At 54.8% G+C, this 57,671-nt stretch carries 54 protein-coding genes and 3 tRNA genes (2 of these 57 cut by a window edge); 31 read left to right on the forward strand and 26 right to left on the reverse strand.

Annotated features, from left to right (window positions below; translation table 11 throughout):
* The 8 genes in view from BUB55_RS00735 to BUB55_RS00770 are tightly spaced (at most 52 nt apart) and all read right to left on the reverse strand, a layout consistent with a single transcriptional unit that may run on beyond the window.
* Positions 1–62 carry the 5' end (the start) of a GerW family sporulation protein gene (locus BUB55_RS00735; protein WP_073187719.1) on the reverse strand. 274 nt of this gene lie to the left of the window's left edge, so the window shows 62 of its 336 coding nt (coding positions 1–62); the start codon lies at positions 60–62; its stop codon lies beyond the left edge, outside the window.
* Between the two features lie 38 nt (positions 63–100).
* On the reverse strand, positions 101–949 hold the full coding sequence (locus tag BUB55_RS00740) for a hypothetical protein (RefSeq protein ID WP_234971739.1): 849 nt from the start codon (positions 947–949) through the stop codon (positions 101–103).
* 11 nt (positions 950–960) lie between these two features.
* Positions 961–1,806, reverse strand: coding sequence for a hypothetical protein (locus BUB55_RS00745; protein ID WP_073187309.1), 846 nt, complete (start codon positions 1,804–1,806; stop codon positions 961–963).
* 4 nt (positions 1,807–1,810) lie between these two features.
* Positions 1,811–2,665 (reverse strand): archaetidylserine decarboxylase, encoded by an 855-nt coding sequence (gene asd / locus BUB55_RS00750; protein WP_073187311.1) that lies wholly within the window; start codon positions 2,663–2,665, stop codon positions 1,811–1,813.
* Positions 2,666–2,717: 52 nt separating this feature from the next.
* Positions 2,718–3,578: a hypothetical protein gene (locus BUB55_RS00755; RefSeq protein ID WP_234971740.1), complete on the reverse strand. Its 861-nt coding sequence runs from the start codon at positions 3,576–3,578 to the stop codon at positions 2,718–2,720.
* 8 nt (positions 3,579–3,586) lie between these two features.
* Positions 3,587–4,024 carry a D-aminoacyl-tRNA deacylase gene (dtd, locus tag BUB55_RS00760; RefSeq protein WP_073187315.1) on the reverse strand — a complete coding sequence of 146 codons (438 nt, stop codon included), beginning with the start codon at positions 4,022–4,024 and terminating at the stop codon, positions 3,587–3,589.
* 5 nt (positions 4,025–4,029) lie between these two features.
* Positions 4,030–4,983, reverse strand: coding sequence for an asparaginase (locus BUB55_RS00765; protein WP_073187317.1), 954 nt, complete (start codon positions 4,981–4,983; stop codon positions 4,030–4,032).
* Positions 4,980–5,981, reverse strand: a complete 1,002-nt coding sequence (locus BUB55_RS00770; RefSeq protein ID WP_073187319.1) for a hypothetical protein — start codon at positions 5,979–5,981, stop codon at positions 4,980–4,982. Before BUB55_RS00770 ends, BUB55_RS00765 begins: the two co-directional genes overlap by 4 nt.
* A 121-nt stretch (positions 5,982–6,102) precedes the next feature.
* Between BUB55_RS00770 and BUB55_RS00775 the strand changes: the two genes are divergently transcribed.
* Complete coding sequence (locus BUB55_RS00775) at positions 6,103–6,933, forward strand: TIGR02147 family protein (protein WP_073187321.1); 831 nt, start codon at positions 6,103–6,105, stop codon at positions 6,931–6,933.
* Positions 6,930–8,513 carry a DUF2341 domain-containing protein gene (locus BUB55_RS00780; RefSeq protein ID WP_073187323.1) on the forward strand — a complete coding sequence of 528 codons (1,584 nt, stop codon included), beginning with the start codon at positions 6,930–6,932 and terminating at the stop codon, positions 8,511–8,513. The genes BUB55_RS00775 and BUB55_RS00780 overlap by 4 nt, the downstream gene beginning before the upstream one ends.
* On the opposite strand, the gene BUB55_RS00785 is transcribed toward BUB55_RS00780, so the two are convergent.
* Positions 8,491–9,531: a sialate O-acetylesterase gene (locus tag BUB55_RS00785; protein ID WP_073187324.1), complete on the reverse strand. Its 1,041-nt coding sequence runs from the start codon at positions 9,529–9,531 to the stop codon at positions 8,491–8,493. The two genes, BUB55_RS00780 and BUB55_RS00785, sit on opposite strands and share 23 nt — an antisense overlap.
* A 297-nt stretch (positions 9,532–9,828) precedes the next feature.
* Here BUB55_RS00785 and ychF point away from each other — a divergent pair, with 297 nt between their 5' ends.
* Positions 9,829–10,926, forward strand: coding sequence for a redox-regulated ATPase YchF (gene ychF, locus BUB55_RS00790; protein ID WP_073187326.1), 1,098 nt, complete (start codon positions 9,829–9,831; stop codon positions 10,924–10,926).
* A gap of 69 nt (positions 10,927–10,995) precedes the next feature.
* Here the strand turns inward: ychF and BUB55_RS00795 are convergent, their stop codons facing one another.
* The 3 genes from BUB55_RS00795 to uvrA form a co-directional block, all read right to left on the reverse strand.
* Positions 10,996–11,571 (reverse strand): hypothetical protein, encoded by a 576-nt coding sequence (locus BUB55_RS00795; RefSeq protein ID WP_083596803.1) that lies wholly within the window; start codon positions 11,569–11,571, stop codon positions 10,996–10,998.
* Between the two features lie 2 nt (positions 11,572–11,573).
* Positions 11,574–13,808, reverse strand: a complete 2,235-nt coding sequence (locus tag BUB55_RS00800) for a formylglycine-generating enzyme family protein (protein ID WP_073187328.1) — start codon at positions 13,806–13,808, stop codon at positions 11,574–11,576.
* A gap of 74 nt (positions 13,809–13,882) precedes the next feature.
* On the reverse strand, positions 13,883–19,165 hold the full coding sequence (uvrA, locus tag BUB55_RS00805) for an excinuclease ABC subunit UvrA (protein WP_073187330.1): 5,283 nt from the start codon (positions 19,163–19,165) through the stop codon (positions 13,883–13,885).
* 106 nt (positions 19,166–19,271) lie between these two features.
* Here uvrA and BUB55_RS00810 point away from each other — a divergent pair.
* Positions 19,272–19,344, forward strand: a tRNA-Ala gene (locus BUB55_RS00810).
* 37 nt (positions 19,345–19,381) lie between these two features.
* On the opposite strand, the gene BUB55_RS00815 is transcribed toward BUB55_RS00810, so the two are convergent.
* The 6 genes from BUB55_RS00815 to BUB55_RS00840 form a co-directional block, all read right to left on the reverse strand.
* Positions 19,382–20,701, reverse strand: a complete 1,320-nt coding sequence (locus BUB55_RS00815; protein WP_143152824.1) for a hypothetical protein — start codon at positions 20,699–20,701, stop codon at positions 19,382–19,384.
* A gap of 42 nt (positions 20,702–20,743) precedes the next feature.
* Positions 20,744–21,181: a hypothetical protein gene (locus tag BUB55_RS00820; RefSeq protein ID WP_073187334.1), complete on the reverse strand. Its 438-nt coding sequence runs from the start codon at positions 21,179–21,181 to the stop codon at positions 20,744–20,746.
* Positions 21,182–21,344: 163 nt separating this feature from the next.
* The gene (locus BUB55_RS00825; RefSeq protein WP_234971741.1) at positions 21,345–22,805 is read right to left on the reverse strand and encodes a sigma-54 interaction domain-containing protein; all 1,461 of its coding nucleotides are present in this window, start codon (positions 22,803–22,805) and stop codon (positions 21,345–21,347) included.
* A 17-nt stretch (positions 22,806–22,822) separates the two neighbouring features.
* Positions 22,823–23,980 (reverse strand): serine/threonine protein kinase, encoded by a 1,158-nt coding sequence (locus BUB55_RS00830; RefSeq protein ID WP_073187336.1) that lies wholly within the window; start codon positions 23,978–23,980, stop codon positions 22,823–22,825.
* Positions 23,977–24,705 (reverse strand): tetratricopeptide repeat protein, encoded by a 729-nt coding sequence (locus BUB55_RS00835; protein WP_073187338.1) that lies wholly within the window; start codon positions 24,703–24,705, stop codon positions 23,977–23,979. Before BUB55_RS00835 ends, BUB55_RS00830 begins: the two co-directional genes overlap by 4 nt.
* A gap of 64 nt (positions 24,706–24,769) precedes the next feature.
* On the reverse strand, positions 24,770–25,204 hold the full coding sequence (locus tag BUB55_RS00840; RefSeq protein ID WP_073187339.1) for a DUF3332 family protein: 435 nt from the start codon (positions 25,202–25,204) through the stop codon (positions 24,770–24,772).
* 273 nt (positions 25,205–25,477) lie between these two features.
* Here BUB55_RS00840 and BUB55_RS00845 point away from each other — a divergent pair, with 273 nt between their 5' ends.
* Positions 25,478–26,989, forward strand: coding sequence for an extracellular solute-binding protein (locus BUB55_RS00845; RefSeq protein ID WP_073187341.1), 1,512 nt, complete (start codon positions 25,478–25,480; stop codon positions 26,987–26,989).
* A gap of 3 nt (positions 26,990–26,992) precedes the next feature.
* Positions 26,993–28,720, forward strand: coding sequence for a sensor domain-containing diguanylate cyclase (locus tag BUB55_RS00850; RefSeq protein ID WP_073187343.1), 1,728 nt, complete (start codon positions 26,993–26,995; stop codon positions 28,718–28,720).
* A gap of 33 nt (positions 28,721–28,753) precedes the next feature.
* On the opposite strand, the gene BUB55_RS00855 is transcribed toward BUB55_RS00850, so the two are convergent.
* Positions 28,754–28,827: transfer RNA gene (locus BUB55_RS00855), tRNA-Pro, on the reverse strand.
* Positions 28,828–28,906: 79 nt separating this feature from the next.
* Complete coding sequence (locus BUB55_RS00860; RefSeq protein WP_073187345.1) at positions 28,907–29,638, reverse strand: hypothetical protein; 732 nt, start codon at positions 29,636–29,638, stop codon at positions 28,907–28,909.
* Positions 29,639–29,667: 29 nt separating this feature from the next.
* On the opposite strand from BUB55_RS00860, the gene BUB55_RS00865 reads away from it, so the two are divergent.
* Positions 29,668–30,378, forward strand: coding sequence for an HAD family hydrolase (locus tag BUB55_RS00865; protein ID WP_073187725.1), 711 nt, complete (start codon positions 29,668–29,670; stop codon positions 30,376–30,378).
* A gap of 45 nt (positions 30,379–30,423) precedes the next feature.
* Here the strand turns inward: BUB55_RS00865 and BUB55_RS00870 are convergent, their stop codons facing one another.
* The gene (locus BUB55_RS00870) at positions 30,424–32,091 is read right to left on the reverse strand and encodes a hypothetical protein (RefSeq protein WP_073187347.1); all 1,668 of its coding nucleotides are present in this window, start codon (positions 32,089–32,091) and stop codon (positions 30,424–30,426) included.
* A gap of 39 nt (positions 32,092–32,130) precedes the next feature.
* The gene (locus tag BUB55_RS00875) at positions 32,131–32,832 is read right to left on the reverse strand and encodes an AgmX/PglI C-terminal domain-containing protein (RefSeq protein WP_073187349.1); all 702 of its coding nucleotides are present in this window, start codon (positions 32,830–32,832) and stop codon (positions 32,131–32,133) included.
* Between the two features lie 148 nt (positions 32,833–32,980).
* Here BUB55_RS00875 and miaB point away from each other — a divergent pair, with 148 nt between their 5' ends.
* From miaB to argS, 9 genes are all read left to right on the forward strand, one after another.
* Complete coding sequence (miaB, locus tag BUB55_RS00880) at positions 32,981–34,303, forward strand: tRNA (N6-isopentenyl adenosine(37)-C2)-methylthiotransferase MiaB (RefSeq protein ID WP_073187351.1); 1,323 nt, start codon at positions 32,981–32,983, stop codon at positions 34,301–34,303.
* Between the two features lie 62 nt (positions 34,304–34,365).
* Entirely contained in the window at positions 34,366–35,256 is an 891-nt protein-coding gene (locus BUB55_RS00885; protein WP_073187353.1) for an SPOR domain-containing protein, read from the forward strand.
* Positions 35,257–35,333: 77 nt separating this feature from the next.
* Positions 35,334–35,417 (forward strand) — tRNA-Leu (locus BUB55_RS00890).
* A 26-nt stretch (positions 35,418–35,443) separates the two neighbouring features.
* Positions 35,444–36,178: a hypothetical protein gene (locus tag BUB55_RS00895; RefSeq protein ID WP_073187355.1), complete on the forward strand. Its 735-nt coding sequence runs from the start codon at positions 35,444–35,446 to the stop codon at positions 36,176–36,178.
* An 8-nt stretch (positions 36,179–36,186) separates the two neighbouring features.
* Positions 36,187–36,534, forward strand: coding sequence for an aspartate 1-decarboxylase (gene panD / locus BUB55_RS00900; RefSeq protein WP_073187357.1), 348 nt, complete (start codon positions 36,187–36,189; stop codon positions 36,532–36,534).
* A gap of 33 nt (positions 36,535–36,567) precedes the next feature.
* Positions 36,568–37,176 (forward strand): hypothetical protein, encoded by a 609-nt coding sequence (locus BUB55_RS00905; RefSeq protein ID WP_073187359.1) that lies wholly within the window; start codon positions 36,568–36,570, stop codon positions 37,174–37,176.
* Positions 37,176–37,580 carry a LytR C-terminal domain-containing protein gene (locus tag BUB55_RS00910; RefSeq protein ID WP_073187360.1) on the forward strand — a complete coding sequence of 135 codons (405 nt, stop codon included), beginning with the start codon at positions 37,176–37,178 and terminating at the stop codon, positions 37,578–37,580. Before BUB55_RS00905 ends, BUB55_RS00910 begins: the two co-directional genes overlap by 1 nt.
* Complete coding sequence (gene rsfS / locus BUB55_RS00915; RefSeq protein ID WP_073187362.1) at positions 37,577–37,993, forward strand: ribosome silencing factor; 417 nt, start codon at positions 37,577–37,579, stop codon at positions 37,991–37,993. The genes BUB55_RS00910 and rsfS overlap by 4 nt, the downstream gene beginning before the upstream one ends.
* Entirely contained in the window at positions 37,980–39,707 is a 1,728-nt protein-coding gene (gene argS / locus BUB55_RS00920) for an arginine--tRNA ligase (RefSeq protein WP_073187364.1), read from the forward strand. The genes rsfS and argS overlap by 14 nt, the downstream gene beginning before the upstream one ends.
* 94 nt (positions 39,708–39,801) lie before the next feature.
* Here the strand turns inward: argS and BUB55_RS00925 are convergent, their stop codons facing one another.
* Positions 39,802–40,920, reverse strand: a complete 1,119-nt coding sequence (locus tag BUB55_RS00925; protein ID WP_234971742.1) for a fibrobacter succinogenes major paralogous domain-containing protein — start codon at positions 40,918–40,920, stop codon at positions 39,802–39,804.
* 100 nt (positions 40,921–41,020) lie between these two features.
* Here BUB55_RS00925 and purU point away from each other — a divergent pair, with 100 nt between their 5' ends.
* The 12 genes from purU to BUB55_RS00985 all read left to right on the forward strand — a co-directional run bounded on the left by purU (position 41,021) and on the right by BUB55_RS00985 (position 52,178).
* Positions 41,021–41,866, forward strand: a complete 846-nt coding sequence (gene purU / locus BUB55_RS00930; RefSeq protein WP_073187368.1) for a formyltetrahydrofolate deformylase — start codon at positions 41,021–41,023, stop codon at positions 41,864–41,866.
* 8 nt (positions 41,867–41,874) lie between these two features.
* Positions 41,875–42,372 carry a hypothetical protein gene (locus tag BUB55_RS00935; protein WP_073187370.1) on the forward strand — a complete coding sequence of 166 codons (498 nt, stop codon included), beginning with the start codon at positions 41,875–41,877 and terminating at the stop codon, positions 42,370–42,372.
* Positions 42,373–42,382: 10 nt separating this feature from the next.
* Positions 42,383–43,051, forward strand: coding sequence for an orotate phosphoribosyltransferase (pyrE, locus tag BUB55_RS00940; protein WP_073187372.1), 669 nt, complete (start codon positions 42,383–42,385; stop codon positions 43,049–43,051).
* Between the two features lie 54 nt (positions 43,052–43,105).
* Positions 43,106–43,762 carry a hypothetical protein gene (locus BUB55_RS00945; RefSeq protein WP_234971743.1) on the forward strand — a complete coding sequence of 219 codons (657 nt, stop codon included), beginning with the start codon at positions 43,106–43,108 and terminating at the stop codon, positions 43,760–43,762.
* Positions 43,762–45,036 carry a hypothetical protein gene (locus BUB55_RS00950; RefSeq protein WP_073187376.1) on the forward strand — a complete coding sequence of 425 codons (1,275 nt, stop codon included), beginning with the start codon at positions 43,762–43,764 and terminating at the stop codon, positions 45,034–45,036. Before BUB55_RS00945 ends, BUB55_RS00950 begins: the two co-directional genes overlap by 1 nt.
* Before the next feature lie 44 nt (positions 45,037–45,080).
* Positions 45,081–46,457: a DEAD/DEAH box helicase gene (locus BUB55_RS00955; RefSeq protein WP_073187378.1), complete on the forward strand. Its 1,377-nt coding sequence runs from the start codon at positions 45,081–45,083 to the stop codon at positions 46,455–46,457.
* Position 46,458: 1 nt separating this feature from the next.
* Positions 46,459–47,220, forward strand: a complete 762-nt coding sequence (gene map, locus BUB55_RS00960; protein WP_073187380.1) for a type I methionyl aminopeptidase — start codon at positions 46,459–46,461, stop codon at positions 47,218–47,220.
* Positions 47,221–47,223: 3 nt separating this feature from the next.
* Complete coding sequence (locus tag BUB55_RS00965) at positions 47,224–47,559, forward strand: hypothetical protein (RefSeq protein WP_073187381.1); 336 nt, start codon at positions 47,224–47,226, stop codon at positions 47,557–47,559.
* Between the two features lie 76 nt (positions 47,560–47,635).
* Complete coding sequence (locus tag BUB55_RS00970; RefSeq protein WP_073187383.1) at positions 47,636–48,256, forward strand: EcsC family protein; 621 nt, start codon at positions 47,636–47,638, stop codon at positions 48,254–48,256.
* 120 nt (positions 48,257–48,376) lie between these two features.
* A complete protein-coding gene (gene fusA / locus BUB55_RS00975; RefSeq protein WP_073187385.1) occupies positions 48,377–50,506 on the forward strand; it encodes an elongation factor G in 2,130 nt (709 codons plus the stop codon).
* Positions 50,507–50,926: 420 nt separating this feature from the next.
* The gene (locus BUB55_RS00980; RefSeq protein WP_143152825.1) at positions 50,927–51,610 is read left to right on the forward strand and encodes a hypothetical protein; all 684 of its coding nucleotides are present in this window, start codon (positions 50,927–50,929) and stop codon (positions 51,608–51,610) included.
* Positions 51,603–52,178: a hypothetical protein gene (locus tag BUB55_RS00985; protein ID WP_073187388.1), complete on the forward strand. Its 576-nt coding sequence runs from the start codon at positions 51,603–51,605 to the stop codon at positions 52,176–52,178. Before BUB55_RS00980 ends, BUB55_RS00985 begins: the two co-directional genes overlap by 8 nt.
* On the opposite strand, the gene mazG is transcribed toward BUB55_RS00985, so the two are convergent.
* On the reverse strand, positions 52,159–52,959 hold the full coding sequence (gene mazG / locus BUB55_RS00990; RefSeq protein ID WP_073187390.1) for a nucleoside triphosphate pyrophosphohydrolase: 801 nt from the start codon (positions 52,957–52,959) through the stop codon (positions 52,159–52,161). The two genes, BUB55_RS00985 and mazG, sit on opposite strands and share 20 nt — an antisense overlap.
* Positions 52,960–52,962: 3 nt before the next feature.
* Here mazG and BUB55_RS00995 point away from each other — a divergent pair, with 3 nt between their 5' ends.
* The 3 genes from BUB55_RS00995 (at position 52,963) to BUB55_RS14140 (ending at position 54,495) form a co-directional block, all read left to right on the forward strand.
* Positions 52,963–53,850, forward strand: coding sequence for a DNA-processing protein DprA (locus tag BUB55_RS00995; RefSeq protein ID WP_073187392.1), 888 nt, complete (start codon positions 52,963–52,965; stop codon positions 53,848–53,850).
* The gene (locus BUB55_RS01000) at positions 53,850–54,131 is read left to right on the forward strand and encodes an FtsB family cell division protein (protein WP_073187394.1); all 282 of its coding nucleotides are present in this window, start codon (positions 53,850–53,852) and stop codon (positions 54,129–54,131) included. Before BUB55_RS00995 ends, BUB55_RS01000 begins: the two co-directional genes overlap by 1 nt.
* A gap of 205 nt (positions 54,132–54,336) precedes the next feature.
* The gene (locus BUB55_RS14140; RefSeq protein WP_159431906.1) at positions 54,337–54,495 is read left to right on the forward strand and encodes a hypothetical protein; all 159 of its coding nucleotides are present in this window, start codon (positions 54,337–54,339) and stop codon (positions 54,493–54,495) included.
* A gap of 37 nt (positions 54,496–54,532) precedes the next feature.
* Here BUB55_RS14140 and BUB55_RS01005 read toward each other — a convergent pair whose 3' ends face one another.
* On the reverse strand, positions 54,533–57,589 hold the full coding sequence (locus BUB55_RS01005) for an efflux RND transporter permease subunit (RefSeq protein ID WP_073187395.1): 3,057 nt from the start codon (positions 57,587–57,589) through the stop codon (positions 54,533–54,535).
* A 6-nt stretch (positions 57,590–57,595) separates the two neighbouring features.
* Positions 57,596–57,671, reverse strand: the 3' end of a protein-coding gene (locus tag BUB55_RS01010; protein WP_073187397.1) for an efflux RND transporter periplasmic adaptor subunit. Its footprint extends 1,019 nt past the window's final position; the window shows 76 of its 1,095 coding nt (coding positions 1,020–1,095); its start codon lies off the right edge, out of view; the stop codon is at positions 57,596–57,598.

A 57,671-nucleotide genomic window follows, 5' to 3' on the forward strand; every position in this document is an offset into this window, starting at 1 on the left:
TCCGCCTGCGTGATGAAGCGGAGCTTTTCCAAAAGAGTTTCTGCAAATTTTTCGATAGCCATGACTTTAATATAATAAAAAAAGGTATGCATCACAACCATTAATACCTGGCTTCGTAAATGCGGTCGGAGGCAACAAAGAACTTGCGTTCCAAGTCAAACCAGTCCAGGTAGCCCCAAACAACTGCCACCCGGCCACCGGGAAGCCGCGTCGCCATGCCGTTCACGCCCTCGCCCGCCTTAAAATAGACGTTTTCGACGTTCTTGAAAGCCCCGCGCGGTTCCGCCCGCCGGAGCTGCGCCGCCCACAGGTTGTAGACGGAATCCTCAACCTGCTCCCAGCTGCGGGCCACATTCCAATGCGTATCGGCGTCGCGATAGCTCTGCACCAGCACCGGGAAGTACGACTGGACTCCCAAAAAGTCCTTTGTCTGGATGGATGTACGGCCGGCCTCGCGATGCTCGAACGGGAGGCTCAAAAACTCCTGCGGGAACCCGCCATGGTAGCCCGGCACGCTACGTACGTAGTTTTCCAGGTCGCTTCGCTCGTAACGGCGGAAACTGTCGTGGCGGAAGATGAAGATGCGTTTATCCGAGCGAATGCTCTGCTCCAAGTAAGAGCCGCGCAAAATCGGCACAATCCCCTGGAAACGACCGCTGTTCATGTAATAGTCCAGCGCATAGACGTCGCCCTTGAATTCTAGAATGCAAACGTCCAGGGTGTCGCCCAACATCATGGGGTAACGAAGGTCCACCCGCTTCACGAGCGCCGCGATGTTCTCGTCGGAAGGGTTCTCCTTGACCAGGACCTGCATGGGGAACACATTCTTGTACAAGAGTTCGCGGGGGTTCATTTGCGGTTCCGGCTTTTCGTTGCACGCACAAAGCAGGCCGCAAAGGAACAGCGCCATAGAGCGGCACACGAACAAAGGCAAACGACTCTGGAACATACAGTTTAAATTTAGCATAGGCCCGCCTTGTCGTGGTGTTCCGCGTAGCCGCAAAATTCATATAGCGGGCACTTGATGCAATGCTTGGTGTGCTGGCGGCAAATAAAGTCCTCGCTCCCCTGCTCCAAAAAAAACTGGAGCGAGTGGGCGCCCAGGTACGGGTTCTCGGGCGCAAGCGCCACAAAGTACTTGTTCGCCAACTTCTGCTTTTCTTCGGGGTTCAGGTCCGCAAAGCCTCCTTCCTTTGCAGGTCCCAAAATGGCGAGGAACCGGCGTGCCCCCATAGTCAAGGGGAGCGGCGGCATGCGCTTTGCACTGCGGCAGGCGATGCCGAGCCCAAGCGGGGCCGGTGCGAGTAAGCGGTAGACGGCGGCGCTTGCCTTGGGTCGCGGGTTCGACTTTCCCATAAAGTAGATTTCGCCCAGGTCGCGCCACATTTCCTCCGGGGTGCGTTCCCGCGCCCACGCCTCCAAATCAGGGTGGTGCCGCACGAACATGCCCACGCTCCAAAAGATGCCAGCCACGTTCTCGAACAGGTTCCAGTTACGGGAACCAAATGTTTCCTCGACCACCGCCTCGATTTCCTTGCCGCCAGGCACCGGAAGCGTCCATAGTTTTTCGGCGGGAAATTTTTTGTAGAGCGCCGTGAGGAGCGCAACGATCTCGGGGTAGCTGCGGTTTTGAAAGAGGACCGTCCCCAAAAGCATCCAGGCAATGCGCACTGTCGGCGGAACCGCCTTCGCCTTGCAAACGACATGCACAATCGGGTCCGGCGAGCTCGCGAAAAGGCAAACGAACTCCTGCGACGCCTTGAACAGCGCAGGCTCGTCTTGCACAAATCGCTTTACCGAGACCATAAGGTTAGCAGAGGGCCTCGCCCACCTTTACAGGCTTGCCGACACACGCCTTGAAAATTTCGGGATGGCGCTCGCGGATCTTTTTATCGACCACGAGAATCACGGTGCTGCCCATCTCGAAGCGGCCCAATTCACCGCCCTTCTCGAAGGTCACCTTCTCGGTGGTTTCCCAGTCCAGGCGCTTTTCGTTGCGGGCGATTATCCCGGCGTTGGTCAAAAGGTCGGTACTGTACACGACGCCGATGCGACCCACGTTCGTTGCGCCCACCTTCACCACAAGGATTTCAGAATCGTCTTCAAGGCGGATGCGGCTCGTGAGGCGTTCGTTGATGCAAAAAAGACCCTCGATGCGTTCCACGCTGCCCACATTCACCGGCCAAAGAGTGCCCGGGCAATAGCTCGCGTCCACCAGTTCCCCTTTCACGGGACTATGGATGCGGTGGTAGTTGAACGGGGCGAGGTATATCGTCGCAAAGGCGCCGCCGTCAAAGTGTTTCGCCATTTCTTCGTTACGGAGCAAGTCCTTCAAAAGGTAGGTCTTGCCCTTCGCCTGGATCATTTCCTGCTTGCCGTCAAAAGTCCCCGTCTGCGAGAGCACTCCATCCACAGGGCTGACGATTTCGGCGTCGGCTACGGGGCGCGTCCCCGGTTTTAGTCTACGGATAAAAAGTTCACCGATATTTGCGTAATGCTCCAGCGGGAATTCCGCCTCATCCATATTGAGCTTGTAATGCTTCGCAAAGATGTTCCTCGCGACCTTGCTAAACACCGGGAGGCGAAGACGCGTAACTGCACCGAAGGCACGACTCGCGGCATTCTTCGGCAGGAGTTTCATAAAGACGTAAAAGGGTGTATTCATAAGGGGAAATATAGAAATGTGAAGTGTCGAGTTATTAGTTACTAGACTCTAATTAATGGCTTTCAAGTTTGGTCAGGTCGGTGTTAAACATTTTCCACAAGCGCGGGGCAAAGGGCGTCGCCCATTCTTTTTCGGGAGCGACACGGCTCGTGGTGACCGCCGTAAACTCGGAGTACGTGAGGAACACGAGCTCACCATAGCGGGCGTCCCACAGGCTCCAGGCGATTTTCCACTTGTACCCGCCGCTCTTGCCCAGGTCTGGAATCATCTCGACTTCCAGATACACGGGAATCGTGAGGTAGCGCAATTCATAGCGGCTAGCGATGCCGTTCAGCAGATCCTTAAGCTTTGCGGGAACTTCGCGGGCAAAGGTCTGCTCGATCCCGTTGCGTTCCACCCACGGAGCCACGTTCTCCAGCTTGATTCCATCGGCAAATTCCGACTTCAGGAACTTTACAGATAAAGTATCCAGATAGCTGGAATCGGCCTCCGGGAGGCGCATGCCGGGGAGCATCAGTTCCCGCCGCATCTTGGGAAACGCCCGCACAAAGAGCGAGTCCTCGATGCGTGCCAAGTCAAAGTCCAGGGCGTCGGCACTAAAGCTGTGGCACATCTTGCAGCTCTCGGGGCGTTTCGCCACCACCTTCAAGGCAGGGAGTACGCCTACCACCGCGGTCGAATCCATGCGGCCGTACGCCACCTGGTTCCACTCGCGGTAAAACTTTTCGTCGGTAATCTTGAGTTCGATTTCGCCCTGCGTCCCGCATTCGTCACAGCCCGTATCGGCCATATCATTACCTCCACCGGAGCCGCCGTTTTCGGCATCGCGAGCCCCTGCACACGAAATCAGCAAAACGGCCGCCACGGCAAGCGCCACAGACCTAAAGCAATATTTCATCGACAAAAATTTCATATCCACTCCTATTCCAACATTATTGTAAAAGGTCCGTCATTCACAAGGCTCACCTGCATGTCGGCGCCGAATTTGCCGGTTTCCACCACAGCCACTTCCTTTTTGCACTCGGCAACAATGTAGTTGTACAGTTCTTCGGCAAGCGCCGGGTTCCCCGCATTATTGAACGTAGGGCGGTTTCCCTTGTGGCAATCGGCGTAAAGTGTAAACTGCGAAACCAAAAGGAGCGAGCCTTTCACATCGATTATCGAGAGGTTCGTCTTGCCGTTTTCGTCGGCAAAAATGCGGAGGGCGATCATTTTGCGGATCATGCGGTCTGCCACTTCTTTGGTGTCGCCCTCACCCACACCAATAAGCACCAAAAAACCTTTGCCGTCGATTTTACCCACGGTCTGACCGTCAATATCGACCTGCGCCTTGGTGACGCGTTGAATCAAGAATTTCATCTTTCTTATACCACAAATTTTTTAAAGAACTTTTGGATTGAACCAGGATTTTGCGTTTGGGTCAAGGCGAGCCGCAAAAGGACCGCCGCCTTTGCCGGAGGGAGTGCGTATGCCGCAACCGTACCAGGAACCAATAGTTGCTCGGGCACGACTTCGCCGTTACTGATGCGCGTCGAGACCACCACGGGAACACGCTTGCCAGGGCCACTTACACACTTTTTGATTTCGGCAATCCAGGCTTCGCTGAACTCGCCCGCCCCGGCACCCGCGACGACGATGCCCTCGGAACGCCCTGCGGCAAAGGCAACCTGTGCCGGGTCGGCCTCGGCATTAAAATAGAGGACGGCCACCTTCGGGAGTTCCGCAACGCCATCCAATTCAAAATGCGGTAACGCGCCAACGCCCACAGGCATCCCGACAAAAGCGTCAAGCGCATTGGCGTGGATTTTTTGCGCAGAGAGGCCATCCATCACCTTGCCCGCAAAAGCGAGCAGGACACGCCCGCCACTCGCAGTGCCGCCCGCGACCGCTGCCACGCCGCCTACTGCGACTTTCACCGCCAAAAGCAAATTCGTCGGGCCGTCGGGTTCGGCAGCCGTCGCCGGCCTCATGGCGCCCGTAAGCACCACCGGCTTTTGCACATCAAGGGTCAACGCCAAAAAGCACGCAGTCTCTTCCATGGTGTCGGTGCCGTGCATAATCACGACGCCGTCCACATCGGGCTTTACCGCCAGCTCTTTTATACGCGACAATAGCCGCAGCCAAATCGCCGAGGTCACGTCGTCCGAGTTGATGTTGCAAACCTGCTCCACGCTCACCTGCGCCACCTGCGCAAGCCCCGGGACAGCCGCCACCAAGTCCGCCGCCTCAATCGCGCCGGACTTGTAGCCCACGTTTTTTCCGGGTTCGCCCGCACCGGCAATGGTCCCGCCGGTCGCCAAAACAACAACTTTCTTCACTTGACCGCCTCCAGCAACTGTGCGGTGGTCACACCGTAATACTTGCGCAACGATTCGTCAACACCCAGTTTGCGAATGTCCCGGATGCAATCGCGAAACGTGCTAAAATCGGCAGAGGCGCTCTTGGGGTCCCGCTTTAGCAGTTCCTCGACCATCCTTTGCGAATACCAGTACAGCTTGACGGCGACATCGGTCCTGGACTCCTTCACAAAGGGTTCCGTGAGCGCCGTTATACTCGGCTCCGGTCCTGCCGGGCGCGGTTCGCCGTTGCGCGAGGCGTCCACCACCTGCGCAATGCCTTCGTTGAGCCACAGCGGGATGTTTTTGCGGGTCATGGCGCGCACAAAGGCGTGGGTCAACTCGTGGAACAAAATCGGGCGGTAGATTTCGGGGTATTTCATCATGTTCACAGGCACGCGCAGCTTGCCATCAAAAAGCGCGCCCACCCAGTCGGGGCGGTTGTCCATGCCTTGGTACTCTGCCGACTGGTACAGCACCAAGTGCATTTTATTATCGGGTCTAAAATCAAAAAGGTGCGTCAGCGAATCGTAGGCGACTTCCAAAACGGCGAGCGCTTCCATCACATCGGCTCGGCTCGGCCGCCCCTCGAACTCGACGCGAAAGTGCATGGAACGTTCAATACCAAGTTCCGCCATTTCACGAATAAGCGACGCGGCCTTCCCGTCAAAATACTTGGTCTCTTCGTTGCTGAATTTGAGCCCGGCAATGTAGGCGCGGCACTCATCATAGCGTTCCTGTTCAAACAAGATCCCCGCCAGGTGGGTTTGCAAGTTCTCGTCATCGGGGGATTCTTGCAAAAGCGCACGGATGCTTTTTTCGGCGCAATTCCACTCACCCGTTTCAACGCATTCCGTCGCTTCGGCAATCAGGGACTCGTGCCTATTGAACGCCTCGTCTTGAGCCCGTTGTTTTACCCAAAGGCGGGCCCCAACGAGCACCAAAACAAGGCAAAGAACAACGCGGGCAATCTGTTTCATTTTTCTCTCGGCAATACCAAAATCTCTGCACAAATAATAAAAAAATGACCAATTACGACTTTTCCCGCACCCCTAGGACGGGCAAAATAATGTATTTTATTCCATAAGGTTGGATCGGAGTATGAAACAGATTTTTAACTACAGCGACTATCGCGACTACATTCGCGATTTTTACCTGGAGCGAAAAAAGAAGAACCCCAGGTATTCTTACAGCGTTTTAGGGACCGCCATTGGCTTGAACGCAAGCCATGTTTTTTGCCTTGTCGAAAAAACGCGCGACCTCCCGATCCGTTGCGTCCCTGCCGTCAAAAAACTGATGGGGCTCGAGAACCGCGCAGCCGCCTACTTTGACCTGCTCCTCGCGGCATCGCGCACCAAGTCCGAGACGACCCGCGCCGAGATTATGGAGAAGGCGGCACTCCTCAAAGACATCAAAAAACGTTTTTTGCAGAACAAGGAACTGGAGTACCTGAGCCAGTGGTGGACCGCGGTCATCCGCGCCGTCATCGAGGTAAACCAGGGCCGCATCGACATCAAAAAAATCGCCAACAGCCTGGAGCCCCCCATTAGCGAGGATCAGGCCAGGGACAGCATCCAGCTTTTAAAGGACCTCGGGTTCATCAAGCCCATCAACGACAAGCGCGTCTCGCTCACCGAGTCGCACATCACCATTGGCGGCGAGGAACGCGCCAATGCCATCCGCAGTTTCCAGGCCGAGGTCATGAAGGTGGGCGCCCGCTCGCTCCGCGAGGTCGCCCCCGAGAACCGAGACATTTCAACATTGACCATGCCGGTGGACCAGCAGTGCTTCGAAGACATCAAGGCCATGCTGCAGGAATTCCGCCAAGAAGTCCAAATCCGCGTGGACAAATGCAAGCACCCCAGCCGCGTAATGCAAATGAACCTGGCATTCTTTCCGGTCGCATTAAGCAAAAAGGAGGCCGAGAAATGAACTTCTACCAAAAGAAGTCTTCCCTAAAATCCCTTTTAGCGATCCTCCTGATCTTGTTCCCTGTCGCCTTCTGGGCAGGGTGCGGAGACAACGGCGGTTCCGGTGATTCAGCAAGCTACACCACCGAGACCGAGAACGCCATTGCCGTGAGAGTCTTTGACGGCGCCACCCCCGCCGCGCGGACGAGTTTCAAAGTGATGCCCAACTGGTTCCTCGCCGACACCAGCAAGGCCGCCAGCGAAAGCGAATACACATACTCGGGCACAACCGACGAGAACGGCTGGGTCCGCATCGAGAACCACCCCGAAGGCTCGTTCACCCTGCAGCTTGTCAAGGGCGATTCCGCCGTCGTGACGCAATACAATTTGAACAAACTCTCCCCGGTGTTCACCAACGACAGCATCGCGCTCAACGCCCGCGGTTCCGTGGACGGCTGGGTGGCTTTGCCGCAAAACGCCAAGTACGCCTGGGTCTTTGTGAAAGGCGTCGACATGGTGCAAAAGACCGACTCCACTGGGCACTTCGCCATTAACGACGTTCCCTCGGGTAGTGTCGACATATTGGCGTGGGTTCCTCAGGACCAGACCGTCGCCGGCGTCGCCAGCATCAAGGTGGAACCCGCCGACACGCTCTTCCTCGAGACCCTCAAGACTCCCGATGAAATGGAAGAACTGCAGGATCCGTGGCGTTACTCCCGTAGCATCGCCCCCTCGAAGCTTATCTCCGACTGGATGAAGCCCATCACCTTGCCGATGGTCGTCACCATCCGCCTGGACGCAACCACCTTCGATTTCGCCACCGCCAAGAACGACGGTTCCGACCTCAGGTTGTATGACGCCGAGGGCGAACTTTTGCCCATCGAGATCGACACCTGGAGCACCACCGTTCAAAGCGGCATTGTGAACGTGCGCATCGAGAAACCCGCCGACACCGCCGGCACTTGGACCCTCAAGTGGGGCAACCCCACTGCACGTACCTTCGAGAACGCCGATGTCTGGGCGGGCATGAGCGACTCCGTCATGCAGGAGCTCAACAGCGCCTTTATCATAGGCTTCGAGAACGATTCACAAAAGAACGACCTGCAGCCACCCCTCATTCCCAATTCCTGGTACCTGGGGACCAAAGTCACCGAGAACCTGGATTCCATCCAACTCCATAACAATATGAAGGCGATTGAAGATGCCGACGAAGGCCGCAACGGCAAAGCCCTCCACATCAAGTACAGCGCCAACTGGCCCGAATACGTTTTGATGGGAACCCGAATATCGAAGGCCTCCCGCGACATCGGCCACCTGGACTCCATCGAGGTCTGGATCCGCGGCAACGGCAAGTACAACATCATCTTGGAAGACCTTGTCTCCGATTACAACCACAAGGTGGAATACATTGGCGACGCCAAAGAAGAATGGGAACGCGTCGTTGTGCGTCCCCAGGACTTCAAGTCCGACACCATCAGCTATCACGGTTGGGAGCAGACCCGCCACAATGTCACCCACTTTACCGTATTCGCCTTTGACGGCACAGACTTGTGGATTGACGACGTCCGCCTTTATGGCATCAATCGCGACGACCTGAGATAAGGACCGATTTTTCGACCCCGTTCTTTTTGTAACGGATGTACAGCGCCTGGCTTTTGGAATCAAAGTAAAGCCGGGCTTTTTCATTTAATGGCGCCAAGCCGCGTGCCATTTGGGCAGAGCCGAGCGCCGTTGTGGAGTCGACCTTGCCCGTATCGGCGACAACGCCCGTGTCTTGCGGAACAACTTCGGGTTCCTGGGCCTTCAACAGCTCAAGCATTTTCAAGGCGTAGCGCCTGCCAAAGGTCTCGTAGCCCTCGCGCGTAAAGTGCAGCGTGTAGTTTGTCTCCTTCAAGGCGGGGCAATCCTTCGCCGAAACCAGGTGGCCGTTCGGAATCAAATCGGCGGCCTCGGCAACGGCGGTGTTTCGCCAGCCCAAGTCTCCCGTAGGTGCCAATTCCCCAATCAGGATGGGGACCTTTTCGGGGTCCAGCTCCAATTCCTCAATAAAGTCGTCATAGACCTTCTTTACACGGCTCGGCCAGTCGTTCATTTGGTAGTCGGCTTCGCCCTGATGGAACAAAAAGCCCTTGATAACACCCTTTTGCTTGGCAATTTTCCCCATTTCTACAATTCTTTTGTGCAAATCGCCGCCGTACTCCTCAAAATACTGGAGCCACCAGGTGTCGCCCTTATTCTTGGCGTTTTGCACGTAGGCCGTGTTGCGGTCCTTGTCAAAAAGGTCAATGCTTTGGCCGCCAATGGCCACGTTCGCCACCGCCACAGTAATGCTGTCAGGCAAGGAATCGATCATGGCGCGCCCAAAGAAATCGACAATGCCCATTTTGGACTGACTGTGCCCCATAGGAGGGGCCGCCGGGTAGAACTCCCCGACCTTTTGGCCGGAGTGGTTTGCGGCTCGCAGCACCTGGAACCTAGGGTTCGTCACCTTATCGGCCGCAGTGACGGTCGCCTGTCCCGACATGTTCGACTGGCCATACGCCAAGTAAATGTGGAAATTCGGGTCCTGTGCATAGCACAGAGTCGCTCCCAAAGCCAATGCCGCTAGAACTTTACGCATATAGGCAAACCTCCCTTTTTAAAAATAAAAAAACAAACGCCCTGTTTGGTAGGACCCCACTACAGCAACGGAATTTCCGCCAACCTTGTAATTCCCCATCCGCTACTGTAGTGGGCCTAATTTCTACCTAAGCGTTTGTTATGAATAAAATTACCTACGAGCGCCCCCATTTTATAGCCCTTTGCGAAAATAAAGCATTTACAAAATGTATATGAAATTGCCAATAATTGGTGTTTTAACTAACTTTACCGCCGTAAACAAAAAAGCGGCAAAAACCGCGAATTTACGGAGATTACCATGGGTTTTAAATGCGGCATCGTAGGCCTTCCCAACGTGGGCAAGAGCACCATCTTCAACGCAATCACCAACGCCGGCGCCGAAGCCGCCAACTACCCGTTCTGCACCATCGAGCCGAACGTGGGCATGGTGAGCGTGCCCGATAGCCGCCTCGACGAGTTGGTAAAAGTTTACAACCCCAAGTCCATCGTGCCGGCCGTGACCGAATTCGTCGACATCGCCGGCCTCGTGAAGGGCGCAAGCAAGGGAGAAGGCCTGGGCAACCAGTTTCTCACCCACATCCGCGAATGCGAAGCCATCATGGAAGTAGTACGCTGCTTTGACGACGAGAACATCGTTCACGTGAGCGGTTCCGTGGACCCCGTCCGCGACGTGGAAGTCATTGAACTCGAGCTCATCCTCAAGGACATGGACACCGTCGAAAAACGCCTCGCCACCGAGAACAAGGCCGCCCGCGTCGGCAACGCCGAAGCCAAGGCCCGCCTCGCCGCCTGCGAACTCTTGAAAAAGACCCTCGAAGAAGGCAAGGCCGCCCGCACCGTGATGAACGACAGCGAAGAAATGCAAGCCGTTGTGAAGGACCTGGGACTGCTCACCGCAAAGCCGCTCTTTTACTGCGCCAACGTGAAGGACGACGACATTCTCACCGGCAACGCCTACGTGGACACACTCAAGGCCTACGCCGAAAAAAACGGCCACGCCGTCATCGTGATCAGCGGTAAAATCGAGGAAGAGCTCTCCCAGATGGAGCCCGCCGACAAGGCAGAATTCCTCAAGGAACTGGGCATGAAGGAATCGGGCCTCGACGCCGTGGTGCGCAAGGGCTACGAAATTCTCGGCCTCCGCACGTTCTTTACCGCCGGCGAGAAGGAATGCCGCGCCTGGACGTTCCACTCCGGTTTCAAGGCCCCGCAGTGCGCAGGCGTCATCCACACCGATTTCGAGCGCGGCTTTATTCGCGCCGAGACATTGAGCTTCGAGGACTTTCGCAAGCACGGCAGCTGGAACGCAGCCAAAGAGGCAGGGCTTGTCCGCACCGAAGGCAAGGACTACCTGGTACAGGATGGCGACATCATGTACTTCCTCTTCAACGTGTAGCAAACGGGCTGCAACAGCCTACATAAAAGCCGGACACGGCAAAAAAAGCGGGTTCAAGACCCGCATTTTTTATTTCTTTTCTTTTTTCGCCCGCATTTCAACTACAATCGGTCGTACAATACAGGCGAGATTCATCGCCGTCCCTATGAGAATCAATGCGCTCGCACAGTAAATCCCCGTTGCGGGTTCAACCGTCAGCACGTTCATACCAAGCTGGCTGCATATTTGAACCACCTGCCCAAGGAACGCCCACATGGCGACCATCGAGAGGATGCCCATGGCAAGCGAACCTAAGGAGGCAAAGTAACCGATCTGTGCAAGCCAGGCAAACACGGCGGCAATCACCAGCGCCCCGGCAATGCCATACATAAAGCGGAACGGTTGGAGCTTGGGGAATTCCGGAAAAACTTCGCGGAACCTTTCAAACGCCTTGGGGTTGCCTGTCTGGATGTTCTTCACATAGCCTGCCGCGGGCTCCTTCAAGTCCGTTTCGAGGTCAAGTCCGCTGGCGATTTCGTAAAAGGTCGGTTCCGCAATCACCGTATCGGCACAGGAGACGTTAAAGAGCGGGAGCAAGAGTCCCAAGAGAGCAAGCAAGTAAGGGGCTGCCACCAGCCTCTGAAAGAACTTGAATTTACTTTCCACGATTATTCCTTGATGATATCGCGAGGATACACGCAACGGAAGCCAATCGACTCGGACCAGTAGCGCGGATCTTCGTCATCGCTTTCTGTTGCATTCAACAGCTTTTCCTTGTCTTTCCAGGAGCCGCCCTTGTAGACCTTGGAGGAGCCGAACATGGCGCCCGTCGGGTTCGAGGGTTCCACGATCACCGAGAACATGAAATACTTGTCGCGGGTCCATTCGGCAACGTTACCCGCCATGTCGTAAATACCCCAGCGGTTCGGCTTCTTGGAAGATGCCGGCTGCGGACCATACTCGCTGGACTTGGAATTCATGCGGTAGGAGTTGTCGTAGTACACGGCGTACTTACCCGGATCCGGGATGGAATCAAAGATCCAAATGGCACCGTCGTTGTTGTCGGCGCGGGCGGCAAACTCCCACTGGGCTTCTGTCGGCAGGTCACCACCGAGCGTCTGGCACACAAAGCGGGCGTCGTCCCATGTGATGTTGTGGACCGGCTTTTGCGGATGCTTGTAGGTGGAGCGGTCCTTGATGCGCTTTGTGGAATCCAAAGTGTTCATGGCCTGTTCAAAAAGCTTCTGAGTCATCTCGGTCGTCATGATAGCGAACGGGGACATCGAGACCACGCGGCCCTTGTAACGGAACATACCGGAATCAATCATTGCCACATTGCCATGCACGCGGTCACGAACGACGCGAGCCGAAGTCGCAATGTTCGCGAGCGACGGCATAAGGGCATCCTTCGCCCAAACCGTATCGGCAGCAGAAGACGAAGACATTGCCGAAGAGGAACTGCGGACGACAGGCTCTTCCACAGTCTTCGGGTTCAACCATTCCTGCACCTCAGGTTCGTTCAAAATATAGTCGGGCAAAATGAACTCGCCCTGGCCAGAGAAAATTTCGCCATTAATCTGGAAATCGATCATTTCGTAGCGATACTGGTGGCGGCTATTAACCTTGCCATCCTTGTAAATCCACACGGGCTTGTTGTTCTGCAGGGTCAAGAACACCTTGATGTCGCTATTGCTGTCCTTGAGCTGCATAAAGAGCCTGTCCATATCCTGTGTCGCCACGGAACCCGTCCATGACACGTCAAAACGGCCATGATCGTCACCAAAACGGAGCGTAACGGCAATGACGTGAGCAATAGATTCGCCCTGGGTATCTTCGAACACAGGTTCAACCTTGGCGGGCATCATGGAGCCACGGAGCGGCAACTGCTGCAGTTCGTCCAACTTTTTGAGGAGAGCCTTGTTCAAGTAGCTTACGTCGCCAATCTTGGACTGGCGCCAGATCTTTTGGGCTTCGGCCTTTTTGGTATTGTAACGGGCTTCGTATTCCTTAAAAACCTTGTTGTCTTCGTCCAAACCAAGGGACGAAGCCGAATGGAACTTAGGATAGGCAGATTCAAATTCGTTCATCGAAAGATTCTCGGTCGCCTTGTCCAGCTGGTCCATGAACTTGTCGTAGAGCACTTCCGTTTCTTCGAGCGTAGTGGTCTTTTCAATATCATTTATCGTAATGTCAATGGCGGGTTTCTTGGAATAATCAATTTCAAAATGCATCGGCTTCGGCTTGAACACCAAAGCATCGCCATCGCCCACAATGCCAATATCGGCATAAGGCAGAGCATTCGGCGCCGAGAACACGAAGGTGTAAGCGCCCGGCTGCACCGGGAAGAGGGTCCTGCCCTTAATAGTACCCTTGTTATTGGAGATTTCCAGCTTCTTGTCATCGGAAGAGAACTTGATAATTCCGGGGAGGGTGGTCTCTGTCAGCAACTGCCATTCACCATTCTTGATAAAGAACATCTTGGGCACACGCGGAGAATAAATGTACTCGCGGTCAAAGTAGATATCGGCTTCGTCCTGGAACGCCTTGGTGTTTTTAGTCGCATAGAAGCGCATTGTCGCCACTTCCGCAGCCCTCAAATAGTTATCCTTCAAGCTATAGGCGTGGAGTTTTTTGAAGTTTTCGGCATTCACCTTGCCCGAAATCCACTGGTATTCCTTCGGTCCAACCTTGTGGCGCAGATAAATCTTGTTTTCTTTCAGGGGGAACGTCTGTTCCTCGGACACCGCCACACCCTTGCCCGCGCTCACAGCCATATTGGCAATCGGGTCGACGACGGTCCCCACCTTGAAGTGCTTGGCAGGGATTTTGAAGTTCTTGTCACTGTCGGCCATAGTCAGGGCAGGCAACAGCAACAGAATCGGAAGCAAACGAACAAAAGACATAACAGCTCCTGTTATCTTTTAGTACAAATCTAACACTGCAAAAGATAGTCTTTTTGTAAGGAAAATTTACCTTTTCATGGGTCGTTTTTGCCCATATTGAGCAAATATCCGCCCTTTGATCCCCCAACAGGCCCCAATTCGACCTTCCAGTCGGCCAATCGGATAATATCAGGGTGGTGCTCAATGACTATCACCGTGTCGCCACGGGCACTGAGACGGCGCAAGAGATTCCAGAGCATTTGGATATCCTTGAGGTGCAGCCCTGTGGTAGGTTCATCCAGCAAGTAGACCATTTCGCCATGGGAACGCTTCGCCAGCTCCGCCGCCAGCTTGAGGCGCTGGTTCTCCCCTCCGCTCATAGTCGTCACCGGCTGGCCAAGCCGCAGGTAACCCAGTCCCACATCGCGGAGAATCTCGAGCTTGGGCAAGATCTTGGGCTGGTCCTTGAAGAACTCGCAGGCCTCGGCAATGCGCATGTCGAGCACATCGGCAATGTTCTTGCCCTTGAAGGCGACCGTGAGCGTTTCTTGGTTGTAACGCTTGCCGCCGCAAACCTCGCACGGCTCCCAAATGTCCGAGAGAAAGTGCATCTCGACGGCTACGGCACCACGCCCCTCGCAGGCTTCGCAACGGCCCCGTGCCAGGTTGTAGCTGAACCGGCCGTAATCAAAGCCCTTGACCTTGGACTGCGGAAGTTTGGCGAACAGACGGCGTATATCGTCGAATACGCCGGTGTAGCTCGCGGGCGTGCTGCGCGGCGTTCCCGATATGGGGCTCTGGTCCACGTACAGCACCTCGCCACTCTGCTTTTTGCGACCGCGCGCCTGGAACTTTTTTTTGAGCGCTGGGAAAACTTCGTCCATGACCATCGAGCTCTTGCCGCTACCACTCACACCGCACACAACGCTCACGGCGCCCTTCGGGAACTTTACAGACAAATTCTTTAAGTTGTTCTTGACAAGTCCCTTGAATTCGTAGAATTCCGTATTGTCGGTAATGCTCTTGGGAGAAGTCTCGTTGGCAAGTGGGATGGAATGCGTGAGATACTTGACTGTCTCGCTCCTCGGAAACTGTTGCAGGGCATAGGGCTTAGAAAGCTGTGTTGGAGAGCCCTCCGCCACGACTTCCCCGCCAAACTCGCCTGCGGCAGGGCCCATATCGATAATGTGGTCCGCGGCACGCATCATGTTCATGTCGTGCTCTACCACGACAAGCGTATTGCCGAGGTCGCGCAGGCGGTACAGGGAATCGAGCAGTTTGGCTGTATCGCTTTCGTGAAGGCCTACCGTCGGTTCGTCAAGCACATACATCACGCCTTCGAGACCACTGCCGATTTGGCTCGCCAAACGGATGCGTTGCGACTCGCCGCCGCTCAAGGTGTCGCCCGCGCGGTCGAGGCCAATGTAACCAAGACCCACGCTCTTGAGGAAGTCCAGGCGGCCAATGATTTCGCGGAGCAGCGGCTCGGCAATCGTCTTCTTGGATTCGGCACTCTGCACCATGCCATCGTCCTTTGAAAAATCAACACTCGCAAACCAATCTCGGGCTTCATCAATGCTCATGTGGTTCACGTCCATGATGTTCTTGCCGCAAATGCGCACAGCCAAGAACTCGGGCTTGAGACGTTCGCCATGACAATCGGGGCAAACCTTGCCGTCTTTAAAGTGGCCAAGGCCAAGGCACGTTTCGCATGCGCCCCAGTGCGTGTTGAAGCTGAAGTAGCGCGGGTTCAATGCGCTGTCCATGTACCAGCCACACTTGGCGCATCCCGGCTTTTCAGAACACGCCAGACGCTTGCCCGCCTCGTCTTCCACATACAAAATGCCGTTGCCGTCACGATAGCCGCGTTCAAACGCCTCCACGAGGCGGGCGCGGTTCGCCTCGCGAACCACCACCTGGTCGGCAACCGCCAGCACCTGCTTTTCGCGAGTTGGCAACTTGGGGAGTGGGAGGTCCACCATTTTGCCGCCCAGGTACGCCTTGCGATAGCCCTTGTCCACCAGCACCTGCGACGTCTTGAGCACGTCCTTGAGCTCTATGGGAGTCAAGATGGTAATCATCTTTTCGTTATCACGATCAAACGCGTATTGCATGAGGTCACCCGCGCTGTACGAAGCCACGGGCTTCCCGCAATGCAAGCAGTGCGGGGTCCCGACGCGAGCCCACAAAATACGGAAGTAGTCGTAAATTTCGGTGAGCGTCGCGACCGTACTGCGCGGGCTCTTGCTCGCACTCTTCTGGTCAATCGCAATCGCCGGGGCGAGTCCCGTAATGGAATCAATGCTGCCGTGGTCCGGCCGTCCCAAAAAACGGCGGGCATAGGTGCTGAGCGTCTCCACAAAACGGCGCTGCCCTTCGCTAAACAGCGTGTGGAATGCGAGGCTCGACTTGCCGGATCCCGAAACGCCGGTAATCACCGTGAGCTTGTGGCGCGGGATGGTCACGTCAATATTCTTGAGGTTGTGCTTGCGCGCCCCGTGGACTTCGATATCGAGGGAATAACCCTCGCCCGCCTTGAGACTCCTGTTAAACTGCTTGTTCTCGCCGTGCTTTTTCGCAAGCACCGGCAACAGGTAGCGCCCGGTCTCGCTCTTTTTGCAGCGGGCAATTTGCTCCGGCGTACCCTTCGCAATCACGCGTCCGCCGTGTTCGCCCGCATCGGGCCCCAGATCTATAATCCAGTCGGCGCACTTGATCACATCCAGGTTGTGTTCAATAACCACCACGCTGTTGCCTAGGCTGCGCAAGCGGTTCAAGCAATCCAAAAGCTTGCGGATGTCCTCAAAGTGGAGACCCGTAGTGGGCTCGTCAAGCAGGTAAAGTGTTTTGCCCGTACCCGGGCGGCGGAGTTCCGAGGCAATTTTCACGCGCTGCGCTTCACCGCCGCTCAAAGTTGTCGAGGGTTGTCCCAGCCGTAAATAGCCGAGCCCCACCTCTTCGAGCAATTTCAACGGTTCCGCGATTTTTGGCTGGTCCTTAAAGAACTCACTCGCCTCGCTAATGCTCAAATCCAAAATCTCGGAAATGTTCTTGCCCTTAAAATAAATCTCGCGAGTCGCATCGTTAAATCGCTTGCCGTCGCAAACGTCGCAAGTCACCTGTACGCTCGGCAAAATGTGCATGTCCACGACTTTGACGCCCGCACCCTCGCAGGCGTCGCAGCGGCCACCCTTCACGTTAAAGCTAAAACGGCTCTTGGTATAGCCGCGGATCTTGCTCTCGGGCAGGTTCCCAAACAAGTCGCGAATGTCGTCCCAAATCTTGGTGTAGGTCGCCGGATTACTGCGCGGCGTGCGGCCAATGGGCGTCTGGTCGATTTCAATCACCTTGTCGATGTTCTCAAGCCCTTCCAGGTGGTCGAACTTGCCCACCGGTTCCTCGGAATTGTAGAACACGCGCGCCAGTTCACGGCGCAAAATCTGGTTCACGAGCGTACTCTTGCCGCTCCCGCTCACGCCGGTCACCACGGTGAACGCGCCGCCTAGCGGGATTTCAACATCGATATTCTTGAGGTTGTTCTCGCAGGCACCGCAAATCTTGAGCTTGGGCGTGTTCTTGTCGATCTTCATGCGCTTTTGCGGCACCTCAATCGCCTTGCGCCCGCTCAAGTAGGCTCCCGTCAGGCTCGACTTGTTCTTCTCAAGTTCCTCGACCGTGCCCGCCGCAATCACACGGCCGCCCTCAACACCCGCCCCCGGGCCCACATCGACCACGTAGTCGGCGTGCCGCATGGTGTCTTCGTCATGCTCCACAATAATGAGGCTGTTGCCCTGTGCCCGCAAGTGTTCAAGCATCTCGAGCAGTTTGTCGTTGTCGCGCGGGTGCAAGCCTATGCTCGGTTCGTCCATCACGTAGAGCACGCCCTGGAGACCCGCGCCCACTGCACTCGCAAGGCGGATGCGCTGCGCCTCGCCGCCGCTCAGCGTAGAAGACTTACGGCTAATGTTCAGGTAGCCAAGCCCCACCGTTTGCAAAAAGCTCAAACGCCCGCGAATCTCCTTGAAAATTTCCTTGCCAATACGCTGTTCGCGGTCAGAGAGCTTAAGGTTGTTGAAGAACTCCACAGACTTTTCTACAGACCACGACGTCATCTCGGTCAAATTCACCCCGTGGAACGTGACCGCGTTCGCAATGCGGTTCACGCGCGTGCCGTGGCATTCCGGGCACACGCCAATCTGCATGTACTTGCGAAAATGGAAAATATGCCACATGTCCCACAGCCCCTGCATCACCGTCATCACACCGGTCTCGGATTCGCTCGGTGTCCCGTACAAAAAGGCGTGGCGTTGTTTTTCGGTAAGCTTGTTCCACGGCGTGTCGAGGCTGCAGTGCATCTCATTGGCGATGGTGCGGAAGTTCCGCCACCCAAAGTCGCTAAAGATAATGTTGCCGTCGTCCTTCTTTTGGGTGGCAAAGCAACCCTGCTTAATGGACTTGCTCTTGTCGGGAATCACCAGGTCCAAATCGAACTTGCAACTCTCGCCAAGGCCCATACAAACCGGACAACGCCCCTTGGGGTCGTTAAAACTAAAGAAACGCGGTTCCAACTCGGGGATGGAGATTCCGCACTTGGGGCAAGCCAATTCCGTGCCCTGCAGGCGGTATTCCTCGGCAGCCTTTTTCCCCGAAGAAGCCTCGGCGGCAAACAAAAAGCTCACCAGTTTGCCATCCGTCAGTTTGAGCGCCCCTTCGAGCGCCTCGCGCAGGCGGCTCATGTTCTTGCGCTCCAGAGTCAATCGGTCAATGACCGCCTCAATGGTGTGCTTTTCGTAACGCACCAGGGCGGGGACCTCCTCAAGGCGGTAAATGACGCCATCAACGCGGGCGCGTACAAATCCTTTTTCCTTGAGTTCGGCAAGTTCCTTGCGGTATTCGCCCTTGCGCTCTTGCACAATCGGCGCCATCACCGTAATTTGACGACCCTCGTCGCCCGCATAAAGGTTGTCCACAATCTGGTCCACCGTCTGCGCCTGGATAACGCGACCGCAGTCCGGGCAGTGCGGCACGCCCAAGCGCGCAAACAGCAGGCGGTAATGGTCCAGAATCTCCACCACCGTCCCCACCGTTGAGCGCGGGTTCCTGTTCACCGTCTTCTGGTCAATCGAAATCGTCGGCGAAATCCCGCGAACGCTCTCCACGTCGGGGTGCTTCATGCGGCCAATGAACTGGCGCGCGTATGCCGAGAGCGACTCCACAAAACGCCGTTGCCCCTCCTGGAACACTGTGTCGAACGCCAGGCTCGACTTGCCCGAACCCGAGACCCCGGTCACCACCACTATGGAATCGCGCGGGATGTTCAGGTTCACATGCTGCAAATTGTGTTCGTGGGCGTCACGGATATCAATGGACTTCGTCATGCCGTAAATATAGTGAACATTTGAACATATTTCAAGTATCCAACTCCTCTACAACTTCAAATCATTGACGAAAAAAACGAAATAAAGTATATTTGGGTCTCCCAATGGGGATATAGCTCAGTTGGTAGAGCGACAGGTTCGCAATCTGTAGGTCATGGGTTCGACTCCCACTATCTCCACGCAAAAAGCCGGCACAATGTGTCGGCTTTTTGGCTTTTAAAGTTCGAATTTCACACCAGCCTTGACTTCGCTCAAAAAACTGTTCTCGGGGAACACCCCTACAAGGGACTTGGGCATCTTGTAATGCAAGTATATCTGTTCCACGCCGGCATACAAGGTGAGAAGTCCCGGATTCCAGTTGAACGACAGCCCCCAGGTCCCCGAGAACTTCTGCAATTTTTCGTACTCGGCCGAGGGTCCGTCGATCATGTAGCCATAAAACAGGTTGAGTTTAGCCTCAAGCGAAATCTTTGTTTTAAACTTGTACGAGAACGTAGAGCGCATCGCAGGTCCCAACCAGCGCGCCCATGAATAATCCAACGTAATGGATTCCTCTTCTTCGCCCTCTTCCTGCTGCATATCCGCATACATATACGAAGACACCAGCCCATTGTAGAGGTCAAAACATTCCTCCCCGTGGTCCTGGTAGCAAAGATCCATGTAGTATTCAAAGGGCTTGTACACGCTGCCGTACCCGTAGCCGCCCCACGGGTTGCTGTCTATGCAGTTGCCGTAGAAGTCACGTTGGCAGTCGGCATTGGGCTCGCCCCCCTCAGCCTCGTCATTTGAGCTCTCGGCGATGAAGGCGATCTTCTCGATAAATCCCAAAAAGTCCGAGAGCGAGTCGGCCTCGTACTTGACGCCCACATACACGTTCCCGTTAAAACCCGTAGGCACAGCCCTGTGCCAGGAGCCGTACAGAGCAACCGACAGCGGCCCTCCATCGTGGTAATACGCCCATGTTGCCAAACCCAGGCGCTGTTTTTCAAAACGGGCAATATCCACCTCGAGCCATCCGTAAAACGCAGGCTCCATGTTCGCCTCGCTCGAGAGGTTAAAATCAACACCCACATCCAAAAGAAACCTTTTACCCACCAGGGAGTACTCCAAGCCCGGGGCAAGAGTCCAATCGCTCGTATCGAGCACCGGCATGTCCTTGTTCGCAATGAACCAGTCCGCCACAAAGGCGACACCCACCGAGTGGATCCAGTCGCCAAGCGAAAAATCGACAAAGCCCGCTACCGAGGTAAAGATGTCGCCGCCATTCTCCTTAACGGCATCGATACCGCCGTATTCCTCGTAATGGAGGCCGATATAGCCCAGGTCACCCAAAAAACGGAAAGACCAGGGTTCCTGCCCCTCGGACATTCCCAGCACGTCGTAGTAATCTTTAAGAATTTCCTGGATTTCCTTGGTGTACTCCCCATCCATTTGGGCGGCTTCCTCAAAAAGCGCCACGGACTTGGGAATATCACCCGCCTTTTCGGCCTCGAGGGCACGAGAATACACCTGTTCCTGGGTCTCTGCAAACAACACAGACGACAGCAATAGCGATATGACTATCGCAATCGGTCGCATTTACTTGTGAGAATGGTCCCCTTGGTGCATGGGAGGCGGCATCATGGGGGACATAGGCATTCCCCGCATGGGATTCATGTTATGAGAATCCGGCCTTTCGTAAAAAGGCTGACGTTCGCGAGGCTGCTTTTTTTGGGATTCCCCCTCAAAACGAGACTTTTCGTTCCGTTTTTGCGAAACGTCATTGCGTAAACCTTTTTTCTCGGCGCTGGAACTCGCCCTCAACTTGGAGAGAATTTGTTCGCGAGCGGCCTTGCGTTCGGCACGCATTTTTTGCCAGTCTGCTTTTTCTTTTGCACCTAAATCCGGAGTTTCTCTCGAAAATTCGGACCTTTCGGCGGGGGTCGGAACACTGGATTCCGGCTGCGCAGCAAGCCCGCCAGCGAAGACAAACGCTGTCGAGAGAAGGATTGAAGCTATGAAGATCAAGCGATTCATACCAAACTCACTGCAAAAACCGTGCCAATTGTTCTTTTAGGCCTTTATCCGGCTTTTTAAGCCTTTACAGGCATAATATAGATTATTCCCCCGAAAAAGGTCGTAAAAAAACTGAGAAGATTCGCCCCGACAGGACACATTTTCCCGATTTACGTGATTTGGACTACGCACCTTTGTAGTCCTCCTTCTTCATCCCGAGTCGTTCCATGACCTCGCGCAGCACTTTGCGGTCGATTCCAAGGATCGTGGCGGCCAAAGTCAGGTTCGCATTGCTGTCACGCAAAGCGCGCGAAATGACTTCGCGCTCCACGGCCTCGCGGGCTTCCTTGAGCGTGCGCGGAGAATCCTTGGTCTCCTTGTGCAAGTCATCAAGACCTAAGTCCTTGGGCTGGATTACACCGTGGACCGCCTGCACCAGGCCCTTCTGGATGCGGTTTTCGAGTTCACGCACATTGCCCGGCCAGTGGTAACTCAGCAATGCCTTTTCGGTGTTGCGGCTCATTTTGAACTTGCCGCGGCCGTACTCGGCGCCGTAGCGCTTGATGAATTCCTCGGCCAAGAGCACCACATCCTGCCCGCGGTCACGGAGCGGCGGGAGCACCATGGGCATCACCTGGATGCGGAAGTACAGATCCTCGCGGAACTTCTTTTCGCGAACGGCCTCTTCGAGGTCGACGTGTGTCGCCGAGATGACGCGCACGTTCACCGGAATCTCGCGGTTGTCGCCCACACGCGTAATGTGCTTCTCTTGCAGCACGCGCAAAAGCTTCACCTGCATATTCATGGGGAGTTCGCCGATCTCGTCCAGGAATATGGTGCCGCCATCGGCCTCTTCAAAAAAGCCCTTGCGAGTCTCGATGGCACCGGTAAACGAACCCTTAGCATGCCCAAAAAGCAGCGACTCGATCAAATGTTCAGGAATGGCGCCGCAGTTCACCGCAATAAAGGGACGGTCGGCACGCGGGCTCATTTTGTGGATGAACTTGGCAAAAACTTCCTTGCCCGTCCCCGTCTCGCCGCGGATAATCACCGGAAGCGGGAGCGGCGCGAGCTTCTCGGCTAGGGCAACGAGGTCCGCCATGACCTTGCTCGAATAAATAATGTTGTCCTTGCGGACCACGTTCTTCAAAACGTCGAGGGATTCCTTATCGCGCAAGCGATCGTAAGCGGCAAAGGCGAACTTTTCGCACACCGCTACAAAGGAATCGAACAACTGGCTGTCTTCTTCAGTAAAGGGTTCCTCGCGGGCAGCGCGCTGCAAATACAAATAACCGGCTTCGCTATCGGGCGTGCGGAAGGGGCTCACCATGATGCTTGTGAGCTGATTCTGCACAATGGACTTGGAGAGGTCCGCCGAATCGTCGTCGAGCTGGTTCCAAACCACAGCGCGTTTTTCGGCCTTGGCCTGTTTTACCGCCGAGATCGAAATGGAAACCTGCTCCGGATTTGAAAAATGGAGCGGCGTCTCGCCGGCAATGTCAAGCACGGCAGCATCGGCGTGAAGCACGCCCTTCGCCACTTCCAAAATCTTGGGGAACAAGTTCTCGGGCTGTTCCTCGTCAAGCAAAATCTTGACGACATCCAGCATCTTCTCGGTTGCAAGCATCGATTCCGACTTCATCATAACCTTCCTGATTGACTCTACTCGTTTTCGTCCTTATCGGGGATAGGGAGTGTTTTGAGGCTCTGCCCATCAACACCAACCGCCGCCGAGTCCAGGCCGTTTTCGAGCCCCGCCTCGCCCATGTCCAATGACCTGGATTTTTTAAGCATCAGGGCCCCGGTTTCGTCGATGTTCGAACTGCCCCCTTTCACAACGACCACCAACACCGATACCAATAATATAAGAACAAAAAAGGCCGTCAAGAGGAACTTTTTGTTCCTCCCTGTGTGCTGCATCACTGCAAATTCCGGCGGAATTTCGCAAGTTTCGCCCTCATTGTTACAAATCGTTCCACTTTTTGAAAAAAAGCTTTTTAGGAACTTTGTTTGAGAATTCAACCAGGCGACTTCACCGCCGCAAACACCCGCAAAAGCGATCTCCAAAAGTTCGTCCAGTTCATCCAGGTCCTCCACACGATTTTCGGGATCGGCACGCAAAAGCGCACTCCACAACGGGGCAAGTTTGGTCAAGGTCTCGGGCCCTGCAAGCGAACCCGATTCCACCAGTGAATCTAGGCGGGAGTACAACTTTGTCGTAGGATCCAGCGAATCGGCCCGGGTGGCGGCATCGGCGAATTCCTCGTAGGTTTCAGCCTTTACCAGTTCCTCGCCCGCGATCCAAAAGTACAAGAGCATCCCCAAGCTGTAGGCGTCGCTCTTTTCGGTTGCGGGCTTGCTCTGGAAGCGCTCGGGAGCCGCATACGGAAGCGAGCCCGGACCCACAATGCCACAATCGATGAGCGTCACTTTGCCATCGGCACCCACAAGAACATTCGCCGGGTTTAGGTCGCCGTGGTGGATTCCCTTTGCCGAGAGCGTCTTGAGGACGACCACCAACTGGCGGAGCGCATCCAACGCCACCGCCACGGGCATGGGAGAGAACTTGTTCGATTCAAGACCCTCCACAAAATCGTAGACCAGGTACGGGCGGGCATTTTTTTCTCCGGCATCCACAACACGGTACACGCCGTCCACGCGCTCGTGCAAAAGGCAACCAACCGTCGCTGAATCAAAATGGCATCCGGCGGCATACCACTTGAGGACATAGGACTTGGATCCCGCCCACAGCCTGTAGATTTGAGCCTCGCCTCCCCTGTGCAAAAGCGAGCAACGGGTCACGTCGGCGAAAACACTCATAGTTCGCCCTGTTCCACCATGGCCTTGAGGGAATCTTCAGCCGCCTGCGTCCAACGGGCAAGCTCCTTATCGTCGGGCAGGGCTTCGTGGCCCATGGACCAAATGTCCCACGCCTGTTCAATGTCGCCTTCAGCCCAATAGAGGTTGCCGAGGTTCATGTAGGCCGAGGCGAAGTTGGGCTCCTTGGTCACGATGTAGATGTAAATCTTTTTGGCCTGCTCCACGTCGCCGCGGTTTGAGAGCACAAACGCCTTAAGGTTGTGGCTAAAGTAGTTCGCGCTGTCCAACTGGATGGAGTGGTCCAGCAAAGGGAGCACGTTCGCGCGACCATTCTCCATAAGGGTTGCCCGCGCCAAGTAAAAAAGGCTCGTCGAGTAGGCAGCGTCAATTTTGCCGCTGGAATCCACCTTCGAAAGAATGCGGAATTCCTTGACGGTGCGGTCCCAGAGGTCGAGCGTGGAGGTTTTTAAATGCTCTTTGTCCTCGGCAATGGCGTAATAGGCAAGCGCCAGCCCGTAGCGGGCATCCCGGTGCGCCGGGTCAGAATCAAGCGCCTTGGAAAAACTGGTCACGGCGCGATCGTAATCGCCAATTTGCAAGGCCGCGTTACCACGGTTCACCTCGGTCTCGGAGCAACCACAAAAAAACACCGTAGCGACAACAACCACGATTTTCCATACATAACCATATAAATGATGTGTCTGATTACAAACACGTCTCATCATGTTTTAAATGTATAAAAAAATCCCTGCCAAAGGGCAGGGATCTTCGAAAATTCGAAAGCAAGAATTACTTTTCGAGTTCGCGAACGGCAACAACGTTGCCTTCGGCGTCAAGAGCGCGCACGACGTTGCCATCGCGTTCGAGCTTGATCTGAGCAGTTTCGCCCTGAGCGGTGGTGATGGTGGCGGAGAGAGAACCGTCAGCATTCTTCACAGCGGCAATGGTGTTGCCCTGAGCGTCCTGTTCGTAGTAGCTGTCACCAGCGGCGAGCGGGTTGGAGCCAGTCCAGAATTCCACAGTGTTGAGCACGAGGATGTCAACGAACGTAGCAATGCCGTAAACCGGGATGACCATCATGGCAAAGTGAACGATAGAGTTGAGCCACTTGTTGCCAAGAGTGCCGTTCCAGCTGAGAAGCTTGTTGAAGCAGGCGTAGCTGCCGTAGCAACCAGTGAGAGTGATCATGCTTGCGCAAATAACTGCAGCGAGAGCTTTTTTCATTTTATTTTACTCCTTAAGGTTTTAAGTTTATCGTAATATTAACGACACCGAAAATATAAATAAATAATCCCCTCTTAACAAAAAAATAGGGAAATTTTTAAAAAAATTGACGAAAGTCACATATCCAAAACAAGCCTTTTTTTGCTTAAATCGTTGATTTTGGGCAATTTAGGTAGTCTATCGGCTAAAATTCTCCAAAAAAAGCCCTTAAAATTTATTTATTACCCATTGGTCTCTTTTTTGTTTAGTTTACCAAAAAAGGAAGAACATTTTATGACATTGAGCCGTCGCTTTGCCGTTGCCGCATTTTTTGCGCTGATTTCGTCTGCCTTTGCCGCAGGACCTCTTACTGTTTGGATTATGCCCAACGGGGCCACCCCGCAGCAAAAACTGGAACAACGCCTGGAGGCATTTACCAAAAAAACGGGAATCAAAACCCAAGTGCAGGTGCTGGACTGGGGCGAAGCATGGAACCGCATTTCGAACGTTCTCGCCACGGGCGAGGACGCCCCCGACGTCCTTCAATTAGGGACCACCTGGATACCCTATTTTGCCTCCAAGCAACAGATTAAGCCCCTGAACCCGTGGCTTGACAAGATTGATTCCAGCCGTTTTGTCCCCACCAGCTGGCATACCTCGCATATTGAGTCCGACACCACCATCTATTCGGTCCCTTGGTTCATCGACGTTCGACCCCTGCTGGGCAACAAGCGCATTTTAAGGGAGAACGGGATTTCCAGCGATAATGTTTCCTCTTACGAAGGCTTTGTAGACGCCATCAAAAAAATCAACTCGCGCAAAGAAATTCTTGAAAACGGCGTGAAAGTCCGCGCCTACGCCTTCCCCGGCAAAAGCGACTGGAACATCCCCCACAACTTTGCCCCGTGGATTTGGAGCAACGGCGGAGACTTTATTGCAAAGGACAAGAACGGCAAGTGGCACGCCAACATTTTGAGTGAAAGGACGTTGTTCGGCATCGCCAAGTACCTGAACTTTGTGCTAGACTCCTTGGTTCTAAGCGACGTTTTACAAAACAACACGGCACAAATCGCGCAGCAGTTCAATGCGGGCGAACTCGCGTTTATCGTGAGCACGTCCGAAATAGTTATGCAAGTCCATTTTGACGGCACCAAAGGCGGACTCTCGGGAGCCCAGATTGGGAGCGACAGCATTGTGGCGCTCCCCTTCCCCAAGGGATCCGCCGGATCGGTTAGCTTTATTGGCGGAAGCAACCTCGCCATACCCGCCGGCAACAAGCGCCCCGAGGCAATCAAGCTCCTGCTATTCCTCACAAACGACGAGAACCTGGACGCCTACACTAAGCAAATCGGATTCCTCCCCGCGTCCAAGAAGGTCCTCGAAACTTGGTCCACCGACGAAAACTACCGTGTACTTGTCGAAGCACTTAAGACTGGCAAAACCTACACAGCTATCCCCGAGTGGGGCGACATCGAACAGAGCCTAGTCTCCATGTTCAGCGAAACCTGGGACCACCTGGAGATTCCAGCCCTCTACTCCGAAGAAAAACTGTACCAGATTTTCTCGAACTACTCCGCGGCTATCGACAAACAGCTGAGCTACACCGCCACGGGAACCATGACGTTCGCCGAATTCCAAAGCGTGTGGCACAAGGCACTTGGCATCAAGGACGAACCGGAAAAAGAACCCGACGCGACCGACGATAAAAAAGCCATTGTTGAAGAGAACCTGCGAAAGGCGCCCTGGGTATTTGCCGTCATGCTGTTCCTCGGGTTCCTGTTCTCCCTCAAACGCAAAAAGAAGTAACCTATGAAAAACGTAAAGGTCACTACATTTTCGCAAAGCATCATTTTCAAGAGCCTTTTGTTCTTGGTGATTTCCATGTTACTCATTGTAACAGTGGGCACCTACTTTTTCACCCAGAGGCAACTGGAATCGACAGTCCAATACAACTACAGTTCCAACGAAGCCCGTTTGCAGCAGCTCGCATTCTCGGCAAACAACGAAATGGAACAGTTCGGGAGTAGGCTCTCCCTGCTCGCTAAGACCTCCGAAATCGCGACCATGGACCCGGTGATTGCAGCGGGCCATCTCAAGAGCTACACCATCTCGTCCATGTTCTCGTCGGGCGAAACCGTTTCGCTGTATGACCACCAAGAACAACTCATTTGCGACAATTCGATGCTCGAGACCGCCAAGGCGATTTACCCCGTGGAGTTCGGCAAGATTTCGCCACACAGGCCCTATGTTACACCTTGGTACCGCGAAGGCGACGGCATACCCAAGCGCGCCTTTGCCGCCGTTGTCTCGGACCGAACAAGCAATGGCGGTTACATTGTGGCAAGCTTTAGCATGCGCCGCCTTTGGAAATACTTTAGCGAGTTCAAGGTCGGGCAAAACGGGTTCGTAATCGCCATCAACACGGCAGGCGAAATCCTCTACCACCCCGACCTCAAAAAATGGATGGACGGGGTCCACCGCATTTCAGAAACAGGATTCGAGGATTTTAACGTCCAGACCTACGAAATCAACAAGCCGACCTTTATCAAACTGAATGACGGACACCGCTACCTGATCAACTACAACTTTAACGCCGAATACAACCTAGGGCTCATCACGCTCCAGCCCAAGTCCGAAATCGACGCCTCGGTATCGACAGTCAAGTTCATCAGCAAAGTCATCCTCGCCTTCGCCATGCTCGCCATCTTGCTGGTCGCATTCTGGCTGATTCTCATTCTCGGGCGGCCCATGAACCGCCTCATTGAGCACATTTCCAAAATCACCAACGGCAACATCGACATCGACGAAATCAACGTGGGCAACCGCAAGGACGAAATCGGCCAGCTCTCGAGGGCGTTCAACCAAATGCACAGCACCATCAAGCGGCAAATCAAAGAACTGAACGCCCACCGCGAAATGCTGGAACAAGAAGTCCAGGAACGCACCCAGGAACTGGAAGAGGCAAACAAGAAACTCGACCTTATTTCGAGGACCGACGACCTGACCCAGCTTCCCAACCGTCGCGACATGCACGAGACAATTGACAACGAGGTCGGCCGCAGCGCCCGCACCCACAAGCCGTTCTGCTTTATTTTCTTTGACATAGACCACTTCAAGAACGTGAACGACACCTACGGGCACGCCGCCGGCGACCTGGTCCTCAAGGCGGTGTCGTCGACCATCCGCGGGCTTTTGCGCAAGTACGACGTGCTGGCCCGCTATGGCGGCGAGGAGTTCTTGACCCTGTTGCCCGAAACGGACCTGGAAGGGGCAGCCATCGTCGCGGAGCGCTTCCGCAAAAAAATCGAAAAGCTCTCCATTAGCTTTGCCGAACAAAAAATCAAGGTGACCATTACCCTGGGGGTCGCCCTGTACGACGACCGGCTGGGCGCCGACCGGAGCATTCAGCAGGCCGACAAAGCGCTATACGAGGGCAAAGAGACCGGGCGCAACAAGGTCGTCATCTGGGACCCCGAACGCACCAGTGAAGAGGATTACAAGCAGGCGGCCATCGAAGAAGCTCGCGACCGCAGGTAAACAAAAAAGACTCGCTAAAGCGAGTCTTTTTTATCGGGATGACTGAATTCGAATCAGCGACCTCTTGAACCCCATTCAAGCGCTCTACCAGGCTGAGCTACATCCCGAGGTCTCTTGCAAGAGTGAACCAAAGTTAGTTAAACTTTGCCTTTTTTTCAAGGCAAAACCCCGAAAAAGGCATTTTTTCTATTTCCAGTAGCCCACAATCAGCACCTCGGGCGTCGCCTTCGGGTACTTTTTGCTTTTAAAGCCCACGATCTTCCTCAAACTTTTTTGCTTGAGTTCCCAGCCTTCGCGAAGCAGCCCCTTGGTCGAAAGCGTCACCTTGAGTCCGGGGACCTTACCGCCTTCCTTGATTTGATCCAGCTTATCCACGTTCAACATCACAGGCTTGGTCTTGATACTGAACTCGCGCTTGGAGGCGGAGTCCAGGGTGAGGTCCGGGCGGGCCTTTTTTTCGGTCTCCCAAACGTAGAACGTCCATTCGCGTTTTTCGCCCGCCGCGTAATAGCCGGCGTCAAAGAGTTTTTCGCCAAAGAATATGGGCGCCTTCACAAAGCCGTCGAGCGTCGCCGTATAGGGCTTGCCGTCGGTCCCAACCATCACCACCACCGGGTTGATTTGGCCGTCCATGCCCGCAAAGTCCATGTCGAACTCCACCGTCACAGCGGCATTCGGCGCAATCTTTTTAGGGTACTTGAAGTTCGACATGCCAATGCCCTGACCAATCACATTCTCCAGGACGATTTCCTTATTCGTGACGTTTGCGCCCTTGATCACAATGTGCTTGACATCGCCCTGGTCGGCGTAACCAATAGGGTACGGTTCGGGAACAAACTTGATGGCGTCGTCGGCAAAAGCCTGCGACGCGAGGGCCGCGGCGGCGGCAAAGGCTAAAATCTTGATTTTCATGCGCATAATATACAAAATTTCTATCTTTGGGCTCCGTGAATTCAAAGGCAGACATACAGGCGCTTGTCGCGCAAAAAGATTTGTTCATTTTCGACCTGGACGGGACGCTCTTCAACACGCTGGGCGACCTAGCTCCGGCAGTGAATTTTGCCATGCGAAAGTTCGGGCTCAAGGAACACGACAATGAGACTGTACGTAGTTTTATTGGAAACGGGTCCATGAACCTCATTCGACGGGCCGTGAGTAACGCCCTCGGACTTGGCTGGCCCAAACTGGAATCCATGACAATCGGGGACATCGACATTGCACAGGTCCATCAAGTTTATTCGCAATTCTACTGGGAAAACTGCACCGCGCATACAGTCCCCTACGAGGGCGTCGTCGAGTTCATCGAGCGTCTGCGCTCGCAGGCAAAGCGGGTTGCGATGGTCACGAACAAGCCTGTAAAGCCAAGCGAAATCATTTTGCAGAAATTCAACCTGCTCAAGCACTTTGACGCATATCTGTGCGGCGACACCTCGCCCGAACGCAAGCCAAGCCCCGCAGGCATCCAGGCCATTTTAAAACAGCTGGGAACGGACCCCAAAAAGGCATTGATGATTGGCGACGACACGCCCGACGTGATGGCATCCAAAAACGCGGGCATCGACTGCGTCGCGCTTTTGGAAGGCTTTGGCAAACCCGAGAATCTGCTCCCTCTCGAGCCCCCCTACACCATAGGCCACATCAAGGATTTTCCATATTGAGCGCCAGGAATATTAATGCTAGCAGAAGGGACATAAAATGATGCGTTATCGGGACATCAATAGTAGCTTATTATTCCCTTGGAGGCCGTCGTTGTCGAAGCGGACGGTGGGATTCTTGCCGCTCTTGTAAGCATCTTCGCTCTCGTAGAGGGAGAGCGCCACGGAAACGCCAGGCTGGGTTGCAAGATTTGCCTCGCCCGCCGGAACCGCGCCGCTGAACGAGAATTCCTGCAAAGCGCCGTCCTTGAAAGTTCCCTTGGGAATGCGGACGGTCTCGCCCATTTGCGAAAGAGCCTTGCCCGTACTATCCACGAATTCAGCCACCATGTAAATATCGAAGAAGCAGGGCGCCACGCCGGTGTTCTTGACGGAAATGTTCAACGTACTCGTAGTATCTTTGGCACCTGCGACAGTCACCAGTTCCGCCTGCGTCACGGTAAAGTTGTACCCGATGACCTTGCTCATGGAATCGGCGAGGGCCTTGTTGTCCTTGTAGAAATAGTAGCCGCAGTCATTGTCCTGGTCCAGAACGTAGTAGGTCAGGTGCGCCGTGGTAATCGCATCCACCCAGCGTTCCGCAGTCCACTTCTGGGTGCCTCCGGGAATCAGGTCGTCGTAGGTCAGCATCGTCCTGTAACCGGCGATATTCTCGGCGATGGTCGGGAGGTTCGCGTTGTATGCCCGCAGCAAGGTATCGGGCCTGCCGGGAATGCCGATGAACCCATCGTCGCGCTTGGTAATGCCGAGTTCAAGCGCATGCGTATAGACATCGCCAAAACCGTTGGAGGGCAGCACCAATTGGGTTTTCTTAAACAGGGATGCGTAATAGTCCAGCATGTCCTTCAGCACCGAGTCGGCGGGCATCTCGCTCCCCAATATGTGGGATGTGTGCCATTCGCCCCATTCGCCAAAAGTGCGGACATCGATGTATTCGATACGCGGGTCGCCATCATATTTTTCGGCCAGCGCCTTCGCAAACTCCTTCGCCGCCCAGATATAGATGGAATCGTCCCAAACGGGCGCGTACGCATGGAATTCCGTCCCGCGCAAGTCGATCTGGATTTTCTTCGCGCCCATCTCGTAGACAAAGGGAGGCGTCCAGTCGTATTCTTCTTGGGGCGGGAAGTCGCTCTTGATAAACGAAGGGGTGTACGGCAGCACGCGCAGGGCGTAAGTCATGTTGTGCTCGGCAAGTGCGTTCAGCAATTTTTCCAGTTCCGTCCAGTCGTAAACGCCCTTAGCCGGGTTCAACTTGTTCCACTGCTGGTAACCGGAACCGTACGAGACCAGGTCCCACGCCCTGTTGTTCAAGGAACCGTAGGGGCCGTACTCGAACTCCGGGACAAAAGTCCACGCGCCTCCGGTCGGTACCGTGAATCCCTTGTGCGGGTTGGAAAGCGGGCCATCGAAAGGCTTGAGCGCATAGGTGATTTTGGTGGTGTCGCCTTTAACGGCGGCGGAAGAGTCTGCGCTACTTGAAGATGTCATTCCGGCCAGAGCCTGTCCCGGATCTTGTTCCGGGAAGCCGGAATCACCGTTTTCACTGCTAGACGAAATTTCTGCCAACGAACTCGACTGCAAAACAGACGAAGACTGCGCGGTATCCGAAGAACTTGATTCCTCGACCGCACTGCTTTCGCCACCCTCCGGGTCAGCGCTGCTACCATCATCGCCACAGGCGACAAGGCTGATGCATGCAAAGAAGGCAAACACTACTAAAATTTTTGGATCTTGACGCATAGGTAAATAATCCTATTCAGGCTGAGAGGACTTTATTTCAACCGTGTTTTCTTGAAAAGTAATTGGGAAAGTCGCAATAGTTTCTCCCGACTCCACTTTCGGAAATTTCCAGCGACTTACAGCTTTTTGAATATCTTCATCAAATTCTTTATAACCTGTAGTCGAAGATTTAATTTGATTTTCTTTAACCGAGCCGTCCGCAGCGATTGTCAACTTCAAGGTGATTTCGCCTTCAAAATGTTTATCAGGATTTTTCTTTAAATACCTGATACTGTATATATGGCGCAATCCTGGCGTGAAAGAAACCAAGACATTAAAAATAGATTCTTTGTCAAGCGAGCTACCTTCAGCAACAGATATTTTTTCTCTAACCGGAAATTCGGCAAGGCCTTTCGAATTTTGCGGAGTTTTTGCAGACGCATTGGCGACCACCATAGAATCCGCCACATAAACTCCATAAAGAGCAGTTACACCCGTGTCAATCAGTTTGCCGATATTCTTTAGGGAATCCAATCTCCGCTTTTCCTTTTTCTCAAGGAGATTGCCTTCGGGCTTTTCGTCGAAAAATTTCTTCGTGTCCCAGGGATGAATCAATTTGGGATTATCCTGCTTGGCAGCATCATCGTTTTTTTCGGAATCGCTGCAACCGGCCCACAGCGCCGCTGCGGTCATCAGAACAATCTTCCCAAGACATCTGCTAAAGAGTTTAGCCATATTTTAAGTATAGCAAAAATATTTTCGCGAACAACGGGGTTTTAGGGGCGGAGCCACTAGGCGTGGGGGTTGCGGAAGACACGGCCGTGCCATGGCTGAAGCGAGGGGGATACCTCCCCCTTCTATATTTTTTTCTAAATTTACCCGCATGAAAAAATACCACTTGGCCACATACGGCTGCCAGATGAACGAGTACGACTCGGCGATGATTGCCCAGGAGCTCGACATGTGCGGTTGCGTCGAGACGAGCAACCAGGAAGATGCCGACTTCATCATCGTGAACACCTGCAGCGTACGCGAAAAGGCCGAGGAAACCGCCATCGCGAACATCAGCAAGCTCAAGTACCTGAACAAGAAGAACCCCGACGTGAAGGTGGTCGTTTGCGGCTGCATGGCGAAGAATCGCGGGCCGGAACTTTTGAAGCGCCTGCCTAACGTGAGCTACATCGTGGGCCCGGACCAGTACAAGAAAATTCCGGAGTTGCTGCTGGGCGACGCCAAAAGTCCCTTGCACCAGACGCACCACAAGATGTTCATCGACGAGGACTTGAGCGAGAACTACCTGGGTGAATACGCGAAACTCCAGAACGACTTCAGCACGTTCGTCGCCATCCAGCGCGGGTGCAACAAGCGCTGCAGCTACTGTATTGTGCCGTATCTGCGCGGGCCGGAAAAGTACCGCGACATGGAAGACGTGCTTGCCGAAGTGCGCAAGGCGGCCGACAAGGGCATTACCGAGGTGACGCTCCTTGGCCAGACGGTGAACGCCTACAAGACGGAAGGCGGGAACTTTGCGGACCTGCTTACGAAGGTTTCTGAAATCGGGGGCATCCGCCGCATCCGCTTTACGAGCCCGCACCCGAGGCATTACACGAACGAGCTCATCGACGTGCTGCTGAACAACCCGAAGGTCTGCCACTACGCACACATCCCTATCCAGAGCGGCTCCGACGCCATGCTCAAGAAGATGCGCCGCCAACACAACATGGAGCAGTACCTCTCGATTATAGAGCAGCTGCGCAGCAAGGACCCGTTCTACGGAATTTCGACGGACGTGATTTGCGGATTCGTGGGCGAAACGGAAGAAGATTTCGAGCAGACGCTCAAAGCTTTTGAAACGTGCCAGTTCGACTCCGCCTTCATGTTCATCTACAGCCCGCGCAAGGGCACGGAATCGTACAAGGAAGCGGAGACTCTCACCGAGGCCGAAAAGAACGAGCGCCACACGCGCCTGGTGGAACTGCAGAACGCCATCACGCTCAAGCGTAACCAGATGATGCTCGGCCGCACCGAGGAACTGCTGGTGGAAAAGAACTCCGTACGCGACGAGACGGAACTGCGCGGCCGCACCGATAACTTCAAGAAGGTCGTTTTCAAGCCCGAAGAAGGCCGCATCGTGAAGCCCGGCGACTACGTGAAGGTGAAACTCGACGACATCCGCGGATGGACGATCCGAGGGACGCTGGTGTGAGGTGTGGGGTATGAGGTCGGGGCTTCGCCCCTTTGAGGTTCGCTAGAGTGAAATTTGAGGTAATGAAGATGAAGTTTTGGAATTTTCGCGGAATTGCAGTTGCTTTGCTTTCTGCTTTTGCAGCAAATGCGTTCGCGCAGACGATGGCAGACGCACAGAAGGCCTATGTAGCCGGCAACTGGAAAGAAGCCGCAGCCGCATACGAAAAGGCCTGCCCAACCCTTGCCGACTCGGCAAAAACGGAATGCTACCTGTGGAACGTGCTCGCTCTTTCGCAAACGGGTGTGACAGCCGACTTTAGCAAGGCGGGCAAGCGCCTCGACAGCCTCATCGCCAAAACGAGCCCGCAAAACACGATCTACTCGGACCTGATGATGACAAAAGCGCAGTTTCAGCTCTACCTCGGCAAGCACGAAAAGGCGGCGGAATCACTGAACCACGCCATTGAAACGGCACAGCCCCGCCAAGTCACGGTCCTCCAAAAGGTGTGCACCGCCGTGCAAGCCCGCGTCAAAAACGACATTCTGGACAGCAACTGCAAAAAACTGAACAACCCCGAGGCGTTTGCGCAAGCCAAACCATCGGCGGCGGTCCAACCTGCGGCTGTAACCCAACCGGTGGTACAGACCCCAGAGCAGGTCAAACCCGAGCCCAATCCGGTAAAGGCATCTGCCGAGCCCGCAAAAACGGTTCCCGAACCAGCAACATCCACTCAAAAAGAGACCTGGTATTTGCAACTTGGAGCCTTTGGCGTCAAGGGAAACGCCGATTTGCTGGTGAGCAACCTCAAAAAAAGGGGCATTACTGCCAAAATCGAGGAACGTCCCGGCGAGACTAAGACACTTTACGTTGTCCAGACAGGTGATTTTGACTCCAAAGAGAAGGCCATTGACTTTGGGGCACAAAAATTAGCCCCTCTCAATGTGGAATTTAGGGCCTTTGCTAGGAAATAATTGCGTAAAATTCGCCAATTTTTGCGTTTTTCCCCTACAAAAAAACACAAAAGTGTTCTATATTTGTGGTACCCCAAGCCGGGGTGGTGAAATTGGTAGACGCGCCGGACTCAAAATCCGGTACTCGCGAGAGTGTGAGGGTTCGATTCCCTCCCCCGGCATACAGAAGGATTGAAAAGAGGTCACAATGGCTAAATGGTGTAAAGTTCTATCTACGATACTGGTTGCAGGCTCCTTGGCTTTTGCACAGTTCGACGATGACAACGAGAGCACGACCGAGGCCTCTGAAGAATCCAGCTATTCCTACGGTAGCGAGGAAGAAGAGGAAGCTGAAGAACCCAAGGTCGGCGAAGCCAAGGCCAGCGGTGACGAATGGGAAGGCTTCCGCTACGAAGAAATGGGCCTCACCCAGTGGGAATTCCAGCAGATCAAGGAAGCCGGCGTTTCCCGCGACAAGCTCACCCGCCTCGTGGAATTGGGCGTCCGTCCGTCCGAATACCTCCAGAAACCCTGGGAAAAGATGAACATATCCGAAGACGAATGGCTTGGCCAGCGCTCCGAAGGCATGGAAGACGCCGACATCGACCGTTCTTACAGGAACCGCAGCGGCGACCAGAGCTACGCCTACCTTTCCCTCCTCGTACCGAGCCTTTACCAGTGGAAGAAGGATGACATTGTCAAGGCTAGCATCATTGACGCCGTTTGGGTCGCCGGTGTTGCAGCCGCCGTCTACATGAATGTCGACGGACAGTCCAGCTGGTTCTATTGCCTGATCCCGGTTGCCGCAGCGCACATCTATTCTTTTGCCGACGCTTTCTTTGGCACCCAGTGGGATAGCAACCCCGATGCAAACCGTTTCAGCTTTGGCGTGGTCCCGACATTCGACAAGGGTGTCGCCGGCATGCTCCAAATGAAATTCTAAGCAGCGCCATGCAGCTAGAACTTTTAAAAGCGAAAATTCACCGAGCCACCGTTACAGATGCCAACCTCAACTACGAGGGTTCCATCACTATTGCCCGCGACCTGATGGATGCCGCAGGCATCCTTCCCTTTGAGAAGGTCGGCGTGCTCGACGTGAACAACGGCAACCGCCTCGATACCTACGTGATTGAAGGCAAGGCCGGTTCCGGCGTCATTTGTCTGAACGGCGCTGCGGCACGCCTGGTGCAACCGGGCGACCTCGTGATTATCGTGGCATACGCCACCATGAGTGCCGAAGAAGCCAAGACCTGGAAGCCGACGGTCATTCGCGTCAACAGCAAGAACGAAATCATCTAGAAGTTGCCGCGGCAACTTTTATATATTGTGTGTATGCGCGTACTCTTTGTGTTTATGGGTTTGTTCTGTGCCGTGGGCGGTTTTGCCCAAATGGCGATCAGCTCGTCTTCCCCCGTAAACCGCGAAGCCCCCTATAGCGAGGCCGTTTTTAAAGAGACCACCCGTGTCGATACCGTTTACGACACGGTCTACGTGGCTGTCGACGACGGGATTCCGTGGAACCACGAATACTTTGACCACGACCGTCTTTTGCGCCGTGAATCCTTTGACCCGGCGCTGAGCGTCGCCTACAGCTACTCCGTGAGTTTTATAAGCGGCCCCCTGGGAAGCATTAGCCAGACCAGCTACCTGATGCACCTCGCCTACGAGTTCACACCGCAGCTGAACCTTTACGCGGATCTTGGGCTTTGGATGCCGCTGTACTCTACGCTCCGCACCCCGGGCGGTTTCGAACGTGAAGACATCCGCCAGGGCAATGTGGATTTTGTGATGCCCGACTTGGAACTGGTCTACCGGCCGACCCCTAACACGTCGTTCCACTTGATGCTCGTAAACGAAAACGACATGATCAAGACTTATGGGCCCTCACGCCACCCTTACCGTTCCTACTACGACCGAAGATATTCTACATTTTACCGCTGATGTACAACAAGGCCCTTTTAATCGCAGCTATCGCAACGCTCTTTTTTGCCGGATGCAAGGAAGAAGTCAAGCAGGAAGTCCACGTGGTGCGCCACTACGCCGGCGACGTGGAAGTCCTGAACAGTTGCGGTGAGCAGGGTGCCGCCGGTAAAATGAGGACCTACCTACGCGAGAACGGATTCGACGTGGTGAGCTATAAAAACGACCGCCTGCAAAACTACGACGAAACCATCGTGGTGCTGCGCAACCCGGAATGGGAAGGCGGACAGGCGCTCGCCAAGGCTCTCAAAACGGACAATGTCATGACGATCATCAGCAAAAGGTCCGTGGTGGACGCCTCCGTTTATATTGGCAAGAACTTTCATAAAATCATAGAACCTGACGACCAGGGAGAAGAACAATGACAGCAAACAAGCAAGAACTTCCGCAGGCCATCCAACTTGGCGCGAGCATTCTCTTTGAACTCCGCGCACAGAACGTGCAGCTTATTGACCTGCGTGGCATCAAGGACGTGACCGACTACTTCCTTGTCGCAACCTGCGAGAGCGAGGCCCAGATGCAGGCCATTTTGAACGAATTCCACAAGGAGTTCAAGGCCAACAAGCTTCCGTCCGTGGGCGTAGAATACAAGGAAGGTGTGCGTTGGGCCGTGTTTGACGCCGGCCTCGACCTGATGGTCCACCTGTTCGAAGAAGAAAAACGTAACGAGATTTCGCTCGACCGTCTCTATGCTGACGGGAAAATCGTGGAACTCGACGAAAATGACTTTGTAAAGAAGACTACCAAGAAGAAGAGCAGTGAAGATGAACTCGTTTGAGCAAGAAATCGCAGCAGCGCTCGCCGCAACCGGTTCCTTCGAAAAGGAAGCGGCTTTGAAACTCATCTCCGTGCCGCCTGACACCACGCACGGCAACTTCACCATTCCCTGCTTTTCGCTCGCGAAGGTGATGCGCAAGGCCCCGAAGATGATTGCCGAAGACCTCGCCGCCCAGGTGAAGCTCCCGGCAGGTCTCTCGAAGGTGGAAGCCGTGAACGGTTACCTGAACTTCTTCATCGACCGCGGATTCCTTGCGAAGTCGACTCTCGAAGAAATCGCCGATAAGGGTTTGGAATACGGCCACGCAGCCCCGAACGGGAAGGTTGTCTGCATCGACTTCAGTTCCCCCAACATTGGTAAGGAACTCGCCTTCCACCACCTGCGCTCCACGATGATCGGGAACTCCCTTTCCCGTATCTACAAGGCAGCAGGCTACAAGGTGGAACGCATTAACCACCTGGGTGACTGGGGTACCGCTTTTGGCAAGCTTATCGTGATGTACTTGCGCGAAAATCGCCCGACAGACGACGCCACGCTCGATAGCCTGACCGTGAAGGAACTCAACATCCTTTACGCAGCCTTCTCCAAGGCCAGCAAGGAAGAACCCGGCCTCGAAGACGAAGCACGCGCTGCTTTCACCAAACTTGAACAGGGCGACGAATTCTACCGCAAGCTCTGGACCGCCTTCCGCGCGGCAACGCTCAAGGAACTCATGCGCATCTACGACATGATGGGCGTGAGCTTTGACCACTACACCGGCGAATCCTTCTTCGAAGACAAGATTCCCGCCATTCTCGACGAACTCCGCGAAAAGAACCTGATGGTGAAGAGCCAGGATCTGGACGTGGTGATGCTCGACGAATTCGACCTGAACCCCTGCCTGATCCGCAAGAGTGACGGCTCTACGCTGTACGCGACCCGCGACCTCGCCGCCGCCTGCTACCGCAAGAAGGAATACAACTTCGACAAGTGCCTCTACGTGGTGGACCTCGGACAGGCGCTCCACTTCAAGCAGGTGTTCCACGTGCTCAAGAAGATGGGTCGCGAATGGTACAAGGACATGTACCACATCCCGTTCGGCGTGATCCTGCAGTTGGTCGACGGCAAGTGGGAAAAGGGCAAGACCCGCACGGGTACTGCAAGCCTGCTTCGCGACGTGATTGAAGCCGCCCAGAAGAAGATTCTCGAATTCATTGACGAGAAGAATCCGGGCCTCGAAAACAAGGAACTCATCGCCCGCCAGATCGGCATTAGCGCCCTCACCTTCAACGACCTCAAGAACAGCCGCCTGAAGGATGTGCGCTTTGACTGGGATGCCGTGATGAGCTTCGAAGGCGATACGGGTCCGTATGTTCAGAACGCCCACGTACGCCTGTGCAGCATCATGCGCAAGGCCGGCATTGAGCGCGCAGACCTCGCCACCGCAATCAAGGACGTGAACTTCGCCGAACTCAGCGACGATGCGGCCTACAGCCTCATCAACATCCTGTCGAAGAAGGGCAAGAAGATTCTGGACGCCGTCGCCGGTGATGAACCGAGCGTTCTCGCCCAGTACGCTCTCGAAATCGCCGAAGCCGCCCACAAGTTCATCCACGAAGACCGCGTGCTTGGCTCCGCCGAAGAAAAGTCCCGCCTGTTCCTGGTTCAGGCCACGCAGATCGTGCTGGAAAACGTGCTCGACCTGCTCGGACTCTTCCCCATCAGGCAGATGTAACCGAAGCGGTTTGGGCATCGAATTTGATGCAACAAGATATAAGAAAGGCTCCCGTTCGGGAGCCTTTTCTAATGCAGTTTAATCGCAGGCTTAACTAGTTTCCGTTGATGCAGCGGACAGAGTATCCGTTGTTTTTTGCATTGTTCGGCACCAACTGGCGAACCATCTGGTCGCTCATGCGTCCCATGGACCACAACCAAATGGTTTCGTTACGTCCGTTCTGGGCGCTCCAGAAACCGGCATACTCGCCCATGTCTTCGTAGCGGACCGTAGACTTACCCACAATTTTGCGGTAACCCGAAGAGAATACGGAGAAGCCGTACTCGTCGGTACCGCCACCGCCCTGCCAACCCGTGGTGGCCTTGAGCTTGCTCGCAAACTTTTCGCACTTGTCCACGCCGTCATAGCAACCGGTGAGGCCCTTGAGCATATCGTCCCATTCGCGGTCACGCGGCAAATGCCAACCTTGAGGGCAAGCCTTGCGAGCGCCTTCGAGGTCGTACAAACGTCCACCGCGCATGCAGTAAGAATCCTTGTCGTCATAGCACCAGGAGTGCCCTTCCACATTGTAGTTGACATTCTGGGCAAACCATTCACGGCCTTCCACCTTCACAGTGCGGTAGACCTGACCATCGCGCGGGTCGGTAAACATACCGGACTTGTCGCGAATGTCGGCGCGGTGTTCCTGTTCCTTCAAACGGAATTCCACAAGTTTTTCGCGCTTGTACTTTTGGTAGCCTTCAAGATTAGCCATCCAGTACTCTTGCGCCTTGGCATTTGTGAACTTGAGCTTGAGATCGGCCACCGCATAAAGCTCGTTACCGCAGGCAACGTCTATGCCGGCGATATTCACAATGTACTGTTCGCCGTCAAAATCCATCGGCTTGTCGAAGTACGAAATCCAGGCTTCGGCAGTCTTTTGGCAAACCGCGTAAAAGTTCTCCTTTTCGATCTTTTCGGCAGGGACCGTCAGGTGACCCGCTGCAGAGAAAGAGAACTTGCCGTCGTTCACCTTGAAAGAAACCGGCTGGACTTCCTTGTAATGGGTGTACTTACCCATGCGGATTTTGCCTTCGATTTTGGCGGCGGCATAATCGCCCTCGCCTTCGGCATTGAAAATGGAATCCCAAGATTTTTGGATAACAGCGGAAGTGGATTCGGCAACCAAGGCAAACACCGCACCGGCCACGATCAAATATTTTTTGCTAAACACTCTCTGCCTTCTTTTTGAGATTGTTGAACTACACCCCAATGTTAGCTTTTTTTAAGAGTTTTCACAAGGCGAACAAACTGCAATTAGCTACATTTTACATATGGCTACAACACGCTACATTCTTCAAATCCACTGCCCCGACCAAAAAGGGCTCATTGCCGGCACCACGCAGGTTCTTGCCAAGGCGGGCGCCAACATTATCGACCTCCAGCAACATACGGCCAAAGATATTGAAACCTTCTTTTTACGCGCTGTTTTTGACATGGAGGCAGGCGACATCAACGAAGTGCACAAGCACCTTGAGACCCTCGCCCCGCACCTCCAGCTCAACTGGAAATTGTTCGACACCTCTAAAACCGAACGCGTGGCGATTTTCGTTTCCAAGACGGACCATTGCCTTTACGACCTTCTACTCAAGCGCCGCGACGGCGACCTTCCCTGCGAATTCAGCTGCATTGTAGGGAACCACCCCGACCTCGGCCCCATTGGCGGCAACTTTGGCGTGCCGTTCTACTACGTGCCGAGCAACCCCGACAAGAGCATCCCCGAGAACCGCTTTAGGGAAATCATTGCCGAAACAAGGACCGACACGGTGGTCCTCGCCCGCTACATGCAAATTCTCTCGGCCGAGTTCACCGAAGAATTCAAGTACCGCATCATCAACATCCACCACGGGTTCCTGCCCGCCTTCAAGGGCGCTAAGCCATACCACCAGGCATGGCACAAGGGCGTCAAGATTATTGGAGCCACGGCGCATTTTGCCACCGAGGACCTGGACCAAGGACCAATCATTTGCCAAGACATCCAGCGAGTGCCCGAAACGGCTAGCATCGACGAGCTCGTGGAACTGGGCAAGGATATCGAAAAGCGCACCCTTTCGCAGGCTCTCAAACTTTGGCTTGAACACCGCGTATTCGTTTGCGCGGGCCGCACCTTTATTCTCTAGGAGTCACTATGTCCACAGAAAACCTGAACGAACAGAACAACAGCGTCCCCGAAGCTGAGGCCGCCCCGGTCGAAAACGTACAACCCGTCGAACCGCAGGCAGAGGGCGCCGCCGAACCGGCAGCCGAAACCTACGCCGCTCCCGAAGAGACAGTCACCCAGCCGCAAGTCATCATTCAAAAGGAGCGCGGCTTTTCGCACTATGTGGGATTCGCCCTGCTCAGCGTCCTCTGCGTTTGCTTCTACTTTTTGCCGGGCATCGCCATCACCTATGCAGTGAGCTGCATTGTCGACCTGACTGCCGCCGCCGCATGGATCTTTAGCGCCATTTTGAGCGTCGTGGCCTGGTTCGTCTTCAAGATGAAGATCAAGGGCTTCAAAAAATCCTTCTACTGGTACATCGGCCTCTGCGTGGTGATCCTCCTCATATTGATTGCCATCCAGGTGATTGCCGACGTCAACGTTTTCGCAGGCATCTTGGCCCTCCTCACCGGCGCCAAGGCCTAGGAGTTTCCGCATGACCGAAACAGATACCTTCGTCCATTTTCTCGTGGAATCGGGCGCGCTCAAATTTGGTGACTTCGTCACCAAGAGTGGTCGCAACACGCCGTACTTCATCAACACCGGAGAGTTCCGCACGGGAGCTTCGCTCTCGAAGCTCGCCGAATTCTATGCCGCAGCTTTCATGAAGCACTTTGACAGCAAGGCGCAGAACCTCTACGGTCCTGCCTACAAGGGCATCCCGCTCTGCGCTGCCACCGCCATGAAGCTTAGCGACGTGTACGCCAAGAACCTCACGTTCACCTACAACCGCAAAGAAGTCAAGGACCACGGCGAAGGCGGCTCCCTTGTCGGCTACAAGTACGCCGAAAAAACGAACGTCGTCATTATCGAGGACGTGATTACCGCGGGCACCTCCGTGAACGAGACCATGCAGGCTCTTTCGCAAATCGAGAACGCCAACGTGATTGGCCTCCTCATCTCGGTGGACCGCAAAGAGAAGTTGGACAACGGCAAGTCAGCCCTCCAAACGGTGCAGGACGAGTATGGCATCGAAGCCCACTCCATTGTCAACATCAACGACATCATCGCGTTCCTCGAGAACGAAGCCAACCGCAAGGCGATTAACGCCCCCGAGGGAATCCTTGACAAGGTGTACGCCTACCGCGAAAAATGGGGTGCATAACCTCGTTACGCAATAGAGCCCATGGTGTTTAGGAATTTGGTCATCCTCTTAGTTATGACTTGTGCCCTCGTGGGGTGCGGTCATCACTACCATTGGTCCAAGTCCCATCCCATGTACAAAAAGGCGCCCTATGCCGAACTCGCCGTGGCGGGAACCGAGGAAGCCTTTGTGCTGACACGGTCCGCCTGGTTCGCCAAAAAATTGCAGCTGAGCCCCGACAGCATTCAAATCAAGGCCACAGCATTTTTTGCCGAAGTCTTTTTAAACGAGCTCACGCGCGCCTACCCCACCTTCACCAAGATTCCCGAAGCAAGCGTCAAGACATTCCCCGAAGAAAGCCAAAAGCTGGACGAGCGCGTTTTTATGAAGGGTCGCCTGCCTGAACAGGGCATCGTAGTAAAGGACAGCACTGGGGGCGAGCCTCCCTACATTTTGATTCTGCACGAATTCATTGTGGGCACAGACCTCAAACGCGAAAGCTACTTTGACTACGCCTACACGCACACCGAGAACACCGACAAAAAAACGTCCAAGAACCTGACCGCCATTGTTTCGTACACGCTCTGGGACAATCAAAAGCAGCGCCCGCTGTTCAGCGCCGTCGACGAAATCCAGCACCCCATCATCGTCCCGACCATGCAGGACCTCGAGGCCCTGGTGCGCACGGCGGTCAAGCAGATTCGCATTAACTTGTATGGAGGGGCTCGCTAATGAAGCTGTTCTCTTCCATCGTTTTTGTTTGCCTGCTCTTGCTATCCATTGCCGGGAACGCCATGGCGCAAAGCGTCTACTTTAACGGGCACTCCACCGTGTGGAAGGACGCCGACATCCTCATTTGGACGCCCGATGCAGATCCCGCCATTGACGTTAAGGAATTCTGCCTTTCTTTAAAACGCTTCAACTCGGGGATTGGCGACCCCAAGTGCCGCCTTGCCGGTGAATGGGAACGCGATACCGTAGCCATCCGCTACGCCCACTGGCTCAACGCCAACATGGATCCCGCCCTCAAGCCCGAATACCTGCGAGCCCGCCACCCCGCCATGCAGGCCAAGTTCCAGGCGCTCGAAGACAAGACAGTCCTCTTTGTCGCCAAGAATGCCGACAAGGTGAACATCGCCATTTTCGACGAGACCTCGTCGGAACCCAAGGCGGCCGCCTCCATGCTTTTGAGCCCCGACAAGGTCGCCACCGGCGACGCCATCGCGAACACGTTCTTTAGCGCGACCGCAAAACGCAGACTTACAAAGGAAGAACGCCTCAAATTGCAGACCGAACCCGACGATTACTTCCAGGAGACTCCCGTATTCAAGGCGTGGTTCGGGCTCGGCATCGGCTACTCCCAAGCGCACATCCCGCTGACCCCCGATAACTGGACCGAGAGCCACACCGAGAGCACCGTACGCAACTACCGCATTACCAAGGACTCGGTAAGCCTTTGGAACTTCCTCGACGATTCCGACCCGTTATTCTCGGTTTACGCGGGCGGCACCTGGTACGATTTTATTGGCCTGGAACTCATTTACCGTTTTGCCAAGCACCACATGAAAACCGACCCCGCCGACACGGTGTACCAGGAACTGGATCACTGGAATTTTTACCAGCACGAGGTTGGACTCAGCGTGATGTTCTCCAGGAATTACAAGCCACTCACGTGGATCGACATCACCCCGTTCGCGTTCATGGGATTCCAATACAGTTTTTTTGTCGAGGACATCGACCTCAAAGGCGATGTGGATTCCCCGTCCAAGGCGTACAAGGTCCGTATCAAATTTGAGGAAGCCTACAAGGGAGCGCTCCTCGGGTTCGGCAGCCACTTCATTTTCTTTAAGCATTACGGTTTGGGGCTCCGCACAGGCATTTCGAGCCGTGGCCGCGACATGTACGTGGACCCGTCCCCCGAAGCCGCCGCCCAGCCTTCAATCATTGGCGGGTTCACCGCCGACTGGTTCATTGGTGCTGGCCTAGAATACCACCTCAGTCTTTAACATGAGTGCCGACCCGCCAATAAAAAGCTATCTTTGGCGGCACTATGAGTGATTCCGAAAAAGTCAATCCGTTTTTAACGCCTGTCAAAATCATCGAACCCGAGCACAAGCTCCCCGACTACACTTTTGACATGCTCCCCGAAGAGCAAAAGAATATTCTCGCCAGACACGGCTGGACCGACCTGATGCCGGTTCAGCGCAAGACAATCCCCTACATGCTTGCCGCACGCGACATGCTCGTGCAGTCCAAGACCGGTTCGGGCAAGACGGGGGCCTACGTGCTCCCGCTCCTCCAGGTCATTGTCCGCGACCACGTTTTTCCGCAAGCGCTCATCCTTGTGCCTACCCGCGAACTCTGCATCCAGGTGCAGGACGAAATCGAAAAGCTTTCCGTGGGCACAGGCATCAAGTCCGTCGCCATCTTTGGCGGCGTGAGCTACGAACCACAGCTCAAGGCGCTCCGTGAAGGCGTGCACATCATCGTCGCGACCCCGGGACGCCTCATGGACCACGTACAACGCGGTCATGTGGACTTCCTCGACATTCGCGACCTCGTGCTGGACGAAGCCGACGAAATGCTCTCGATGGGCTTCTACCCCGATATGCAGCGCATCCGCAAGTACCTGCCCAAGATGATCTCGTGCACCATGTTCAGCGCAACCATCCCGCAAACAGTGAAGAGCCTTGCCCGCGAATTCCAGCGCCCGAGCGCCGAATTCCTCTCGCTCAGCTACGACAAGGTGATTGCGAACAACCTTGAGCACCGCTACTACATGTGCGACGTGATGGACAAGGACTCCATGACCATCAAGGTGCTTGAATACTACAACCCCGACAGCTGCATGATCTTTTGCAACCGCAAGAGCGACGTGAGCTACATTGAGCAAGTGCTCTCGGGTTACGGCTTCCAGGTAGGGGCTCTCAGTGGCGATGTGGCGCAAAACCTCCGCGAAAAAACGCTGAACGCCTTCCGTGACAAAAAGATCCGGATCTTGATTTGTACCGATGTAGCCGCCCGTGGTATTGACGTAGACCACGTGACCCACGTGATTGTGTACGACCACCCCGCCGACCACGAAGTGTACGTGCACCGCAGCGGACGTACCGCCCGTGCCGGCAAGAGCGGTCTCTGCATTTCGCTCATCACGCCGGTCGAAGAAATCGACCTGCGCCAGACCGCAGCCGACTTCGGCATCAACTTCATCAAGATGGACCCGCTGACCGACGAGGAGATTGCCCAGAAGGTAAGCGAGCGCACCCGTGCCCGCCTGGAGCAAGAAAAGAACCACTTTGGCGGTCAAAAGGCGACCGAGCGCATTGGCCGCATGCTCCCACTGGTAAAAGAACTCGCAAACGGTTCCCACGAAGACCAAATGCTACTCGCATGGCTGCTGGACCGTTACGCATGGAAGAAGGCATAAAATGGCCAAGATCAAAGTTAAGACCGCAAAGGAAATCGAACACATCCGCGATGCAGGGGCACTCGTCGCCGAGACGCTCATCAGGGCGGGCGAAATGTGCAAGCCAGGCGTTTGCACCCTGGAAATTGACGAATTCATTGGCGACTTCACCCGCAAGCACAAAGCCGTTTCCGCCTGCATGGGCTACCACGGCTACCCGCGCTACGCCTGCATCAGCATCAACGAAGTCGTGTGCCACGGCATCCCCGACGCCAAAACCATCCTCAAGGATGGCGACATCGTGAACATCGACATCACAAGCATCTTGAACGGCTACCACGGAGACGCCTCCATGATGTTCTGCGTAGGCAAGGTTTCAAGCATCGCCCGCGAGCTCGTGGACACCGCCAAGTTCTGCATGGAAGAAGGCATCCGCGCCGCCGGCGAGCGTGGTGCCCGCTGGAACGACATCGGAAACGTCATCCAGGACATTGCCGACGAACACGGCTTTAGCGTGGTCGAGGACTACTGCGGTCACGGCATCGGCACGGGCTTCCACGAGGAACCCACCGTACTCCATTGCCGCAACAACTACCTCACCAAGTTCATCGAAGTCGGCAACGTGTTCACCGTCGAGCCGATGATCAACGTCGGACGCCCCGGCACCAAAACGCTTAGCGACGGCTGGACCGCAGTGACCCGCGACGGCAGCTTGAGCGCCCAGTGGGAACACACCGTCGCAAAGACCAAGGATGGCATCGAAATCCTCACCCTCCCGAGGTAGATTGTGTCCCTGCTAGGCAAAGCCCGCGACAAGGCCGTCGAGGCCATTATCCGCAAGAACGAATTCGTAAAGCGGTTCGGCGACATCCAGAGCCTGTCCATCAATTCGGACCAGGGCTACGCCGACGTCGTCGTCCTGCTACACGGCGAAAAGGAACCCATCACCTTCCGCGGTTACTACTCCTTCAATGACATGGACAAGGACACCGAGCTCTGCTTCACAAGCATCAGCTGCGGACGCCGCTGGATTGACGACCTCCTCTCGTATTGGCTGGAGGGGCATACCCTGAGCTACACGATCCCGGGGCTTGCGGGCGGGCTCGCGAAAATTTTCTTCTAAAGCTTATTTTGGGAGGCGCTTTATTTAAAGCACTTTTTTGTATATATTATGGATGTCGTGTTAATGGAGGCGTTTTATGGCACAGGAATCCAAGACAGTGGCTTTTCTCAAGGAACAGGCATCGGACCTTTTGTTCGACTTGTTGACCGACATTCCCGACTCGCTCCATACCCCGGACCCCGACCCGACCGCCAAGTCCAAAAAACTTATGCATAAGGCTGCCGCCGAGGCCGCCACTGTGAGCGGGACGCTCTCGATTCCCGCCGGAATCACCGGAATCATCGCCGCGATCCCCGACATTGCCGCCGTGTGGAAAATCCAGGCGCAACTCGTTTCCGACATCGCCGCTACCTACGGAAAACTAGCCCTTCTCAGCCGCGAGGCCATGGTTTGGTGCCTGTTCCGCCACAGTGCGGCATCACTCTTGCGCGACCTCGCCGTCCGCACCGGGAGCCGCATCGTGGTCGAGAGGCTCTCGTCCACGGCATTCAAGGCGCTCGTCAAAAAAATAGGCGTCAAGATATCTTCCAAGTTCTTGGGCAAAACGGCGGTCCGTCTCATCCCCATCCTGGGGGCCATTGGCAACGGCGCCTACACGTACTACGACACGATGGAGGTGGGAAAAACCGCTGCCGCCTACTTCAAGGCGCTCGCCGATACCGACACCCCTATTCCCATAGAAAAGGAAGAAAACTAGGTTTTCGGCATTTAAGCCCCAAAAAACCCTAATAGAGGCTCACTCCCTTGTGAGCCCCTTTATTTTTTTCTACATTTGCGCCCAAACTTACAAACATCAACTCCATTAGTGGAATAAAATATGAAAAACATAGAAAAGCACAGAAATATTGGTATTTCTGCCCACATCGACTCCGGTAAGACTACCCTTACCGAACGTATCCTCTACTTCACAAAGCGTATCCACGCTATCCACGAAGTTCGTGGTAAAGACGGCGTCGGTGCCACGATGGACTCCATGGAACTTGAACGCGAACGCGGTATCACGATTCAGTCTGCCGCCACCTTCGCAAACTGGACCCACACCAAGAGCGGTGAACAGGACTCCATCAACATCATCGATACCCCGGGGCACGTGGACTTCACTATCGAAGTGGAACGTTCCCTCCGCGTGCTTGACGGTGCTATCCTGGTGCTCACGGGCGTCGAAGGTGTCCAGTCCCAGTCTATTACCGTTGACCGCCAGATGAAGCGCTACCATGTGCCGCGCGTCGTGTTCGTCAACAAGTGCGACCGCTCCGGTGCAAACCCGCTCCGCGTGGCCGTGATGCTCAAGGAAAAGCTCAACCACAAGCCCTGCGTGATGCAGATTCCTATAGGTCTCGAAGACCAACTGAAGGGCGTGGTCGACCTCGTCGAAATGAAGGCCTACTACTTCGAAGGCGCCAACGGCGACGACATGATCGAAAAGGAAATCCCGGCCGAACTCGTCGACCAGGCTAACGAATACCGTGAAAAGCTGATTGACTGCTGCGCCGACTACAGCGACGAAATCATGGAAAAGGCCATGGAAGGCCAGTATGGTGTGGACGACATCGACAAGGCCCTCATCAAGAAGACCATCCGCGAAGCCACTATCCGCCTCGAAATCACCCCGGTGTTCATGGGTTCTGCCCACAAGAACATTGGCGTGCAGAAGCTCCTCGACGGTGTCATCGACTACCTCCCGTGCCCGACCGACGTTGAAAACAAGGCCCTCGACCTCGACAACAACGAAGCCGAAGTCGTTCTCAAGAGCGACGACAACGCACCGCTCGTCTGCTACGCGTTCAAGCTCGTGAACGACCGCTACGGCCAGCTCACCTACGTCCGCGTGTACCAGGGCACCCTCAAGAAGGGCGACATGATCACCAACATGGCCACCGGCAAGAAGGTGTCCGTGGGCCGTCTCGTGCGTATGCACGCCGACGAAATGGTGGATATCACCGAAGCCGGCGCCGGCGACATCGTTGCACTGTTCGGTATCGACTGTGCTTCCGGTACGACCTTCACCGACGGCAAGAACCACTACAACATGACCTCCATGCACGTGCCGAACCCCGTGATCGAGCTCGTGATCGAAGCCAAGAACCGTGACGACCTGGACAACATGTCCAAGGCCCTCAACCGCTTCACGAAGGAAGACCCGACCTTCCAGGTCGAAGTCAACAAGGAATCCGGCGAAACCATCATCAAGGGCATGGGCGAACTTCACCTCGACGTGTACATCGAACGTATGCGCCGCGAATACAAGGTGGACGTGCAGACCGGTGCTCCGCAGGTGGCCTACCGCGAAACCATTACCCGCGAAGCCAAGTTCGAATACACCCACAAGAAGCAGACCGGTGGTTCGGGTCAGTTCGCTAAGATGTCCGGCGTGATGCGCCCGATGCCTGTCGAAGGCGACTCCGAAAAGGTCTACAACTTCGTGAACTCCGTCGTCGGCGGCCGCATTCCTAAGGAATACATCCCGTCTTGCGACAAGGGCTTCCAGAGCTGCATGGAATCCGGTTCCTTGATTGGCTTCCCTGTCGTGGGTATCGAAATGGAAGTCCAGGACGGTGCGTTCCACCCTGTGGACTCCTCTGACATGGCGTTCCAGATTTGCGCCCGCATGGCTTTCCGTGAAGCTTACGCCAAGGCCGGTGCCCAGATTCTGGAACCGATCATGAAGGTCGAAATCCAGACCCCGACCGAATTCCAGGGCAACGTGGTCGGTAACGTCTCCCAGCGTCGTGGTTCCATCACTGGCACGAGCGAAGAACAGGGCATGACGACCATCACCGCCGAAGTCCCGCTTTCCGAAATGTTCGGTTATGCTACGGACCTCCGCTCCATGACCCAGGGTAAGGCCGAGTTCACCATGGAATTCTGCAAGTACTCTCCGGTGCCGCGCAACATCCAGGAAGAACTCATCAAGAAGTATGGCGACAAGGCTAATGCCCGCGCCTAAGACTTTCCTTTTGCTAGGAAACAGTCTACTAAGCTTAAAAAGGCCCGCTGAAAAGCGGGTCTTTTTTTAGGGCTTGCGGCTTTGTCCTACCCTGCCTTAGCCCGAACGGTTGTGTAAAACAAAAACCAGCCGACCCCTATGGTCAGCTGGTTTTTGGAATAGAAGGAGCGCCACTCATCGATCCTACCCCGCGGTTCGATCCGGCATCCCTTCTCCAGAACCAGGATTGATGTGTGGCACTAGATATAAAATACCGATTTTTTCGCCCTGCGGCGAAACTTTTTGCAAAACCACTATTCCACCCTAGCGCGTTCCAAATTAGAATAAAGCCCCTATTCCAAAATGGAGCACTTCTTTTTTACAGACAAACTTTTTTATATTCTGCGTGACGGCGTCCCGCCGTGGGGAAAAAGGAAGAACATGATTTTTAAACTTAAAGCGTCACTCCTGCTATCGGCACTTCTACTCACCGGCTGCGGACCGCTTTTCACCACGGACGAATGCGACGAGGTCTATCACCCGATATACAAACTTGCCGACTGCCAGAAATCCACCAAAGTCTTCAAGAAGGGGACAACAACACACTACGAGCATTCCGAAGGGTTCGAATTCGACCTGACCGTGAGCCAGGATTCTACCTTCATGGACGGCTGGGACGACTTTTGCGTGGTGGCAAAGGAAGAGGACCGCACAGTACTCCTCACGTCCACCTACCCCATCATGAGCGTCGAAGTAAACTTCTATGGCGGCATTAGCGTCAGCGAGGAGGAAAACAAGAAAAACCTTGTCATAAGCCACAGCATGCCGATGCACATAAGCTACGGAAACACAGGCTTCCTTGTCGAACTTGATTCCACCGGAACTCCGGAAGAAATGGGAATAGAAGGAACGGTCAGAATGCTCGATACAATCACCTTCAACGGAGTGACTTACGACAGCGTTTTCGCCATCATGGACATGGCTCACTACGACGCTCTCAACTACAATGAAAAAATTGAAAGCGACACCGCGTTTCTCTACTTTTCCAAGACTGCGGGAATTCTGAGACTTGAAACCACCGACGGGACATCTTTCACCATCAAGGAAGGGGGCGACAATGAATAAGTTTTCGACAGCCGTATCGCTTGCCGAACTCACCTTGACACTCTCTTCGTGCGGGATGTTTGGAGATGACCCCTATGTCGGAGGCGATTTTGCAAAGCTGGTGCAAAAAGAGCAGGAATGGAGCGACACCGTCAAGGTCGTCGACAGCTGGGGCATCGAGGACTCCTACGACGAACGCATTTACAGCCACAAGCCCGAAAACTTCTATTTCGAAGCATCCGGCAGCATCAACGAAATCAATATCGATATGCGTGTCGAATGCGACGAAGATGGCGGCAAGATGACCGTTTCGTGTCTCAGGTATCGCCGCGACGGCATTTGGCACTACGGTCCGGACATCGTATTCAGCGATCTTGACGGAAACAAGATGACAAGCAGCGACGGCTATACCGTGCGCATGCTGGATTCGCTTACCGTGGGCAAGAAGACGTACAAGGATGTTCTGGAATTCGATGCCACCGGCGCCGAAGAGAACTCGTGCAACTTCGACAAGTTCTATGTCGCCGCACAGGACGGGCTACTGCGCATAGACTTGCAGGACACCATTACTATCGAGCGGAAGCCTTAGCCTCTTTCCAGAGCTTTTGGAGGCCCTCGAGCCCCACGTCGCGCATTTCGCGGCCGGATTCTCGGACGCGCGACTCCACCACGCGGAAGCGCTTTTCGAACTTGGAGTTGGCTCGCTGGAGGGCGGTATTCGCGTTTATGCCGCACTGGAGTGCCACGTTCACGAGACTGAACATGATGTCGCCGAATTCGTCCTCGAGGCGGTCAGCGTTCTTGTTTTGCGGGGTGACCGCTTGCATTTCGGTGCGAAATTCATTAAATTCTTCTTGAGCCTTCTCAAATACAGGCTCCGAGCGATCCCAGTTGAAGCCGACCTTGGCTGCCCTGCGGATAATGTCTTGGGCCCGGGCGAGCGTCGGCATGCTTCTGCTTACTTTATCCATAGCAGAGCAGCCCGCAGTTTTTAGATTGTTCTTTTCAGAGGCCTTGATGCGTTCCCAGCGTCTGCTGACGTCGGCGGCGGTATCCACCTTGGCATCCCCGAACACGTGCGGGTGCCTGCGAATCATTTTTTCGCAAATGCCCTGCACCACATCGTCGATGTCAAAATCGCCCTGTTCCTTGCACACCTGCGCATGGAACACGACCTGCAGTAGCACGTCGCCCAATTCTTCGCACATGTGCGGCTTGTCGCCGTCCTGTGCCGCATCAATAAACTCACTACTCTCTTCTACCAGGTACGGCAAGAGTGAACGCGTATCTTGTTCTCGGTCCCAGGGGCAGCCATCGGGTGCACGCAAGCGGGCCAGTATATCGACCAAATCATTAAAGGAATACTTCATACCATGAAAGATAGAAAGTACACAACCGTTGCTACCGAGAACTATCCGCTTTTGCTAGGCTCCTCCCGTTACAAACCAAGGCAGCTCTTTGCCGTAGGTACACTCCCCGCAAGCACGTGCGTCGGCATCGCCATGGTCGGCACGCGCAGGCCGGGCGCCAGTGCGCAGGAACTCTGCCGACGCCTGGTGCGCTCGCTCAAAGGCACGCAAGCCGTTGTGGTGTCGGGACTTGCGCAGGGAATCGACAGCTATTGCCACGAAGCCGCCCTAGAGGAGGGACTCCCGACCATCGCCGTACTCGCCCAGGGCCTGGACGCCCCCATCGAGGGGAGCCGCGGGTTGCTCGCCAAGCGCATCGTCGAGGCGGGCGGAGCCCTCGTGAGCGAGTACGAAGGCGACTTCGAAAGTCGCAAGGGGACGTTCGTAAGGCGGAACCGCCTTATATCGGGGCTTTGCCAGGCGACCGTCGTGGTGCAGAGCAAAGCCCAGGGCGGAGCGCTCATTACCGCCGACCTGTGCCTCAAGGAGCAAAAAACGCTCTACGCCATCCCGGGGGACTACGACAGCGAAGTCGCCGCGGGTCCCAACAGCCTTTTGGATCGGGGGCTCGCCAAGCCCGTTTTTACTCCCGAGAGCCTGAGCCAGGTGCTCGGGCTCCCCAAGCAGGGCGGTTTGAGCCTCGAGGAACTGGACGCCACCGGATGCCACCTGAGCCCCGAGGCGACCGTTTTATTCAAGAAGGTCAACGGTTTCCGCAAAACTTTTACAGAGCTGCAGTCAGAATTTGACTTTAACACGAACGCGCTTTTAACTATATTAACAGAGCTCGAGATTGCGGGACTTGTCCACACCGAAGACAACTACCAATTCCATTTTAACGGAGCGGCATAATGCACAAGAAAATCTACATCGTCATCATAGCGATACTGTTCTTGCTCGCCAGTATGGTAGCGAACCTCATCTTCGGGCAAAGCAGCCTCCCCCGCCAGCAGAAAGTCAAAGACGAAATCGCCCAATACCAGGCGCAAATCGAATCCCTGCAGGCCGTCATCGAGGGCCACAAGCAAGAAATCGATCGCCTTCAAAACGACTCCCTGTACAAGGAAAAAATCCTGCGCACACGCTACGGCATGAGCAAGGATGGCGAAAAAGTCTACCAAATGGTCAAATAAAGCCGGTTTTCATGAACTGGGGGATGTCCACATTTATTTCGAAAAATGTGGACATTTACAAACATTAACGTTAACAAAAATTATCGTTTATTTAAAAATACAGACAAAAATGCAGACAAATAATACAAATTAAGATATATTTAGGTGTACAAGGGTTAGATTAGGCAGAACAAAAGCTTCTATAAATAGAAGGGATTTTTGGGATATGACTGCAACTTTAATCACCTTGATGGACCTGGCGCAACATGGCGCTCTGAGCACCACACTGTATTCGCTAAAGCACCTGCTCGCCTATGCGATGGAGCTCGAAGTGACTCCACACGCCGTGCAGATCGCGAACGCCGTGGCCGCCACCACCGTTTAACCAAACTTTCTTGATTTTTTAAAGACGACGCCTTGGCTTACGCCATTTTGGAGGCGTCGTTTGTCGTTACCTCGACCTTGCCGGCAAAGAAGCTGTAGGCGGCAGGCACAATGAAGAGCGTCATGAACGTCGCGAACGTAAGACCGCCTGCAATGGCAATGCCCATGGCGACGCGGCTCGGGGTGCCGGTGACAATCAGCGGCACCGCGCCCAACACTGTCGAAAGGCTCGTCATTAAAATTGGGCGGAAACGGCGTTCCGCCGCCATCCGAGCCGCCTCGAGCTTGCTACAGCCCCGGCTCGCCGCAATCTGGTTTGCAAATTCCACAATCAGGATGCCGTTCTTTGTCACGAGCGCGATAAGCAATATGAGCGCAATCTCGCTGAAGATGTTGAGAGTCTGGCCGGTAACGAACAGACAAACGAGAGCCCCTGCCAAGGCAAGCGGAACCGTAAAAAATATCACAAAGGGTGCACGGAAACTTTCGAACTGCCCTGCAAGTACCAGGAACACAAGCGCAAGCGCAAGCAGGAACACGATGTAGAGTCCGCTCGAGCTCTCTTCGAATTCCTTAGAGGAGCCACTCAAGGTGGTGCTCACGTTCGGGTAGTCCTTCAGGAGGTCCTTCGCGATGCGGCGCATTTCCTCGACACCGTCGCCAATCGTTTTGCCGGGCACAAGCCCCGCCTGGATGGTGGCCGCACTGAAACGGTTGTATCGCGGGAGCGACGGCGACGCGGACCTTTCGGAATAGGTGATGAAGTTGTCGAGACTCACTAGCTCGCCCTTGCCGTTTTTCACCGTGAGCATGGAAATATTCTCGGGCGTACTGCGATACTCGTAGCCTACCGCACCAATGATGTCGTACTGGCGGCCGTCCTTGTAGAACTCCCCGTAAGTCTGGTCGCTAATGGCAAGCTGCACCGCCTGGGCGATGTCGTTCACCGAGACGCCTTCCTCGTTGGCCTTGTCGCGGAGAATCTCGATGTGGAGTTCCGGCTTGGTAAAACGCAGGTTCGTGTTCACGACGCTAAAGATGGGGCTTTTGCCCGCTGCCTCCTCGAACTTGGGCACGAGCGTGCGGAGAATCTCGATATTCGGCGCCTGCAACACGAACTGCACCGGGAGGCCGCCGCGCTGCGTGCTGATGCTCTGCGGTTCAAAAACCATTACGCGCAAATCGGGATATTCGTTGCCAAGCACCTGAATACTGCGGGCAATTTCGCTCTGCGGGCGGCGTGCATCCTTGTCGTCGTTCAGGAATATGCGCATTCTGGAGTTGCCCGCATTCCACGCGCCCGCCTGGATTTCGGTGTACTCGTTAGAATCCATGAGCGCGATAACTTCTTCGGCAAAGGCATCGGCCATGCGCTTGGTGCGCGAGAGCGTCACGCCTTCGGGCATGTTCAGGTTCACCATGACCGCATTGGAGTCTTCCGTCGGGGCCATTTCGCTGCTCATGTTGTTGAAGCAGAAATAGGCTGTCAAAAGGAGCCCCGCCACCACCGGGAACAGCAGCAAGCGGAACTTGAGGAATGCGCCCAGCAGCACCGAGTAGATGCGATTAAGCCCATCGAAGAAGGGTTCCGTGAGCCTGAAGAACGCGCCCTTCTTTTGGTTTTTCAAAAACTTGGAGCAAAGCATCGGAGAAAGAGTGAGGGCGCAGAGTGTCGAGAGGAACACGGTACCGATCATCACTGCGACGAACTCGCGGAACAAGAGCCCAGTAGTCCCGCCAAGCGCAAGCACCGGAACAAAGACCGCCATCAATACGACCGAAGTCGCAATCACCGCAAAAAAGATTTCGTTGGTGCCTGCGATGGCCGCCTGCTTGGAACTCATGCCGGATTCAATCTTGTGATAAATGTTCTCAACAATCACGATGGCGTCGTCGACCACAAGGCCAATCGCAAGGACCATCGCAAGTAGCGTGAGCACGTTGATACTGAACCCGCACAAGTAAAGCACAAAAAAGCTACCCGTAACAGAAACCGGCACCACCACCATGGGGATAAGCGTCGTACGCCCTTGGCGGAGAAACGCAAAGATAATCGCAATCACAAGCAAGAACGCGATAAAGATGGTCTCCACCACTTCCTTGATGGAAGCTCGAATATTGATGGAGGTGTCGCGGCCGTAAAGGACTTCGACGCCTTCGGGGATTTCACGGCGAATATCCTCTACGCGTTTATAGAACTCGTTGGCGATTTCCACATGGTTACTACCCGGTTGCGCCATCAGGGCAAGTGTGATGGAGTTCTTGCCGTTACGGCGGAACCCGGTACGCGTATCTTTCGGTTCGTAATGGATATCCGCCACGTCCGAGATGCGGATGACGGTACCGTCGGCGGCGGTCTTTACAGCGATGTCCGCAAACGCACTAGGGTCGAGAATGCGGCCCAGTGTGCGGATGGAAAGTGTCGTCTCGCTGCCCTCGATAGAACCGGAGGGCAGTTCCAGGTTGCCGCGCTTGAGCGCCGCCGACATCTCGGCACCCGAAACGCCAAGTGCCTGCAGGCGCACCGGGTCAATCCACAGGCGCACCGTCGGGCGCTTCTCGCCCCAGATGGCGACTTCCGACACACCGTTGATGGTCTGAAGGCGCTCCTTTACAAAGTTGTTCGCGATTTCCGAAACTTCCATCGGGTCGAGCTTGTCGCTCACGAGGCTCACCATCAAAATCGGGTCGTTATCGCTATCAGACTTGTAGACCGTCGGCTCATCGACATCGTCGGGGAGCCTGCGGCGCACACGGCTCACGCGGTCACGGATTTCGTTTGCCGCAGCCTCCAGATCCATGCCCGTCTCGAATTCGATGTTGATGAACGAGAACCCGTCACGGCTCGTGGAGGTGAGCGCCTTGATTCCCGAAGCGCTGTTGATGGACGCTTCCAAAATTTCGGTGACTTCGGCCTCCACCACGGCGGCGTTAGCGCCGGGGTACGAGGTACGCACCTGGATAAGCGGGTAATCTACGTTGGGGTATTCGCGCACGCCAAGATTCGTTGCCCCGAAAAAACCGAGCAGCAGAATGACGAGCGCCATCACGGTCATGAGCACCGGGCGGCGGACAGAAAGGTTCGCAACACTCATCCGGGGTTACTCCACCTCATAATTGACACTATGGCGGATTTCACGCACGCGCACGGCGGAGCCTTCGCGCAGGCTGATAAGG

The sequence above is a fragment of the Fibrobacter sp. UWP2 genome (assembly GCF_900141705.1).
Taxonomy (GTDB): domain Bacteria; phylum Fibrobacterota; class Fibrobacteria; order Fibrobacterales; family Fibrobacteraceae; genus Fibrobacter.

Bases quoted from the DNA above. Each gene is read 5' to 3' on its own strand.
- BUB55_RS00980 (WP_143152825.1), top strand. From the start codon at position 50,927: ATGATTTTTAAACTTAAAGCGTCACTCCTGCTATCGGCACTTCTACTC.
- BUB55_RS00955 (WP_073187378.1), top strand. From the start codon at position 45,081: ATGAGTGATTCCGAAAAAGTCAATCCGTTTTTAACGCCTGTCAAAATC.
- BUB55_RS00820 (WP_073187334.1), bottom strand. From the start codon at position 21,181: ATGAATCGCTTGATCTTCATAGCTTCAATCCTTCTCTCGACAGCGTTT.
- ychF (WP_073187326.1), top strand. From the start codon at position 9,829: ATGGGTTTTAAATGCGGCATCGTAGGCCTTCCCAACGTGGGCAAGAGC.
- BUB55_RS00885 (WP_073187353.1), top strand. From the start codon at position 34,366: ATGAAGATGAAGTTTTGGAATTTTCGCGGAATTGCAGTTGCTTTGCTT.
- BUB55_RS00830 (WP_073187336.1), bottom strand. From the start codon at position 23,980: ATGAGTGTTTTCGCCGACGTGACCCGTTGCTCGCTTTTGCACAGGGGA.
- pyrE (WP_073187372.1), top strand. From the start codon at position 42,383: ATGACCGAAACAGATACCTTCGTCCATTTTCTCGTGGAATCGGGCGCG.
- BUB55_RS00905 (WP_073187359.1), top strand. From the start codon at position 36,568: ATGCGCGTACTCTTTGTGTTTATGGGTTTGTTCTGTGCCGTGGGCGGT.
- panD (WP_073187357.1), top strand. From the start codon at position 36,187: ATGCAGCTAGAACTTTTAAAAGCGAAAATTCACCGAGCCACCGTTACA.
- argS (WP_073187364.1), top strand. From the start codon at position 37,980: ATGAACTCGTTTGAGCAAGAAATCGCAGCAGCGCTCGCCGCAACCGGT.
- BUB55_RS00895 (WP_073187355.1), top strand. From the start codon at position 35,444: ATGGCTAAATGGTGTAAAGTTCTATCTACGATACTGGTTGCAGGCTCC.
- asd (WP_073187311.1), bottom strand. From the start codon at position 2,665: ATGAATACACCCTTTTACGTCTTTATGAAACTCCTGCCGAAGAATGCC.
- BUB55_RS00875 (WP_073187349.1), bottom strand. From the start codon at position 32,832: ATGGCTAAACTCTTTAGCAGATGTCTTGGGAAGATTGTTCTGATGACC.
- purU (WP_073187368.1), top strand. From the start codon at position 41,021: ATGGCTACAACACGCTACATTCTTCAAATCCACTGCCCCGACCAAAAA.
- BUB55_RS00950 (WP_073187376.1), top strand. From the start codon at position 43,762: ATGAAGCTGTTCTCTTCCATCGTTTTTGTTTGCCTGCTCTTGCTATCC.
- rsfS (WP_073187362.1), top strand. From the start codon at position 37,577: ATGACAGCAAACAAGCAAGAACTTCCGCAGGCCATCCAACTTGGCGCG.
- BUB55_RS00835 (WP_073187338.1), bottom strand. From the start codon at position 24,705: ATGATGAGACGTGTTTGTAATCAGACACATCATTTATATGGTTATGTA.
- BUB55_RS00985 (WP_073187388.1), top strand. From the start codon at position 51,603: ATGAATAAGTTTTCGACAGCCGTATCGCTTGCCGAACTCACCTTGACA.
- BUB55_RS00970 (WP_073187383.1), top strand. From the start codon at position 47,636: ATGGCACAGGAATCCAAGACAGTGGCTTTTCTCAAGGAACAGGCATCG.
- dtd (WP_073187315.1), bottom strand. From the start codon at position 4,024: ATGAAATTCTTGATTCAACGCGTCACCAAGGCGCAGGTCGATATTGAC.
- BUB55_RS00780 (WP_073187323.1), top strand. From the start codon at position 6,930: ATGAACTTCTACCAAAAGAAGTCTTCCCTAAAATCCCTTTTAGCGATC.
- BUB55_RS00840 (WP_073187339.1), bottom strand. From the start codon at position 25,204: ATGAAAAAAGCTCTCGCTGCAGTTATTTGCGCAAGCATGATCACTCTC.
- BUB55_RS00860 (WP_073187345.1), bottom strand. From the start codon at position 29,638: ATGCGCATGAAAATCAAGATTTTAGCCTTTGCCGCCGCCGCGGCCCTC.
- miaB (WP_073187351.1), top strand. From the start codon at position 32,981: ATGAAAAAATACCACTTGGCCACATACGGCTGCCAGATGAACGAGTAC.
- map (WP_073187380.1), top strand. From the start codon at position 46,459: ATGGCCAAGATCAAAGTTAAGACCGCAAAGGAAATCGAACACATCCGC.
- BUB55_RS14140 (WP_159431906.1), top strand. From the start codon at position 54,337: ATGACTGCAACTTTAATCACCTTGATGGACCTGGCGCAACATGGCGCT.
- fusA (WP_073187385.1), top strand. From the start codon at position 48,377: ATGAAAAACATAGAAAAGCACAGAAATATTGGTATTTCTGCCCACATC.
- BUB55_RS01005 (WP_073187395.1), bottom strand. From the start codon at position 57,589: ATGAGTGTTGCGAACCTTTCTGTCCGCCGCCCGGTGCTCATGACCGTG.
- BUB55_RS00995 (WP_073187392.1), top strand. From the start codon at position 52,963: ATGAAAGATAGAAAGTACACAACCGTTGCTACCGAGAACTATCCGCTT.
- uvrA (WP_073187330.1), bottom strand. From the start codon at position 19,165: ATGACGAAGTCCATTGATATCCGTGACGCCCACGAACACAATTTGCAG.
- BUB55_RS00800 (WP_073187328.1), bottom strand. From the start codon at position 13,808: ATGTCTTTTGTTCGTTTGCTTCCGATTCTGTTGCTGTTGCCTGCCCTG.
- BUB55_RS00945 (WP_234971743.1), top strand. From the start codon at position 43,106: ATGACTTGTGCCCTCGTGGGGTGCGGTCATCACTACCATTGGTCCAAG.
- BUB55_RS00740 (WP_234971739.1), bottom strand. From the start codon at position 949: ATGTTCCAGAGTCGTTTGCCTTTGTTCGTGTGCCGCTCTATGGCGCTG.
- mazG (WP_073187390.1), bottom strand. From the start codon at position 52,959: ATGAAGTATTCCTTTAATGATTTGGTCGATATACTGGCCCGCTTGCGT.
- BUB55_RS00770 (WP_073187319.1), bottom strand. From the start codon at position 5,981: ATGAAACAGATTGCCCGCGTTGTTCTTTGCCTTGTTTTGGTGCTCGTT.
- BUB55_RS00845 (WP_073187341.1), top strand. From the start codon at position 25,478: ATGACATTGAGCCGTCGCTTTGCCGTTGCCGCATTTTTTGCGCTGATT.
- BUB55_RS00775 (WP_073187321.1), top strand. From the start codon at position 6,103: ATGAAACAGATTTTTAACTACAGCGACTATCGCGACTACATTCGCGAT.
- BUB55_RS00935 (WP_073187370.1), top strand. From the start codon at position 41,875: ATGTCCACAGAAAACCTGAACGAACAGAACAACAGCGTCCCCGAAGCT.
- BUB55_RS00825 (WP_234971741.1), bottom strand. From the start codon at position 22,805: ATGATGAAGTCGGAATCGATGCTTGCAACCGAGAAGATGCTGGATGTC.
- BUB55_RS00755 (WP_234971740.1), bottom strand. From the start codon at position 3,578: ATGAAATTTTTGTCGATGAAATATTGCTTTAGGTCTGTGGCGCTTGCC.
- BUB55_RS01000 (WP_073187394.1), top strand. From the start codon at position 53,850: ATGCACAAGAAAATCTACATCGTCATCATAGCGATACTGTTCTTGCTC.
- BUB55_RS00785 (WP_073187324.1), bottom strand. From the start codon at position 9,531: ATGCGTAAAGTTCTAGCGGCATTGGCTTTGGGAGCGACTCTGTGCTAT.
- BUB55_RS00910 (WP_073187360.1), top strand. From the start codon at position 37,176: ATGTACAACAAGGCCCTTTTAATCGCAGCTATCGCAACGCTCTTTTTT.
- BUB55_RS00745 (WP_073187309.1), bottom strand. From the start codon at position 1,806: ATGGTCTCGGTAAAGCGATTTGTGCAAGACGAGCCTGCGCTGTTCAAG.
- BUB55_RS00850 (WP_073187343.1), top strand. From the start codon at position 26,993: ATGAAAAACGTAAAGGTCACTACATTTTCGCAAAGCATCATTTTCAAG.